The sequence below is a fragment of the Pseudooceanicola profundus genome, from assembly GCF_054919315.1.
In genome coordinates, this window is record NZ_CM142898.1 from 1,807,790 (window position 1) to 1,864,648 (window position 56,859).

A 56,859-nucleotide genomic window follows, 5' to 3' on the forward strand; every position below is an offset into this window, starting at 1 on the left:
ACCCCGACCTCGGAAGAGGAAACCTTCCTCTTCGCGCAGATCAAGAAGCGCATGGCAGAAACGCCGGGCTTCTTCACCAAGCAGAAAGAGCTGATCCAGGGCGTGTCGGAAGAGACCACCACCGGTGTGCACCGTCTCTACGAACTGCAGAAGAAGGGCCTGCTGCCCTTCCCGGCGATCAACGTCAATGACTCGGTCACCAAGTCGAAGTTCGACAACAAGTACGGCTGCAAGGAATCGCTGGTCGACGGCATCCGTCGCGCGACCGACGTGATGATGGCCGGCAAGGTGGCCGTGGTCTGCGGCTACGGTGACGTGGGCAAGGGCTCTGCCGCCTCGCTGCAGGGCGCCGGCGCGCGCGTTAAGGTGACCGAGGTCGACCCGATCTGTGCCCTTCAGGCCGCCATGGACGGTTTCGAAGTCGTCACGCTGGAAGACGTCGTCGACAGCGCCGACATCTTCATCACCACCACCGGCAACAAGGACGTGATCCGCATCGAGCACATGCGCGCGATGAAGAACATGGCCATCGTCGGCAACATCGGCCACTTCGACAACGAGATCCAGGTCGCCAACCTGAAGAACCACAAGTGGACCAACGTGAAGGAACAGGTCGACATGATCGAGATGCCCTCGGGCAACAAGATCATCCTGCTCTCCGAGGGCCGTCTGCTGAACCTCGGCAACGCCACCGGCCACCCCTCCTTCGTGATGTCCGCCTCCTTCACCAACCAGGTGCTGGCGCAGATCGAGCTTTGGACCAAGGGCGACCAGTACGGGAACGAGGTCTACATCCTGCCCAAGCACCTCGACGAGAAAGTCGCGATGCTGCACCTCGAGAAGATCGGCGTGAAACTGTCGAAGCTCTCGAAGGAGCAGGCGGATTACATCGGTGTCGGCACCGAGGGCCCGTTCAAGTCGGATCACTACCGCTACTGATCCGCGTCAGGTTCGGGGCGCCTGCCCCAACTGCAAACCGGCCCCCGAGGGGGCCGGTTTTTTCGTGTCCGGTGGGCTGAGGCCGCGGCGGCGCGCCGGGATCGTGACCGCGGCGCGCGAGGCCCGACCCGCCTGCCGCGAGATTGGCCCGGCGCGGCCGGCCCACGGGCCCCTCTCAGGGTTTCACGTAGACGTAGCCCTGTGTCTGGAGATAGGCGATCTCGGCCACGCCGGAGGGCACGATGTCCTGTTCCCAGACGTCGTAGAGATCGTTCTCGTAGTCGATCTTCCGCCCGACCAGCGTGTTGTTGCAGACGTTGAAGACCACGTTCTGCGACTTGAGCGAGCCGATCTGGGTCTGGAGCTTGTCGCTCTCCTTCGCCATTTTCAGCAGCCCGACGCCGTTGCCGTGCATGACGATCTTCACCTCGAGGTTCTCGACCCCGAGCGCATTGATGTGGTTCTGCACGTTGTTCAGCGCGCCGGAATAGGCCTTGCCGCCCTCCCCGCCGTCGCCGTTGATGTGGTAGACCACCTTCTGCTGGCCATAGCGGTTCCCCTCCGCGAGCCCAGGCAGGGCAAAGGCCACCAGGACCGCGAGCGCGGCCAGTATCGTTCTGATCATGATTTCCTCCCTAAAGTGGGGCGCTCCTCAACGCCCGGACTCCGACGATGCGCCCCTGCGCCCGGGTCTGACAAGAACAAAGATACATATTCATATGATATTCTGCGTTTCCGTCCTCCTGTGCGATGCCCACGGAATTTTCGAAAATTCCGGTCCGGAAAATTCGAATTTTCCGGGCAAACACGCCGGCCGGGTGGCTGACGGCGCGCCACGAAAAAGGGGCCGCCCCTTGGGACGGCCCCGCGTGTCATGTGACCGGTGTCAGGCGAACTTCTTGATCTCGCCCGACTTCAGCCGCGACTGGTAGGACGTGAGTTCTGCCTTCACGATCGGCATCAGGAAGTAGAGGCCGAAGATGTTCACCAGCGCCATGGCAAAGATCGCCGCATCGGAGAAGTCGATCACCGGGCCAAGGTTCATGGCCGCGCCGATCACCACGAAGATGCAGAAGATCACCTTGAAGGTCAGTTCCTTCGACTTGCCCTCGCCGAACATGTAGGTCCAGGCCTTCAGCCCGTAGTAGCTCCACGAGATCATCGTCGAGAAGGCGAAGAGGATCACCGCGATTGCCAGCACGTAGGGGAACCACGAGATGGTGGAGCCAAAGGCGGCAGAGGTCAGCGCCACGCCGGAGGCATTGTCCACGGTCGCGATCCGGCCTGCGGCCTCGTCCCAGACATAGAGCCCGGTGTCGGGGTCGATGGTCATGACTCCGGTGATCACGATGACCAGCGCGGTCATGGTGCAGATCACGACGGTGTCGATGAAGGGCTCCAGCAGCGAGACGAAGCCCTCGGTGATCGGCTCCTTGGTCTTCACCGCCGAGTGCGCGATCGCGGCCGAGCCGACGCCCGCCTCGTTCGAGAAGGCCGCCCGTTTGAAGCCCTGGATCAGCGCGCCCACAAGGCCGCCGGCGATGCCGAGCCCGGTGAATGCGCCCGAGAAGATCTGACCGAAGGCCCAGCCGAGCTTGTCGATGTTCATCAGGATGATGATCAGCGCAGCACCACAGTAGATCACGGCCATCAGTGGCACGATCTTCTCGGTCACCTGCGCGATGGATTGCAGCCCGCCCACGATCACCGCAAAGACGATGGCCGCGAAGACGATGCCGGTGATCCAGCCGGGGTAGTCGCCCACGATGTTGGTGATCTGCGCATGGGCCTGGTTGGCCTGGAACATGTTGCCGCCGCCAAGCGCGCCGAGCACACAGAAGATCGAGAAGAGGATCGCCAGCACCTTGCCGAGGCCCCCCTTGCCCTGTGCGGTCAGGCCCTTGCTGAGGTAGTACATGGGGCCGCCCGAGACGGTGCCGTTGGCGTATTCGTTCCGGTATTTTACGCCGAGCGTACACTCGGTGAACTTCGACGCCATGCCCATGAGGCCCGCGAGGATCATCCAGAAGGTCGCCCCCGGCCCGCCGATGGAGACCGCTACCGCGACCCCCGCGATATTGCCGAGGCCCACGGTGCCCGACAGCGCCGTTGCAAGGGCCTGGAAGTGGCTCACCTCGCCCGCGTCATTCGGGTCGGAGTACTTGCCCGCCACGAGGGCGATGGAATGGGGAAAGGCCCGGAACTGGATAAAGCCGAAATAGAGCGTGAAGATCGTCGCCGCGATCACGAGCCACATCACGATCCAGGGGAAGGACGTGCCCGGGAAGGGCGAGAAGATGAAAGAGACAAAGGGGCCGGTGGCGGCGCCGACGGCGGTGTTGATCGTCTCGTCGATCGAGGCCTGCGCGGCGGAGGCGAACAGCGCCAGCCCCGGCACGGCAAGGAATGCAGGTTTGAAACTCATGAGGGAGCCTTTCGCGTTCAAGGGACAATGACCGTGGGGACCGGGGCGATCTGCGCCAGCCCCAGCGGGACCGAGCCGAAGACCCGCGACGAGATCGAATTCGACCCCGAGCGTCCCACGAAGATCATCGAGGCGCCGACGGTGGAGGCCGTCTCGGCCACCAGTTCGACGACCGAGCCGTATTTGATCACGCCCTCGGCCTCCAGCCCGGCAGCGGTCACCTTGGCCAGCGCCGGGTCGATGATCACCGACTTGGCGCGCGCCAGCTCCTCCTTGCGGCGCATGGTCCGCTCCTCGATCTCGGTCGGGGTGAGGAAGCTGTAGGGGGACCATTCGAGGATATGGACCAGGTACAGCTTGGCCCCGGCCTTGCTCGCGCTCGCCATCGCGTAGTCGAGCACCTTGGTACTGTCGTCATCGCCCTCGTAGGCCACGACGTAGGTTTCTGTCGTCATCTCCACTCTCCTGTTCTTATGAGACCGGGGGTGGCGAAAGGACCGCCGAGGGCCCGGCCGCGGGTATTCCCGCATGAGGAAAGCATGACGCCAATGCGCCTCACCTGTCATGGACTTTTTACGTTCCCTCAATAATTGGCGGCGAAATATGAAGATTTTCGCTTCTTTCGAGTCCGGTGCGGGGGTAACGTTTTCCCCGAAGCCCCCGAAATGGCGGGGTTTCGACTGAATTTTATGACCAAGGGACAGGTGAAACACATGGGCAAGCGTGACGATCTCATCGCGAAATACGCCGAGGATCTGAAAGAGAAATGCGGCATGGATCCGGATATGGACCTGCTGACCAAGGTGACCATCGGGTGCGGCCCGTCGATCTATGACGCGGATGCCTCGACCGTCGCGTCGAGCCAGCCGGGCGAGCTGGAAACCGTGAAGGCCAACTTCCTGGTCAAGAAACTGGGCCTCTCCGACGGGCCCGAGCTGATGAGCGCGATCGACAGTGTCATCGAGACCTACGGCAAGTCCGAGCGCAACAAGTACCGCGCGGTGGTCTACTACATGCTGACCAAGCATTTCGGCAAAGAGGCCGTCTACGGCTGATCCCCGGCGATCCGTCGCATTTTAAGGGCTTACGCTTTGCGTGCCCTGCCCCGGATCTGGTATCAAGAGGCGCGGCCAGGACGGCCGGACCTTGAATTCGAACACGTGTGGTGAAGTGGGAACACGTGGGGTGGCGAAGGGGTTCGGTACGATCCGGGCCCCTTCGTTTTTTCGCTGCGGTGAGGTGTCTGGGAGAGACACGCCGTCCCTGCCCGCTCGGGCCCAAGCACGGCGTCCATTCACGCGTCCGTCTGGCCCATCTCGCAGATCAGCCGCCATTCCGCCTCGGTCACGGGCTGCACGGAAAGCCGCGTGTTGTTCACCAGCACCATCTCGGCCAGCCGCGGCTCGTCCTTGCAGTCCTGCAGCGTCACGGGCCGTTTGAAGGGCCGCACCGCCTTGATGTCCACGCATTCCCAGCGGGGATCGCCGGCCTTGCTGTCGGGGTGGATCTCGGCGCAGACCTCGACGATCCCCACCACGGCCTTCTCCGACTGGGAGTGGTAGAAGAAGCCGAGATCGCCCAGCTTCATCTCCCGCATCATGTTGCGCGCCTGGTAGTTGCGCACGCCGTCCCATTCCTCGCCGGCATCGCCCTTGGCCACCTGGTCATCCCAGGACCAGGTCGAGGGCTCGGACTTGAACAGCCAGTAGCGCATCAGCCGATCACCCGGTTCCACGGTGCCAGCTTCACCTCTGCAAAGAGGTCCGCCTTGGCGTAGGGATCATTCGCGGCCCAGGCCTCGGCGGCGGCCATGTCGGCGCAGTCGAGGATGACGAGGCTGCCGCACATGTCGCCGTTGGCATCGAGCAGCGGCCCGGCCTGGGCGACGATTCCGGTTTCCTTCAGATAGGCGATATGCGCCTCGCGGTTGTCCTTGCGAACCTGCAGCGCGCCGGGTTTGTCCTGTGCCATCAGGGCGTAAAACATCTCATTCCTCCTTCAGTGGCCGGCTCAGCAGCCGGTCCATGGCCTGGCCGACGTCCATCTTGCCGTCGATCAGCCCGACCACAACCCCTGTGATCGGCATGTCGAGGCCCATGGCATCGGTTTTCTGTTGCACCGCCCGCGCGGTGGCCGCGCCTTCGACGGTGACGGATGGATCGAAGCCCTCGCCCTTCCCGATGGAGAGGCCGAAGGCATAGTTGCGCGACTGCGCCGAGGTGCAGGTCAGCGTGAGGTCCCCAAAGCCCGACAGGCCCGCCAGCGTCTCCGGCTCGGCCCCGAGGGCAAGGGCAAGGCGCTGCATCTCGGCATAGCCGCGGGTGATCAGGGCGGCGCGTGCGCTCTCTCCCAGACCCGCACCCATGGCCGCCCCGCAGGCGATGGCGATGACGTTCTTCATGGCCCCGCCAAGCGCCGCGCCCACCACGTCGGTGGTGCGGTAGATCCGCAGGTTTCGGGTCGAAAGCGCGCTTTGAAGGCTGCGGGAACAGGCCTCGTCGGCGCAGGCCAGCGTCAGCGCCGTGGGCAGGCCACGGGCGATGTCGGCGGCGAAGCTGGGCCCGGTCAGCTGCGCGGTCATCGTGCCGGGCAGCACCTCCTCGATCACCTGCAGCGGGCTGAGCCCGGTAGAGAGCTCGATCCCCTTGCAGCAGGCCACCAGCGTGCGGCCGCGCAGGGCCTCGGCGTGATCGGTGACCATGGCGCGCAGCTTCTGCATAGGCACGGCCAGCAGCACCGGCCCCTCGGGCAGCGCGCCCAGGTCGTCCGTCACGGTCAGCGCGTCCGGCAGGGTCACGCCGGGCAGGCGCGGGTTCTGCCGCGTCTCGGCGATCCGGGCCATGGCATAATCGTTGCGGCCCCAGAGCGTCACCGGCCCCATCTGCGCCAGCGAAACCGCCAGCGCCGTGCCGAAGGCGCCTGCGCCCAGAACTGCCGTCATGCCTTGGCCCCTTTCTTACCGCCGCCCAGCATCGCCGGGCTGGCCTTGTCCAGTGGCCACCGGGGCCGCGCGGTCAGGTCCATCCCGTCCCGCTGTCCAAGGGAATATAGTTCGATCCCGGCATAGGCGATCATCGCGGCGTTATCGGTGCACAGGCGCAGCGGCGGCGCGGTGAATGCCACGCCCATCTCGCCCGAAACCGTCTCCAACGCGGCGCGAATGGCCTTGTTCGCGGCCACGCCCCCGGCAACGGCCAGCATCGGGCGGGCGGGCGTTTCGGCCAGGTAGAGCGTCAGTGCGCGGCGCGTCTTCTCGGCCAGCACGTCCACCACGGCGGCCTGGAACCCGGCGCAGAGATCGCGGCGGTCCTGCTTGCGCAGCCCGTCAAAGGGGGCCATCGCCTCGTCGCGCGTGCGCAGAAGCGCGGTCTTGAGGCCCGAGAAGGACATGTCGCAGCCCTCCCGGTCCAGCAGCGGACGCGGGAAGCGGAAGCGTTTCGGATCGCCCTCCAGCGCCTCGGCCTCGACCGAGGGGCCGCCGGGCTGCGGCAGGGCCAGCAGGCGGGCGGTCTTGTCGAAGGCCTCGCCGGGGGCATCGTCGATCGTGCCGCCAAGGCGGGTGAAATCCTGCGGACCGCGCACCAGCAGGAACTGGCAATGCCCGCCCGAGACAAGCAGCATGAGGTAGGGATAGGCCGCGCCATCGGTCAGCCGCGGCGTCAGCGCGTGGCCCGCAAGGTGGTTCACCCCCACCAGCGGCAGACCGGCACCCGCGGCGATCCCCTTGGCGCACATCACCCCCGACATGACCCCGCCGATGAGGCCCGGGCCAGCGGTCACGGCCACGGCGTCGATCTCTTTCAGGGTCACATTCGCCTGTGTCAGAGCCTGTCTGACGCAGAGGTCCAGCTTCTCGGCATGGGCGCGGGCGGCGATCTCGGGGACCACGCCGCCGAAGGCCGCATGCAGCTCTGTCTGGCCGGAAACCACGGTCGAGAGGATCTCGGCACGGCCCTGCGCATCGCCCCGCAGAACGGCGGCGGCGGTGTCGTCACAGCTGCTTTCCAGCCCGAGGATGGTCAAGCTCCGGGTCATCCCCCGGCCTCCTGCGCATTTGCATCGCGGTTCCCCGGCAGGTAACACCGGATCTGTCCACAAACAACCGCGACCGCGCCATGAAGCCCGCCTTCCTGCTGACCCGCCCCGCCGAGGACGCCCGCGTCATGGCGGCGCAATTGGCAGCGCTCTGGCCGGAGGCGCCGGTCGTGATCTCTCCGCTGCAACGTATTGTCGTCACGGGCGCCCTGCCCGATCCGGGCGGCGTAGAACGGCTTGTCTTCACCTCGCGCAACGGCGTGCGGAGCTGGGCCGCCTGCGGCGGGCCGCCCCTGCCCGCCTATACCGTGGGCGAGGCAACCGCCGCCGCTGCGCGGGAGGCGGGTCACGCGGCCGACGCGCTTGGCGGCGATGTCGAGGCCCTTGGCACGGCGCTGATCGCAAAGGCGCGGGAGGGCGGTCTCCGGGGCGGTCTTCTCCATGTCCATGGCGTCAACGTGCGCGGGAACCTCGTCGAACGGTTGGTGGCCGAAGGTCTGTCCGCACGGGGCGTGGCGCTCTACGATCAGGAGGCGCAGCCACTCTCTCGGGAGGCGCGGGTCTTGCTCGCGGGGAACACCCCGGTTGTGCTGCCTCTCTTTTCGCCGCGCAGCGCTGCCCTATTTGAAGCAGAACCGCGCGGAAAAGCGCCGCTTTATGTCGCGGCGATGAGCGTGGCGGTGGTCAGGGCCTTGGGGGCATGTCAGATGACAAAGTGCGCCATTGCATTGAGACCTGATGCCGCGTCCATGATGGAGGCCATGGCGGCGCTTTACCGCGCCGCCCGGCGGGTTGAGGGGCGGGAGGCCCCACAGTAAGGTCAGCCTTGACGCCCGTGAGGGCCGGGCAGAATCGAAAGGAGAGACCGTGGCGAAGAAGAAAGACTCCTCCGCCCAGACGGATGGTTCCGAAGAGAAGCTCACGCCGGAAGGTGTGACGCCCGACGACGGCACCACCGAGGGAACCCCAACCGAGGAGCGCGCGGAAACGCCCGCGCCCGACGCGACGCCCGAGTCCACCAGTCCCGAGGAGGCCGAGACCTCCGCCGCGTCCGAGCTGACGCTGCCCGAGGACATCGGCATCTCCAATCCCAAGACCGATGCTGGCGTGGACGACGACGCCCCGGTCATCGCGCAGGATGAGCCCCTCCGTGACGGGGAGCCGGCACCTGCCCCGTGGGCCAAGGCGGAAGAGTCCGGTGCCGAGAGCTCCGCATCCGGAGACGACGCCGCAGAGACCTCCGCAACCGAGGAGCCCGTCGCCCCGCCCGCCGATCCCATCGCGACGGAGCGCACCTCGGCCGAGCCGCCGCTCGCCCCCGCCGGCACGACCATCGTCCAGAAGAAGGGCGGCTTCGTCCCGATCATGGTCGGTGGCATCGTCGCGGCTGGTCTGGGCTTCGGCCTCGCGCTCTACCTCGAGAATGCCGGCATGGCGCCCTTCGGCTCCAGCGACGAGGCGATCGATGCGCTGAACCAGCGTCTCGATGCGCAGCAGCGCGTGCTGGACGATCTGAACGCCGCCATGGAAGTGGGCCCCGACATCAGCGGTGTCGAAGCCACGGCCTCCGAGGCGCAGGCCGCCGCCAGCGCCGCCTCCGAGCGGATCGCCGCGCTGGAAGGCCAGCTGGGCGAGCAGGCCGCCAAGATCACCGAGCTTGAGAAACGCCCGATTTCCGAGGGCGTCTCCGAAGCGGCGATCCAGGCCTACGAGGACGAACTGGCCCGCTTGCAGCAGGCGATGCAGGACCAGCGGGCCGAGGTCGAGGCGCTGATCACCGAGGCGCAGCAGAAAGAGGCCGCCGCCGCCGAGGATGCGCAGCAATCCTCGATCCGCGCAGGCATCTCGCAGGTGCTCTCGGCCATCGACAACGGCGCGCCCTATGCCAACGTGCTGCAGGGCCTCGGCGCCAACGGTGTGGAGATCCCGGCCGCGCTCTCCGGTCCGGCGCAATCCGGCGTGACCACGCTGGGCGCGCTGATCGACAGCTATCCCGATGCCGCCCGCGATGCCCTGGCCGACGTGCGCATGGCCACCGGCGAGGGCACCAGCTCGATCGGGGACTTCCTCAAGACCCAGCTCGGCGCCCGGTCTCTGACCGCCCGCGATGGCGATGACGCCGATGCGGTGCTGTCCCGTGCCGAGGCCGCCCTGCGCGACGGCCGTCTGCAGGACGCCCTGGCCGAGATCGACACCCTGCCGGACCCGGCCAAGGCCGCCATGGCCGACTGGACCGCCCGCGCCACGGAACGGGCCGAGGCCCTCGCCGCGGCAGAGGCGCTTCTGGCCGACCAAACGCAAAGCCAATAAGGAACTCCAGCGAATGCTCTGGTCACTGATCAAGATTGTCGTTTTCGTCCTGATGGTGGCGGCTGCCACCCTGGGCGCCGGATACCTGCTGGAAATGGACGGCGGGGTGCGCATCGCCTTCGGCGGGTACGAATTCAACCTGACGCCGCTGAAGTCGGTCATCGCCGCGATCCTGCTGATCTTCGCGGTCTGGCTGTTCCTCAAGCTCTTCGGCCTGCTGATCGCGGTGCTGCGCTTCATCAACGGCGACGAGACGGCGCTGTCGCGCTATTTCGACCGCAATCGCGAGCGCAAGGGCTACCAGGCGCTGTCCGACGGGATGATCGCGCTGGCCTCCGGCGAGGGGCGCCTGGCCATGGCCAAGGCGAACAAGGCGCAGAAGTACCTCGACCGGCCCGAGCTGAGCGCCCTGCTCACCTCTCAGGCCGCCGAGTACACCGGTGACAAGCGCCGGGCCGAAGCCGCCTACAAGACCCTGCTCACGAACGAGCGCACCCGCTTCGTCGGCGTGCGCGGGCTGATGAAGCAGAAGCTGGCCGAGGGCGACACCGACACCGCGATGCAGCTGGCGCAGAAGGCCTTTGCCCTCAAGCCCGCCCATGTCGAGGTGCAGGACACGCTGCTCAAGCTGCAGGCCCAGAACGCTGACTGGAAGGGCGCCCGCGCGACCCTGAACGCCAAGCTGCGTCATGGCTCCCTGCCCCGCGACGTGCACCGCCGCCGCGATGCCGTCCTCGCGCTGTCCGAGGCCAAGGGCGTGTTCGAGGAAGGCGCCTCGATCGAGTCCCGCGAGGCTGCCATCGAGGCGAACCGCCTGTCGCCCGACCTGATCCCGGCCGCCGTCATGGCGGCGCAGGGCTACCTCGACAAGGGTAACAAGCGCCATGCCGCGCGCGTGCTGCGCAAGGCCTGGGAGGCGCTGCCGCATCCCGACCTCGCCGCGGCCTTCGCCTCGATCGAGCCGGAGGAGACGCCCAAGGCCCGGCTCAAGCGCTTTGCGCCGCTGCTGAAGTCCCACCCCGAGCACCGCGAGACCCGCTTGCTCAAGGCGGAGCTGAACATCGCCGCCGAGGACTTCCCCGAGGCCCGTCGCGCGCTTGGCGATCTGGTGGCCGAGAGCCCCGATGCCCGCGTGCTGACCGTCATGGCGGCCATCGAACGCGGCGAGGGCTCGACCGATGCCATCGTGAAGGGCTGGCTGACCCGCGCCATCGCCGCGCCGCGCGGCCCGCAGTGGGTCTGCGAGAACTGCCACCAGGTGCACAGCCACTGGACGCCGGTCTGCAACAGCTGCGGGGCCTTCGACACGCTGGCCTGGCGTGACGCGGGCAGCGGCGAATACGGCGCGCCCATGGGCTTCGAGATGCTGCCGATGATCGTAGGCAAGATCGACGAAGAGGCCCCCGCGCCCGTGCCCGTCGCCCAGCCGGTCGAGCCGGAGATTCCGACCCCGCCTGCCGCCGAGCCCGCGCCCGAGGCGACACCCGCCGCGGCCAAGGAGACGGCCAAGGATGACGACGGCGTGCCCGATGCCGAGATCCTGCCCCCGGAGGGCACGGCTGCGGCCGACGGCAAGCCCGGCGACGAGAAGGCAAAATAGCCCTTTTCCAACCTCCGGCGGGGTGCTATAGCCCCGCCCCACGAGGGGCCGTTACCGGCCCTTCGAAGAGAAGAGTGCCGCTGTAGCTCAGCTGGTAGAGCACGTCATTCGTAATGATGGGGTCGGGGGTTCGAGTCCCTTCAGCGGCACCACTCTTCCCACCCTCCCGAACATGCCGACGACCACGCCCGATGGCCCGTCTTGCCGCGCACCGGGGTCCCGTCGCGCGGCTGGGGCCTAGAGGAAGCGCAGCCCGAAGACTTCTTTCAGCCCCGACAGCAGGAAGGTCGGCAGCGCGGCGATGCAGGCGCAGCCCAGCAGGATATGCCCGGGCAGTGACTGCGTGCCGAGGACGTAGTGCCCGAAGCCGCTGTAGACCGCGAGCGCCGAAAGCAGCAGCGACAGCCCCACCGCCATCAGCAGCCTCGGGTTGCCGAAGGGCGACTTGCGGAACAGGGTCGAGGTCGTGCGCGCATCGAAGATATGCCACAACTGCGCGAACATGATCGTGACAAAGGCCATGGTCTGCGCCAATGCGGGCCCGCCGTCGAGCGCGAGGCCGCGCTGGAAGACGTAGTAGCTGATCCCGCCCACGGCGAGGCCGCGGATCACGATGCGCTCCTTCAGGCCATCGGCAAAGAGGTCCTGGTCGCGGGGACGGGGCGCGCGCTCCATCACGTCGGGTTCGGCCTCCTCGAAGCCGAGCGCCAGCGCCGGGATCCCGTCGGACACGAGGTTGACCCAGAGGATCATCAGCGGCGTGAGCGGCGTCAGCGGATCGGCCCCCATGAGCAGGAAGGCGAAGAGGATGGTCGAGACCTCTGCCACGTTCGAGGTAAGCGCCTGGCGCACGAACTTCAGCAGGTTGTCGTAGATCCGGCGCCCCTCGCGCACGGCCCCCACGATGGTCGAGAAATTGTCGTCCAGCAGCACCAGAGCGGCGCTGTCCTTGGCGACCGAGGTGCCGGTGATCCCCATGGCCACGCCGATGTCGGCGGTGCGCAGGGCAGGGGCGTCGTTCACCCCGTCGCCGGTCATTGCCGCGACCTCGCCATTGGCCTGCATGGCGCTGACGATGCGCAGCTTGTGCTCTGGCGTGACGCGGGCAAAGACGGCGGCGTGGCGACAGGCCTCGCGCAGTTGTGCATCGTCGAGGCTATCGATCTCGGAGCCGCTGTGGACGGTCTGCTCGGGCCGGGTGCGGATGCCGATCTGCTCGGCGATGGCCTGCGCGGTGATCGCATGATCGCCGGTGATCATCACCGTGCGGATACCGGCAGAGGTGGCGGCGGCGACGGCGTCGCGGACCTCGGGGCGGGGCGGGTCCATGATCCCGTGGATGCCGAGGAGGACGATGTCCTGTTCCGGGTTGGCGGTGTCGAGGGTGCCGTCCTCCGCCGGGCGGAAGGCGACGGCCAGCGTGCGCAGCGCATCGGCGCCGAAGCCCGCGATCACCGCCTCCATCTCGGCCCGGCGGGCGTCATCCAGCGGCAGCACCTCGCCCCCCATCACGACACCCGTGGCGCGCGACAGGATCACGTCGGGCGCGCCCTTGGCCACCAGAAGCTTGCGCCCGTCCGGCATGCGGACGTGAAGGCTCATCATCTTGCGGGTGGAGTCGAAGGGGAAGGCCTGCAGGGTTTCGACATGGTCCTCCGCCAGCCCGGCGCGGGTGAGGCCCAGCTTGGCGCCCGCGACCACGAGCGCCCCGTCCGTCGGGTTGCCCTGGATCGCCGGGCGGCCATCCTCCTCGATCAGCACCGCGTCGTTGCAGTAGACCGAGACCTCCAGCATGTGCCGCAGGTCCTCCTCCTCGGCCAGCACCGCCTCGGCCCCGTCGGGCCCGACGAAGGCCCCCTTGGGGGCGAAGCCTTCGCCGCTCACCTGCCATGTCTTGCCGCCGGCCCAGCACCGCATCACCTGCATCTGGTTCTGGGTCAGCGTGCCGGTCTTGTCGGAGCAGATCACCGAGGTGGTGCCGAGGGTCTCGACCGCCGAGAGTTTCCGCGCGAGTGCATGGTTCTGCACCATCCGCTGCGAGCCGAGGGTGAGGACGATGGTCACCACCGTCGGCAGCCCCTCGGGGATCGCGGCAACGGAGAGCGAGATGCCGGTGCTCAGCATCTCGGTCAGGGTCATGCCATGGAAGATGCCGATGCCGATGACGATCGCCACCACGCCGAGCGCCGCCCCGATCAGCACCTTCGAGAGCTTGTCGATCCGGGTCTGAAGCGGGGTTTTCGGCTCTGCCGTGGTGGCCATCATATGCGCGATATGGCCGACCTCGGTCTGCATCCCGGTGGCGGTGACCAGCCCTTCGCCGGTGCCGGTGGTGACCTTGGTGGACATGAAACCCATGTTGAGCCGGTCCGCGAGGGTCAGGTCAGGATCGGGAATCGCGTGGGTGTGCTTGTCGACGGGTTCGGATTCCCCGGTCAGCGCGGCCTCGTCCACCGCCAGCCGTGCCGCCTGCGTGAGGCGCAGGTCGGCGGCGAGGATGTCACCCGCCTTGAAGCGCAGCAGGTCGCCCGGCACGATCTCGGAGGCGGGGATCTCGGCCCATGTGCCGTCGCGCCGGACCCAGGCGATGGGAGCGGCGAGCTCACGCAGGGCGGCGAGGGAGCGGGCGGCGTTGAACTCCTGGTAGAAGCTGATCAGGGCGTTCAGCACGACGATGACGAAGATCGCCACCGCGTCGACCATATGGCCCGTCAGAAGCGAGATGACCGCGCCGAGGAGAAGGATCACAAGCAGCGGATTGCGCAGCTGTTCGAGGAGCAGCGCGAGGACGGAGGCCTGCTGGCTCTCGGCCAGCCGGTTCGGCCCGTGACGGGCAAGGCGCGCGGCGGCCTCTGCCGTTGTCAGGCCGCTGCCCGCGTCGCTTTGCAGGGCCGTGGTCACCTCTGCCTCCGACTGGGCCCAGGGGGGGGCCGGGGCGGCGGGCGCGCCGGGTGCGCTGTGGTCTCTGGGGTCCGTCATCGTGCCTCTTGCCGTCGCTGTCGTCGGAGCCTTCGTCGTCGGAAGCCGCGTCTAGGCGCGGACGAGAGCCAGTTCCTCCACCTCGGAGGAAATGGTCGTGCCGGTCTCGCCCCTGAGGGCGGCCGCGATGTCGGGCAGGGCGCAGATCACCGCCCGGCCGCCGCTGGCGCGCGCAAACATCTGCGCTGCCTCCACCTTGGGCCCCATGGAGCCGGCTGGGAAGTCATAGGCGTCCATCATGTCGGGCGTGGCGCGGCGGATTGCCGTCTGATTGGGCGTTCCCCAGTCGAGGAAGACCGCCTCGGCGTCCGTGGCCACGACGAAGACATGGGCGCCGATCTCTGCGGCGAGCAGGGCCGAGCAGAAATCCTTGTCGATCACGCATTCCACGCCGGTCAGATGCCCCTCGCGGTCATAGGCGGTGGGAATGCCGCCGCCGCCCGCCGCGATCACCACCGCGCCCTGATCCAGCATCCAGCGGATCGGCCGGACCTCGAAGATGCGCTTCGGCCTGGGCGAGGGCACGACACGGCGCCACGCCGCGCCGTCGGGCTTGATGGACCAGCCCTTTTCCGCCGCGTTCTTCCGGGCCACCTCCTCCGAGTAGACCGGCCCGATGAACTTGGTCGGGTCGCTGAAGGCCGGGTCCGCGGGGTCGACCTCGACCATGGTCAGCACGGTGGCGAGCGGCGTGTCGAAGGGCAGCAGGTTGCCCATCTCCTGCTCGATCATGTAGCCGATCATGCCCATGGTCTCGCCCACCAGCACGTCGAGAGGATAGGCCTCGACCTCGGTATAGGCGGCCTCCTGCAGGGCCAGCAGCCCGACCTGCGGGCCGTTGCCATGGGTCACGACGAGGTCGTTGCCCTCCGCCAGCGGGGCCAGCGCCTGCGCGGCGATGCGCACGTTCTCGCGCTGGTTCTCCGCGGTCAGCGCCTGCCCGCGCCGCAGCAGCGCGTTGCCCCCGAGGGCCACGAGGATGCGCATCTCTCAGGCCCCCAGCGTGGCCACGAGGATGGCCTTGATCGTGTGCATCCGGTTCTCGGCCTGCTCGAAGGCGATGTTCATCGGGCTTTCGAAGACCTCCTCGGTCACTTCCATCTCGGTGATGCCGAACTTGGCGGCGATGTCGGCGCCGACCTTTGTCTCGGTGTTGTGGAATGCGGGCAGGCAATGCATGAACTTCACGTGCGGATTGGCGCATTTCTGCATCAACGCCATGTTGACCTGATAGGGCATGAGCAGCTCGATCCGGCTGGCCCAGACCTCGGCCGGCTCGCCCATCGAGACCCAGACATCGGTGTGGACGAAATCGACGCCCTCCACGGCCGAGAGGTCATCGGTGATGGTGATCCGCGCGCCGGTCTGGCGGGCCCAGTCCTGCGCCATCTCGAGGATATGCGGCTCGTTCTGGTTTTCCGTCGGGGCGATCATGCGCACGTCCATGCCCATCATCGCGCCGAGGATCAGAAGCGAGTTGCCCATGTTGTTGCGCGCATCGCCGACGTAGGCATAGGCGATCTGGGTGCGCGGCTTGTCGGCGTGTTCGACCATCGTCAGCATGTCCGCCAACATCTGCGTCGGGTGCCAGTCGTCGGTCAGGCCGTTGTAGACCGGCACGCCGGCGTAGTCGGCCAGCTGCTGCACCATGTCCTGCCCGGCGCCGCGGAATTCGATCGCGTCGAACATCCGGCCCAGCACCCGGGCGGTGTCCTTCATCGATTCCTTGTGCCCGATCTGGCTGCCCGAGGGATCGAGGTAGGTGATATGCGCCCCCTGATCATGGGCCGCCACCTCGAAGGCGCAGCGCGTCCGGGTCGAGGTCTTCTCGAAGATCAGGCAGATGTTCTTGTCCTGCAGGGCCTTGCTTTCGCTGCGGGAATATTTCGCCCGCTTCAGGTCGCGCGCGAGGTCAAGCAGGAAGAGCATCTCCCGCTGGGTGAAGTCGGCGATGTTGAGGTAGCTTCTTCCTCTGAGATTGAGCGCCATGATGGCCTCCGTATCCTGTGGATTGACTTGGACGTGTCCGGGGAGTGTCTGCGGCGTGGACGGGCGCGGGGTCAGACCGGATCGCGCAGCAGGGGGCAGGTCATGCAGTGGCCGCCGCCGCGGCCCCGGCCCAGTTCCTGTCCGTTGATCTCGATCACCTCGACCCCGGCCTCGCGGAGCCTGCGGTTGGTGAAGGTGTTGCGGGAGTAGCCCACCACCACCCCGGGCGAGAGCGCCACGACGTTGTTGCCGTCATCCCACTGCTCGCGCTCGGCCTGGAACTCGTTGCCGCCGGTGGCGATGATCTTCAGATCGTCGAGGCCCATGACCTCCTTGTAGACATCGAAGATCGAGCCGGGCTCCTCGGTGATCGCGGTGCCGCCCTTGCCGTCGGGCCGCCCCGAGAAGCAGCGGATCTCCTGCGCCACCTCCATGAAGGCGGTGACCTTGTCGCGGTCGAGGCAGGAGAACACCGTGTCGAGGTGCATCGCCGCGCGCGACTTGGGCATGACGCAGGCGACCACGCGCTCGGCCCCGCCCTGATCGAAGAGCGCCTGCGCCAGCTGGGTCACCGCCTGACGGGTGGTGCGTTCGCCCATGCCGATGAAGACGGTGCCATTGCCGATCGGCATGACGTCTCCGCCCTCGACCGAGGCGGACTGGAAGTTCTCGTCGCTGTCGCCCCACCAGATCGAGAAATCGGCCTCGCGGAACATCGGGTGGAACTTGTAGACCGTGCGCTGGAACAGCGTCTCGGGCCGCCGCGCGGGCCAGAACATCGGGTTCACAGTCACGCCCTTGTAGATCCAGCAGGATGGATCGCGCTGGAACTGCGCGTTGGGCACGGCGGGGATGATGAAATCCGTATGCGCCATGGTGGTGCGCGCCTGCGCCTGCATGTCGGCATCCGGCAGGTCGGTCACGATGATCCCGCCCATCAGCTGCCGGGCCAGCGCCTTGCCATCCAGCGTATCCAGCCAGGGCCGCATGTAGCGTGCGAGGCCCGGACCGCAGAGGTTGGGCGTGATCAACCGGTCGAGCAGGAAGGGCCGGGCGTCGCTGGTCTTGTCGAGCGCCTCTGCAAGCAGGTCCTGGATGTCGAAGACCTCGACCCCGCGCTGCCGCATCTGGCTGACGAATTCCGCATGGTCGCGGCGGGCCTGCTCGACCCAGAGCACATCGTCGAAGAGCAGCTCGTGGCAGTTGCGCGGCGTCAGGCGCTCATGCGCCAGCGAGGGCCGGGACACCATGACCTTGCGCAGGGTGCCGACCTCGGAGTGAACACCAAATTCCATCGTCGGGTCTCCATCTGTGGTCCATCTGTGGAACGTCCGGCGGGCCACGGTCTGCGGCCCGCGGGTGGGGATGCCGCGGGCGGGATCAGCTGAGGATCGCGCCGATGCTCAGCAGAACCATGATGAGGAGGGCCAGCCCGATCACCAGCGGCAGCACGAAGCGCAGCCAGCGGTCGAAGGACACGCGGCCGATCGCCAACCCGCCCATCACCACCGCGAAGGTGGGGTTGAAGAGGTTCACCAGCCCGTTCGCCGACTGGTAGGCCGTCACCACGAGGTCCCGGCCGACGCCGGCGAAATCCGCCATCGGGGCCATGATCGGCATGGTCAGGGTGGCCAGCCCGGAAGAGGAGGGCACGAGGAAGGACATCAGGATCTGGATGCCGAACATCGCGTTGATGAAGAGCATCTCGCTCAGGCCCGACACCGCGCCCTCGGCGGACTGCAGGATCGTGTCGGTGATCAGCCCGGCATCCATGATGACCACGACGCCCCGGGCGACGCCGATGATCAGCGCCACGCCCAGCAGGTCGCGCGCGCCATCCACGAAGGTGTCGACGAAGGTCTTCTCGTCCATGGCGGTCGCCGCGTCGAACTTCGCCACGATCCAGACCACGACGGACATGGCGAGGAACAGGCCCGCCATCTCGCCCATCCACCAGTCGAGCCCCACGACCCCCACGATCATCACCACGAAGGTCAGGCCGAAGAGCGCGAGGATCGTCGCCCGGATCGGCGTCAGCTCGGGCAGGGTCTCGCCCTCGGTCTCGGCGGACTTGAGGAAATGGCTGCGGTTCTCCTCGGCCATGTCGGCCACGAGGGAGGCCTCGGGCGTCGCCTTGACCTTCTTCGCGTAGCGCAGGACGTAGACGATCCCCACCGCGAGGCAGACCGCGAGGATCACCAGCCGCAGGACGATCCCCTGTGTGAAGGCGATACCCGCCCCCTGCGAGGCGACGACCGTCGCGAAGGCATTGAAGGTGGAGCCCAGCGTGCCGATCCCGGCGCCCAGCATGATCACCGCGACCCCGGTCAGACTGTCATAGCCGGCGCGGATGAAGACCGGGATGATCAGCGCGTAGAAGGCCAGCGTCTCCTCGGCCATGCCGTAGGTGGTGCCGCCGAAGGCAAAGGCCAGCATCAGGATCGGGATCATCAGGTGTTCCCGCCCCCGCAGCCGCGCCAGCAGCGCGCCGATGCCCGCGTCGATGGCCCCGGTGCGGGTCACCACCATGAGGAAGCCGCCGATGATCAGCACGAAGAAGGCGACGTCGATCGCGGCGGAGGACGAGGAGCCGAGCAGCCCGGGATCATACATTCCCGCGATCGGGGCGAGGATCACGTCGGTGATCCCCTGCGGGTTCGGTTCGACCTGCTGGTAGGTGCCGGGTACCGGGGCCTCGACGCCGAGGGCCTCGTTCATCTGGCGGTCGTATGAGCCGGCGGGGATGATCCACGTCAGACCTGCCACCACGGCGATCAGTACGAAAAGGATCGTGAACGCGGTGGGGAACCGGAATTTGGACATTTCCGACCTCGTTAACACAACACTTGAAACACGGACTTCGGAATGAAAATCGAGATTAAAGAAACGTTAACATGCGACCCGGCACGGCGCTAAATTTTTAATTCGGAAAATTCGAATGAAGGTATAGGCTTGGGGAAAGCGGCAGGGTCAGCCCGGTGCGGGGGCGTCTTATCAATGCTAACCGCATTGAAAGTCCCGTGAATTTCTCTTCCGTGCGGCGGGTCTCAGGCGGCTTTGAGGCCGCTGCGGCAGGGGCCTGCCCGACGAGGTGAGTGTTTGGTTTCCAAGTGACGTCTGGTCGCACCCGGACAGCAGGTAGGAGGGACGCCCCGTGAGCCAGCCCGATCCACAGACGGGTGAGTCGCCCGGCCCGCAGCCGCCGTCCATGCCGCTCGCCCTGCTGCCGATCTGCGCGCTGGTCGTCCTGCTCGCCGGGGCCTACGGGCTCTATGGCGACGCCGCGGCGACCGGGCCGAACCAGATCGCGCTGATGCTGGCTGGGGTGGTGGCACTGGCGGTCGGCCATGTCTGCGGCCACGACATGGAGGACATGCGCGAGGCCGCCATGGCCAGCGTCACCACCGGGCTGCCCGCGCTCTTCATCCTGCTGGCGGTCGGGGCGCTGATCGGCACATGGGCCATGAGCGGCACCTTGGTCGCCATGGTCTACTGGGGCCTCAAGATCCTCTCGCCCGACTATTTCTATTTCACGGTCGTCCTGATCTGCGCCGCCACGGCGCTCTGCATCGGCAGTTCGTGGACCGTGGCGGGCACGCTGGGGATCGGGCTGATGGGTGTCTCGGTCCAGATGGGGCTGAGCCCGGCGATCACCGCCGGGGCGATCATCTCGGGGGCCTATTTCGGCGACAAGTCCTCGCCGCTGTCGGATTCGACCAACCTCGCCACCGCGGCGGCGGGTTCGAACCTCTATGCGCATATCGTCGAGACGCTCTGGACCTCGGTGCCCTCGCTGCTGATCGCGCTTGCGCTGTTCTGGATGCTGGGCGAACCGGGAGAGTTCGATGCCTCCCCGATCACCGACCGGCTGGCGGCGGATTTCAACGTCGGCCTCGTGCCCTTCGTGCCACTGGTCCTCGTGCTGGGGATGGCCGTCGGGCGGGTCTCGCCCTTCCTGACGATCTTCATCGGCGCCTTGGCCGGGGGCGTGGTCGCGGTGCTCATCAATCCCGGCAACGTGCTGGCCGTGGCGCAGGGCGGCGACCTGCCGCAGGCCCTCGCCCTGCTCAAGGGGGTCTGGACCGCGCTGGCCATCGGCTACCATTCCGAGACTGGGATCCCGGCGCTCGACCAGCTGCTCAGCCGGGGCGGGATGGAGAGCATGCTGATCACCATCTGGCTGATCCTCGCGGCCCTCGCCTTCGGGGGCATCGTCGACCACATCGGCGTGCTCGACCGGGTGCTGGCCCCGGTGCTGCGCGCCGCCCGGACGACCGGGCGGCTGGTCCTCGCGCTGGTGGTGACGGGGATCGGGACCAATGCGCTCGCCTCGGATCAGTACATCGCCATCGTCCTGCCCGGAAAGCTGTTCCAGCGCGCGTTCCAGCGCATGAACCTCGCCCCGGTCGTCCTGTCCCGCGCGGTGGGGGATTCCTCCACCGTGACCAGTGCGCTGGTGCCGTGGAACAGCTGCGGCGCCTACATGGCCGCGACGCTGGGGGTGGCGACGGTGAACTACCTGCCCTTCGCCTTCTTCAACCTGTTCAACCCGCTGGTGACCGTGGCCTTCGGATTCCTCGGCTGGCGCATGATCAAGCGCGACCCGGTGGCCTGAGGCTCAGCCCTCTTCGCCGCCCGAGGGCTCCAGCCGGTCGATGATCACGAAGGCCACCGCGGTCAGCGCGAAGACCACCTGCGCGGCGAGGACGAAGTAGAGGTCGTTGTTCTCCAGCTCGTTCGGGGCGAGGAAGATGTGCAGCAGGTGGATCGAGGAGATCAGCAGGATCGTCGTCGCGATGCGGACCTTCAGCCCGCCCGCCGTGGCCCCGCCCATGGAGCGCGGCAGCTGGTCCTCGTTCAGGTACATCGACGATATAAAGATCTTGTAGCCGCTGATCACCACCATCACCACGAGGTTCGCGATCAGCACCATGTCGATCATGTCGAGGGTCAGCAGGATGATCGCGGTGCGGTTCAGCTCCCGAAACTGGGCGATGACCTGCCAGAGATAGCCGAGGAACTTCAGCTCCAGCACCAGCAGGCCGATGACGAGGCCGAGGAGCAGCGGAAGCTGCAGCCAGCGGATTTCGAGGATCAGCTGTTCGACGAACAGCCGGACCCGGTTCGGTTTCGGGCTGTGGCGGAGGGGATCGGTCATGGGCTGATCCCCCGACAGGCGCGTGCCTTGCGCCCGGGGGCGCTGTGACGCGGAACGATCGGATGGTGCGGGCTCAAGGCGGACCTCCGGGGTTACTCACACGCAGGTCCCGCATGGATCGAGCCGCGCCGCGCGGGCCGCGCCACCCGCCGGGACCTGTGGAAAGCCTATCCGGCAGGGCTCAGGACGCAAGATCTTGATCGTCGCCACCGGGCCCGCGGCGGGCCTAAAGGGGCACTGCTGCGCCGCTGTCGATCATCGCGGGCCGTGGCAGAGGCTCTGGCCCCATGGCCGAGGGGCGAGCGCCGTTCCGCCTGCCCCGATGACGCGGGGCACCCGCGGTCCCGTCAGTCTCCGCCGGCGGGATCGGTCGCGCGCGGCGTCGGGGCGGGCCCGCCGGACCCCGTGCTGCGCGCGCCGGGCCTGCGCTCCTGCCACAGGCGCTGCGCCATCTCGCGGGCTGCGTCCGGCGTCAGGCGCGCGTCGACGGCGCGCAGGGCGACGGCGGCGGTTTCCCGGACGATCGCCTCGGCCATCGGATCGGTGACTTCGCCGTCCCAGACCGCCTGCCAGTATTCCAGCCGGTTGAACTCGGGCGTGGCGGCGCGGGTCTGCTCGGCGCGGCTGACCGCCAGCCGGGGCAGGTCCTCGTCCCATGTCGCGCCGTGCCTGAGGCAGAACAGGTGCTGCACACCATCGGGCAGGGCCTGTGCCACGTCGCGCAGCCCGTTCAGCACGAAGCCCTCGGGCCAGCCCAGCCGGTGCATCACGTCGCGTTGCAGCCCGGGGCGGCCCAGCTGGCGTTGCCCCAGCAGGCTGACGCGCGCGCCTTCGGGGTTCAGCAGGGCCAGCACGAACTGCGCCGCCGTCGGCATCTGGATCAGCCGCCGCACCGCGCGCATCCGGCCGACCTCGGGGGCGAAGCCTTCGACCGGCAGGAAGCACAGCCGCTCCTGCCGGGCCGGTGCGACCGAGAGGCCCGCATGCAGGAAGGCCCGGTGCACCAGACCTTCCGCCGTGCCATGGACCAGCACGCGGTAGCCGGCCCGGGCGACCAGCCGGGCGGACAGCAGGAACCACGGCGCCCCCTGCGCCCGCGGGCTGAGGTAGGCGGGCCAGTCGAGGTCCACCGGGCCGCTGCCAGGGGGCGGCCCGTCAAAGGAGGCCCGGGCGGCGCGGGTGAAGCCCGCGAGCTCCGCCTCGGTCACGCCGCGGCTCTGCAAGGCGACGAGGAGGCCGCCCAGCTGGATCGGGTGGGCCTCGTCCCGCAGGGCGATGCCGAAGGCGTCCTCTGCCTCCTCCTCCGTCATCGGCCGGGTGCGTCCGGCGGCATTGCCGATCATCGCCACATAGCCTGACAGCCGCGCAGAGCCTTCGGGCGAGGCACTGGCGCGGGCCAGCCTGCGCGACAGCATGGCGGCATCGGGCCCGCCGCCGAAGGGCGCGGCCTCGTCGAGGGAGAGTGGCGGGTGCGGGGTCAGCGGCGCGGCCTTGGCCGGGCGGGGGGCCAGCAGGGCGTTGGCCTCCGACACCAGCGCCCGCAGGCGCAGGCGCAATTCCTCCGCGAAGGGCGTGGGGATCATGCCGGTTCCGGTCCGCTCGAAGAGCGGATCGCCGTAGTGGCTGCGCAGCTGTTTCAGCATCCGGCTCATCGCCGGGGTGCTGAGCCCCATGCGCGCGGCGGCGCGGCCCACGCTGCCCTCGACCAGCAGCGCGTCGAAGGCCACCAGCAGACGGAACTGGGCCGGGTCGGCAAGCGGGGTCTCAAGCGGCTGGGGATCGGTCATCGGGCAAATTTCGCTGCGGTTAACTTGGAATGATTCAAAAACGGAACGCTTTGAACTCCGTCCTACATAGATATAGCCGATAAAAACAGTCGGAAAGAGGGTGCCTCCCCTCGGTCTCTTTCCACCGGGCCCTGCCAGGGGCCGCCCCTTCCCCCGGGGCGCCCGTCCCAAGCCAACGCCCCTTGGTTGATGTTCACCGGTTCCGTGCCGGTCCCCGATCTCAAGGAGTTTCTCATGCGTTCCCTTCTCGGCGCCGTCCTGCTGGCCTGTTCGGCCACCACCCTCAGCGCGCAGGACGTGACCGTCCAGACCGCTCGCGGCGATGTCACCCTCGACGGCCTGCCCGAAACCGTGGTCACCATGGACCTTGCCGTGCTCGACCTGATCGACGCCATCGGCGGCGAGGTCGCGGGCGTGCCGACCATGGTCCTGCCCGAGTATCTCTCGAAATACGACGCCGACAGCTACACCAAGCTCGGCTCGCCCTTCGAGCCGAACGTGGAGCAGGTGGCGGCGCTGCAGCCCGACCTGATCATCGTCGCGGGCCGCTCCGCGCAGGCCTATGACGAGCTCGCCCGGATCGCCCCGATCATCGACCTGACCGCCGAGACGACGGACATGCTCGCCTCGATCAAGCGCAACGCGGCGACGCTCGGCATGCTCTACGGCGCCGAAGAGGCCGCCGAGGACAAGGTGGCGGAGCTGGAAACCGCCCTTGCCGAGGTCAAGGCCAAGGCCGCCGAGGCCGGCCCCGCGCTGACCCTGCTGACCACCGGCGGGCGGATGAGCACCCATGGCGACGCGGGCCGCTTCGGCATCCTCTACAACGAGATGGGCTTCACCCCGGCGATCGAGGAGGTGAAGGCCGGCAACCACGGTCAGCCGATCTCCTTCGAGTTCATTCGCGAGGTGAACCCGAACTGGATCTTCGTGGTGGACCGGGATGCCGCCATCGGCCGTGATGGCCAGCCTGCGGCGCAGATGCTGGACAATGCGATGGTGAATGGCACCGCCGCCGCCGAGGCCGGGCATATCGTCTACCTCGAGCCGAGCCACTGGTACCTCGTCGGCGCGGGCGTCACCGCGATGATCGACAGCGCCAAGGCAATCTCGCAGGCGCTCGACAACTGAGGCAGGGGTGAGCGGCGCGGTGGACATATCGCCCTCAGGGGCCCGGGGCGGCAGTGACCGCGCCGGGGCCCTGATGGTCTGGGGCGGGCTGCTGGCACTGGTCGTGCTGACCGGGGTCAGCCTCGTGGTCGGCGCGGGGCAGCTGGGCCTGCGCGGGCTGCTGGCCGATCCCGACACCGCGGGCCTGCTGCTCACCAGCCGCCTGCCGCGCACCGCGGCGCTGATCCTCGCCGGCATGTCCTCGGCGATCACCGGGCTGATCATCCAGCGGCTGGTGCAGAACCGCTTCGTCGATCCCACCACCATGGGCACCGTGGACAGTGCCGCCCTCGGGCTGCTGCTCGCGGTGATCTTCCTGCCTGCCGCTTCGCCGATGACCCGCATGGGGATCGCCGCGCTCTTCGCATGGGGGGGCACCGGGCTCTTCCTGCTGCTGCTGCGCGCGGTGCCGCGCTGGTCGCCGCTGATGCCACCTCTGCTGGGGATTTCCTACGGCGCGGTGATCGGGGCGGCGGCCAGTTTCATCGCGTGGCAGATGGACCTGATGCAATCGCTGGGCGCGTGGATGTCGGCGGATTTCTCCATCGTCCTCTCGGGCCGCTACGAGATGCTCTACCTCGCCGCGGGCTTCACCGCGCTGGCCTGGGTCTTTGCCGACCGCTTCACGCTGGCGGGCCTTGGTGACAGCATGGCGAAGACGCTGGGGCTGAACCCCGGTCAGGTGCTGGCGCTTGGGATCACCATCGTCGCCGCCGTGGCGGGCTGCATCGTGGTGACCGTGGGCTTCATCCCCTTCCTCGGCCTCATCGTGCCCAACCTCGTGTCGCGCCGCGTGGGGGACAACCTGCGCCGGGCGCTGCCCGCCGTGGCGCTGCTGGGCGCGGTGATGACGCTGGCTTGCGACATCGCGGGACGGCTGATCTTCCACCCCTACGAGCTGCCCATCGGCGTGACCATGGGCGTGCTGGGGGCGGTGGTCTTCCTCGTCCTGCTGCTGCGGAGCCAACGCGCATGAGCCCCGACGCACGTTTTCACAGGGCCCGGCTGCTGGCCCTGTCGCTGGGCGGGCTGATGGCGCTGGCCGTGGCGGTCTACATGACCCTCGGCGCGGTCGGCAGCTGGTCCTTCGTGCTGTCCTACCGGGGCGAGAAACTGCTGACGATCCTGCTGGTAGCCTGGGCGGTGCCGGTCTCGACCGTGCTGTTCCACGTCATCTCGCGCAACCAGATCCTGACGCCCTCGATCATGGGGTTCGATGCGCTCTTCATGCTGATCCAGACGCTGGCGGTCTTCCTGATCGGCGCGGCCACGGTGACGCAATGGAACCCCGTCCTCGTCTTCCTCGGCGAGCTGACGGCGATGGTGGCCTTCTCGACGCTGCTCTTCCGCTGGCTCTTCGGCCGCATCGCGCAGAGCCTCGAACTGCTGCTGCTGGTGGGCATCATCTTCGGCGTGCTCTTCCGGTCGGTCGCGGGGCTGCTGCAACGGCTGATCGACCCGGGCGAATTCCTCGTGCTGCAGGACCGGCTCTTCGCCTCCTTCTCGGGCGCCGATCCGCAGGTACTGGCCATGTCGGCCGCGCTGGTGGCGGCGGCGAGCCTCTGGGCGATCTGGCGGCTGCCCGCGATCGACGCGATGATCCTCGGGCGCGATGGGGCGCTGGCGGTAGGTGTGCCGCACCGGCGCCTGACGGCCGAGGTCTTCCTGATCGTGACCCTGCTGGTCGCCGCCTCCACCGCCCTCGTGGGGCCGATCACCTTCTTCGGCTTGCTGGTCGCCAACCTTGCCTATCGTCTGCTGCCCGGTGCGCCGCTGCGCCTGACCCTGCCTCTGGCGGGCCTGCTGGGCGCGCTGCTGCTGGTGGGCGCGCAGGTGGTGCTGGAGCGCGTGCTGGGCTTCACCGGCACCGTTGGCATGGTGATCGAATTCCTCGGCGGCCTTCTCTTCATCCTCCTTCTGATCGAGCGTGCCCGATGATCCGTGTCGAAAACCTTGGCAAAACATACGCTGGCGACTGGGTCGTGGACGTCGAGGCGCTGGAACTGCCGCGCGGCGGGCTGACGGCGATCATCGGCCCGAACGGCGCGGGGAAATCCACGCTGCTCTCGATGATCTCGCGGCTCCAGACCCCGGACCGGGGGCATGTGACGCTGGATGGACAGGACATCCTTCGGATCAAGGGCGACGTGCTGGCCCGGCAGCTGACGGTGCTGCGGCAGGACAATGCCATGACCGCGCGGCTGACGGTGGCCGACCTCGTGGCCTTCGGGCGCTACCCCTATTCCAAGGGCCGCCTGACAGAGGCCGACCGGGCCGAGATCGAGCGCGCGCTGGCGCTGGTGGACATCGCGCCCTACCGGCACCGTTTCCTCGACGAGCTTTCCGGCGGGCAGCGGCAGCGCGCCTTCATCGCCATGGTGCTGGCGCAGGACACGGAATACGCCTTCTTCGACGAGCCGCTCAACAGCCTCGACATCCGGCACGCGGTTTCGGTCATGCACCTGCTGCGGCGCGCGGCGGAGGATCTGGGCAAGACCGTCGTGACCGTGCTGCACGACCTGAATTTCGCGGCCCGCCATGCGGATCGCATCATCGCCATGAAGAACGGACGCCTGCAGGTGGTGGGGAGGCCCGACGAGGTCATCCGCCCGGCCATCCTGCGCGACCTCTACGGGCTGGATCTGGACGTGACCGAGCGGCAGGGGAAGCCGCTGGTCGATGTGTTCGGCTAGCCCGCAACGTGCCCCGGTTGAACGGGGCCATATCTCGGCGCCCCTCTCCCGGCGCCGACAAAATGCCTTCTCCCATCCAGCTATGGCCCTGCGGGGGCAGCCAGAGGCGGACACGGGCACTCACGTGAAACGGAAGGACAGTCCCTTGACCCACTCCCTCATCGGCCGCCTGCGGCGGTCCAGTGCCATCGGCCTCACGGGCCTGCTGGCGGCCACGCCGCTGGCCGCGCAGGACAGCGACGACACCAGCGTGATCGCGCTGGACGAGATCATGGTGCAATCCGCCTCGGGCGGCGAAACCACGGTGCAGGATGCGCCGGCCTCGATCTCGGTCATCGACAGCGAGACCATCGAGAAGGAAGGCGCGCGCGAGTTGACCGACGTGCTGCGCAAGATCCCCGGCCTGAACCTGACGCGCGGCAACAGCGGCACCAATGATGTGTCCTTCCGCGGCATGTCCTCCAGCCGGACGCTCTACCTCGTCAACGGCAAGCGGATCAGTTCCTCCGGTGCGATGCTGCGCGACTATCAGGGTGATCTGAGCACGATTCCCGTGGATGCCATCGACCGGATCGAAGTGGTCCGGGGTCCGATGTCCACGCTCTACGGCTCTGACGCCATGGGCGGGGTGATCAACATCATCACCAAGGAGCCCGGCGACATCTGGTCCGGCTCGGTCACGGCGGAATACACCACCGGCTCTGACGACACGACGGCGCCGAGCCGCCAGATCTCGGGCTACTTCAGCGGCAAGCTCTCCGAGACGGTGAACATGGCGATCTGGGGCAAGTATTCCAAGCAGGATGCGCCGGAGCCCTTCACCTACGTCGACGAGGAGGGCGAAGAGGCCTCCGTCAGCGGGACGCTCGGCTCCAAGGTGCACCAGATCGGGACGTCGCTGACATGGTCGCCCAGTTCTGCCGTCACCTGGGGCGTCGAGGCGACCCACAGCCAGGAAAACTACCTCGCCTACGACGATCACGACGGCAACCGCCTGAAAAAGACCGGCGTCGCGCTGACCAACGACTGGCAGATCGCCGGCGGCACCCTGTCGACCTACCTGCGCTATGAGCACAGCACCAATGAGCCCTGGGAGAGCGACGGCTACTGGGGCGACGCGATCGAATATGACACGGTCACCCTCGAAAGCCGGTACAACAACTTCGCCTACATCGCCGACCGCGAGCTGGAATACACCTTCGGCCTCGAAGTGGCGCGGGACAAGCTGAAGGACAACCAGACCAACCGCAACAACGCCGAGATCGGCGGCTCGGTCGTGACCGGTGCGCTCTATGCCGAGGGCCGTTACCAGGTGACCGATGCGCTGAAGCTGACGGCTGGCCTGCGCCTCGACCAGCACGAGGAATACGGCCTCCACGTCACGCCGCGGATCTACGCGAACTACGACCTTGGCAGCGGGCTGATGCTGAAGGCGGGGTATTCCCAGGCCTTCGTCGCGCCGGACCTGCGCTCGCTCAACCCCGACTACCTGATCGCCTCGCGAGGGAATGGCTGCAAACCCTATCCCGGGCCCTGCAACATCATCGGCAACCCCGACCTCGAACCCGAAACCTCGGACAACTACGAGATCGGGCTGAACTACCAGGGCGCGGGCCTGTCGTGGGAGGTGACGGCCTTCTACAACGACGTCACCAACATGTTCGGCGCCATGCGCACCGGCGAGCAGAACGAGAGCGGCTACGACATCTTCCAGCGCACCAACATCGACGAAGGCCGCACCGCCGGTGTCGAGGGCGGCATGTCCTTCGACGTGAGCCCCGATCTGACCTGGTCGAACACCTTCACCTGGATCGCCCTGTCGGAGTTCAAGTACGACTTCATGGACGAGACCTACCCGATGGCCACCACGCCCGAGCTGAACATCACCACCGGGCTGTCGTGGCGGGCGAATGACCGGCTGACCCTGAACGGGCAGGTGACCTATGTCGGGCGTCAGGCGGGCTACATCACCGAGGCCTCGCTGGGCGAGGACGAAGCCAACGCGGTGCCCGCGGGGCAGAACAGCGATCCCTATTTCCTCGTGGATGTCGGCATGACCTACGACGTGACCGACACGGCGCGGGTGAACTTCGGCATCGACAACCTGTTCGACCAGCAGCCCGACGACACGGTGTCGTATCGTGAAAACGGGCGGCTGTTCCGGGTCGGCCTGACGACGCGGTTCTGAGACCGGAGCCCTGAAGCCGTCGGCGGTGCCACCCACCGCCGACGGCCGGGTCCGGGCCCGCGTCCCGCGTTGGGGCCGGGGGCCCGCATCAGGAGACAGGGCCAAGAGACAGGACCACCGGCGGCATCTCCGCCGGTGGTCGTTTTTCGACGGGGTGGGCCGTCAGGCGAAGACCTTTGCGCGCTCCACCTGAACCGCCGCCCGCCTCCGCCGCCCGCCTCCGCGGCTTGTCATGCCGCGCGTTCCGGCGTATCGAAGGCGCAAGGTGCCGGGCACCTGCCGCCTGCAGACATGTGTCACGGTGAAGCCCGGAGCGTTACGACATCTCACCCCCGAAGCATTTCGAAGGTGGGCAATGCAGGCACCCTCCCGATCCGAAATGCCTCTCCGGAGGAGTGAGCGATGTCCCGAAGACACGCATCTTTACGATTTGAGACCACATCCCCTGTGCCGATCCCTGTCCTGACGGGCGCGGGCGGGGTACGACGCCGCGCAACGGACGCCACCCCGCAAAGGCAGGTGGAGGGGGCGGCATGACCCTTACCATCGACGCCGCCAAGGCGCAGGCCAAGGCCCTGCGGCAGGCCCTCGCCGCGCAGGGCACCGCCGTCAGCCATTCACAGGCGCTCGAACTCGTGGCGCAGCAGCATGGCGCGCGGGACTGGAACACGCTGCACGCGCGGCTGGGTCTCGGCAATGCGCCGCCGGAGCTGAAACTCGGGTCCCGGGTCGAGGCGCGCTACCTCGGGCAGAGTTGCCGGGGCGAGGTCGTGGGCCTGTCCGGTCCCGAGGGCTTCCGCAAAGTCGAGATCAAGCTGGATGCGCCGGTGGACACCGTGCAGTCCGAGCATTTCTCGAACTGGCGGCACCGCATCCACGCCACGCTGGACACCGAGGGCCGGAGCCACAGCTGCACCTCGGACGGCAGGCCGCATCTGGTGGTGGATCGGGTGCTGGGCTGAGGCGGCAGCGGGTCCGGGCTTGCACCGAGACGTGATCCCTGATGCCGGGGCTGCGTTGCCTCAGGCCCGTATCTCGCGCCCGTAACCTCAGGTTCGGCTCGATCGTCCCGGTCGGACAGGCCCGGCATTCCGGGCCCGTAGACTCACGCCCGGTCGGACAGGTGCCGGACGGCCTCCGAGGGTCATCCGGCGCCTGTCCCGGCCAAGAGACGGTGCAGGGGGCTCAGCCCTCCTGCGCCGCGACCTGAACCAGAGCGGTATGGGCGCTGCTGCCCTGCGCGAGGCGTGAGGTGCCCACGTCCTTCGTCAGGACGTTGGGGTTGCCGTGCGGGTCGATATTGCCGCCGGGATCGCCGAACCATGCACCTGTGGGCAGGGCCACGACACCGGGGCGGATGTCCTCGCTCACCTGCGCACGGGCCCGCACGGCGCCACGGGCGTTGAAGACCCGCAGCAGCATCCCGCTTTCGATCCCGCGCGGGGCGGCATCGGCGGGGTGGATCAGCAGCGTCTCGGGCCGGGCGCCGGGACGGTCGGCCAGCGCGGCCTCCAGCTGGCTGTGCAGCTTGTCGCCGGGCTGCGGAGAGACGAGGTGCAGCGGCGTGGCCTCGGATGCAGTGCCCAGCCATTCACTGGGCGGCAGCCAGACCGGATGGCCCGGGCAATCGTCGTAGCCGAAGCCGTCGATCGTCTCCGAGAAGATCTCGATCCTGCCCGAGGGCGTCTTGAGCGCGGCCCCCTCCGGATCGGCCCGGAAGCGCGACAGAACCGTCTCCTGAGGCCCGGTCAGGATGATCGGCAGACGGACCCAGTTCTTCTCCCGCAGGGCCTCCAGCGTCGGAACGTCGATCCCGTCGGCCTGCGCGCGGTCGTGGTAATCGGCATAGAGCGCCTCGATCCATTCGGTCGAACTCAGGCCCTCGGTGAACACCGCCTCCACATCGCCTTTCATCCGCGCGGCGATCCCGGCGAAGATGTCGTAATCGTCCCGGGCCTCGGCCACGGGCGGGATCATCTGCGGCATGTGGAAGAGGTATTCATCCATCGAGGAGCGCCCAATGTCCTCGCGCTCGTAGGAGGTGGTGGCGGGGAAGACGATGTCGGCGCGTTTCGCCGTGGGCGTCCACCAGATCTCGTTCACGAGGATCGTCTCGGGCCGCTGCCACGCGTCGTGCAGGGCGTTCAGGTCCTGATGGTGGTGGAACGGGTTGCCGCCGGCCCAGTAGATCAGCCGGATATCGGGGTAGGGGCCGCGCCGCCCGTTGAAGTCGTAATCCTGTCCGGGGTTGCGCAGCATGTCCGCGATCCGCGCCACGGGGATCACGGTGGAGACCGCGTTGTCGCCCTGCGGCAGGGTCATCCCGCCCATCCGGCGCAGCACCTTGCCCACGCCGCCGATCGCACCGTAGCCATAGCCGACACCGCCGCCGGGCAGGCCGATCTGCCCCAGCATCGCCGCCAGGACGGCGGACATCCAATAGGGTTGCTCCCCATGTTCGCCGCGCTGCAGGGACCATGCCACGGTGATCAGCGTGCGGCCCGCCGCCATCCGGCGCGCCAGCGTGCGGATCGTCCCGGCGTCGCAGCCACAGATCGGGGCGGCCCACTCGGGCGTCTTGGGCGTGCCGTCGCTGTCGCCCATGAGGTAGGGGCGGAACCGCGCGAACCCGGTGCTGTAGCGGTCGAGGAAGGCATGATCCGTCAGCCCCTCCTCCTCCAGCACATAGGCCAGCGCCAGCATCAGCGCCGTGTCCGAGGCGGGCGTCAGCGGCAGCCAGTCGCAGCCCTCGGGGGCATCCACGCGCTGCGGGCCCACGTTGAGGCAATAGGTGCCCTTGGCCAGCAGCTTGGCGATCCAGCCCGCCGTGCCATGTTCGGTCACGCCGCCCATGGAAACCTGCGAGTTCTTGGGATTGATCCCCCCGAACATCACGATGGTATCGGTGTGGTCGTGGATCACTTCCCAGCTGTCCTGATTGTCGTAGATCAGGCTCAGGAAGTTCTCGCCGAAGACATGGGGCATGATCGACTGGGCGCAGCCGGTGGAATAGCTGCCGAAGGAGGCGACATAGCCGCCCATGGCGTTCAGGAACCGGTGCACCTGGCTCTGCGCATGGTGGAACCGCCCGGCGGAGGACCAGCCGTAGGAGCCGCCGAAGATCGCCTCGTTGCCGTGGGTCCTGCGCACGCGGTCCAGTTCCTGCGCCGCGATCTCCAGCGCCTCGTCCCAGGGCAGGTCGACGAACTCATCGCTGCCGCGTCCCTCCTTGCGGCGGCCCTCAAGCCAGCCGCGCCGGATCGCGGGGCGCTGGATGCGCGTCGCGTGATGCACGGCGGCGGGGATGACATAGGGCACCGCATGGGGGTTCGGGTCATCGGCGAAGGGCCGGGCGGCCACGATGCGGTCGCCCTCCACGTCCACCTCGAAGGCGCCCCAGTGGCTGGATGTCACCCTTGTCTGTCGTTGCGATCCATCGGCCATCTGTCGTCTCCTGTTGCGCGGCGCGACCCTACTGCCGGGTCCCGCCGGGGGGAAGCGGGCGCGCCGCAAAGGGCCCCCTGCGCGGGGGGCCATTCCCTTGCGCTGCCCGAAGCCTGTGCGACGACTCTTGCGTCGGTTGCAAGTAATCTTGGGATATTTTCAATTTTAGAAACGAATCCGCCGCGCTAGGCTTCGCTTACGTTTTGGGAGGAACCTTATCATGAATTTCCGCTTGCGCGCTCTTGGCGCTGCAAGTGCCATTGCACTTGCCCTGTCCTTCGGACCGGCCCACGCCGGCAAGAACGACGATACGCTTCGCGCCGCCATGGCCGAAGAGATCCTGAACCTCGATTACAATTACACCACCAAGCGCGAGTACATCATCCTCGCGCAGCTGACCGATGCCACGCTCTTCACCATCGACCCGGACACGCAGGAGGTACAGCCCTCCATCGCGACTGCCTATGATTTCGTCGATGACACCACGCTGGACGTGACCCTGCGCGAGGACGTCAAGTTCCACGACGGCAGCACCCTGAGCGCCGAGGATGTGGCCTACAGCTACAACTGGATCAAATCCCCCGAGAGCGAGTCGAATGCCACCGGCGTCGTCTCCCGCTGGCTGGAGAACGCCGAGGTCGTTGCGCCGAACAAGGTGCGCTTCCACCTCGCCTCGGTCTATCCGCTGGTGATCCGCGACATGGCGAACCGGATCATGATCCGCAAGGCCGGCACCTATGACGCCAACGGCACGATCAACCGCGACGCCATGGCGAGCGACCTGATCGCGACCGGCCCCTACAAGGTCACCTCCTTCGAGCCGGGCACCGAACTGGTGCTGGAACGCTTCGAGGACTACTTCGGCGACAAGCCCGCGATCCAGAAGATCATCGTGCGCAACATCCCCGACGTGGGCACCCAGCAGGCCGAACTGATGTCGGGCGGCGTGGACTGGATGTTCAAGGTGCCGCTCGATCTGGCGGAGAGCCTCGGCAAGACGCCGATGGCCTCGCACCTCAGCGGCGCGGACCTGCGGGTGGGCTTCATCGTGCTCGACGCCCATGGCTACACCGATCCGGAAGGCCCGCTGACCGATGTCCGCGTGCGGCAGGCGATCAACCACGCGCTGAACACCGAGGAGATGGCGAAATACCTGATCGGCGGCTCTGCCGAGGCGATCCACACCGCCTGCCACCCGGCGCAGTTCGGCTGTGACCAATCCGTCACCGCCTATCCCTACGACCCCGAGAAGGCCAAGGCCCTGCTGGCCGAGGCAGGCTTTGCCGATGGCTTCCCGCTGGAGCTCTGGGCCTATCGCGACAAGGCCGCGGCCGAAGCGGTGGCGGCGGACCTGACCGCCGTGGGGATCGATGTGAACCTGCGCTACGTCAAGCTGGAGAGCCTGAACCAGGCCCGCGCGGCCCGCGATATCCCGGCCTACTTCGGCACCTGGGGCTCGGGCGGCACGGCGGATACGGCGGCCATCGCGCGCATCCACTTCTCCGACAGCGACCGCAACATGTCGGGCGATGCGGACCTCGAGACGCTGGTCCTCTCGGCCGAACAGACGGCGGATCAGGAGAAGCGCAAGGAGATCTACTCCGAGGCGCTGGGCAAGATCGCGGACGAAGCCTACTGGGCGCCGCTCTTCACCTATTCGGCGAACTACCTTGTTTCGCCGGACCTCGACTTCCCGCTCGATCCGGACGGGCTGCCGCGCCTGCAGCACGCCAGCTGGAAATGATGCCGGTGGCGGGGCCCGCGCGGCCCCGCCAGACCCCGGTTCGCCAGACCCAGCCGGTCTGACCCCGCCCGCCTGATCCCAGCCGGAGACCACAATGCTCAGATACATCGCGCTCAGGGGGCTCCTCGCCCTGCTCGTGGCCTTTACCGTGTCACTTGCCGCCTTCTTCCTTCTCAACGTCGCCACAGACCCGGCACAGGCCATCGCCGGCGAGGATGCCACCCCCGACGTGGTGGAGGCGATCCGCGCCCGCTACGGGCTCGACCAGCCGATGCCGGTGCGCTACGCCGAATGGCTCGGCGGGGTGCTTCAGGGCGATTTCGGGGAAAGCTACTACTGGCACAAGCCGGTGGCGGAACTGGTCGTCGATCGCGCCGATGAGACCCTGACACTGGCCTTTTCGGCCCTCGCGGTCACCATCCTGATCGCCATCCCGCTGGGCGCCCTCGCCGCGCTGAACCCCAACAGCTGGATCGACCGCTTCGCCCTCGGCGTCGCCGTCTCGGCGCAGGCGGTGCCGAACTTCTGGCTGGGGCTGATCATGATCATCCTCTTCGGCGTCATGGTCCCGATCTTCCCGGTGTCGGGCGATGACACGTGGCGCCACTTCGTCCTGCCGGCCTTCGTGCTGGGGGCCTCCTCGGTGCCGGCCGTGATGCGGCTGACGCGCACCGGCCTGATCGAGGTCATGGGGGCCGACTACATCCGCACCGCACGGGCCAAGGGCTTCCGCGGCTGGCCGCTGCTGCAACGCCATGCGCTGCGCAACGCGCTGTTGCCGGTGATTTCGGTCCTGGCGGTGCAGCTGGGCCAGAAATTCGGCGGCTCCGTCATCACCGAAAGCATCTTTGCCATCAACGGGCTGGGACGGCTGGCACTGGAATCGATCCTCGGCGCGGACATCCCGACCGTGCAGATGCTGATCTTCGTCTTCGCCATCGTCTTCGTCGCCATGAACCTGCTCGCCGACATCCTGAATGCGGCGCTTGACCCGAGGATCCGGATCGGATGACCGACACTGACATGACACTCGCCGCCGTCGAAAGCGGCCCGGAGGCCGAGGCCGAGGGGCTGACCCCCGGCCAGATCTTCCGCCAGAGGCTCTTTGGCCACACCGGTTTCCTGATCGGGGCGGGCCTGCTGCTGCTGATCGCGCTGATCGCCCTGCTGGCGCCCTACATCGCGCCGCACGATCCCTTCCAGCAATCGCTGGCCAACCGGATGCTGCCCCCCGTCTGGGCCGAGGGCGGCAATCCTGACTACCTGCTGGGCACCGACCAGAACGGGCGCGATTACCTGTCGCGGCTGATCTACGGCACCCGCGTCTCGATCACCATCGGTGTCGGCGCGGCCACCATCGGCATGCTGATCGGCGTCACGCTGGGGGTGCTTGCGGGCTACTTCGGCGGCTGGGTGGACCACGCCATCAGCTTCCTGCTGACCGCGCAGCTGGCGCTGCCGGGGCTGCTGCTGGCCATGGCGCTGGTCTTCATCATCGGCCCCTCGATCTGGGTCGTGATCGGGATCGTCGGCGTGCTGCACTGGACCTATTACCTCGTGGTGACACGGGCCGCGACTCAGCGCATCCGCAGCCTCGATTTCGTCGCCGCCGCCGCGGCCTCGGGCGCCACCCCGCGCCAGATCATCTGGCACGAGATCCTGCCCAACCTCGCCTCCTCGATCATCGTGATCTTCACCTTCGAACTGGGCATCGCGATCCTTGCCGAAAGCTCGCTCAGCTTCCTGGGCGTCGGTATCCAACCGCCCACGCCGTCCTGGGGCCTTATGATCGCCGAGGGCAAGCAGGCCATGTTCTACCGCCCGTGGCTGGTGGTCCTGCCGGGCATCTGCCTCTTCCTGCTGGTCATCGGTGCCAACCTGATGGGCGACGGGCTGCGTGACATCACCTCGCCGGAGGGCCGTTCGAAATGACCAGACTTCTCGATATTCAGGGCCTCTCCGTCGCGCTGCCCCTGCCCAACGGCACGCTGCACGCGGTGCGCGATGTCTCCCTCTCGCTCGATCAGGGCGGCACGCTGGGGATCGTGGGCGAAAGCGGCTCGGGCAAGTCCATGTCGGCACTGGCGCTGATGCGGCTGCTGCCGCGCGGGGCCGACTGTCAGGCGACGCGCCTTGCCCTCGCCGGGCAGGACCTGCGCGATCTGGACGACCGCAGCTTCACCCGGCAGATCGCCGGCCCCCGCATCGGCATGATCTTCCAGGAGCCGATGACCTCGCTCAACCCGGTCTACACCATCGGCCGCCAGATGACCGAGGGTGCGGTGATGCGCGGCCTGCTGTCGGGCACCGAGGCCCGCCGCAAGGCCATCGACCTGCTGGACCGTGTCGGCATCCCCGATCCCGAGGGGCGCATGGGGCAGTATCCGCACCAGATGTCCGGCGGCCAGCGGCAGCGCGTCATGATCGCCATGACCCTGATGCTGGACCCCGACTTGCTGATCGCGGACGAGCCGACGACCGCACTCGATGTCACCGTGCAGGCGCAGATCCTCGACCTGCTGGATGACCTGAGGCGCGAGCGGCAGATGGGTATGATCCTGATCTCCCACGACCTCGCCGTGGTGGCCGAACGCTCGGACCACGTGGCGGTGATGTATGGTGGCGAGATCATCGAACAGGGCGCGTCTCAGGCGGTGCTGCGGGCCCCCGCGCATCCCTATACACAGTCCCTGTTGCAGGCGATTCCGCAGTTGGGCGATGCGCCTGCGCGGCTCGGCGCCATCCCCGGCACCGTGCCCTCGCTCATGTCGCCACCCTTGGGTTGCGTCTTTGCGCCCCGCTGCGCCCATGCCCGGGCCGAGTGTACCGCCGCCCGCCCGCCGGAGCGGCAGCATGGACCCGATCATTCCTGCCTCTGCGTGCTGACGACGCCCCCCACGGGCCGCCGCGTGGCCGAACCCCTGCGCGCCCATGCGGAACCCGTGGGCGAGGCGGTGATCAGCGCCCGCGCGGTTTCGCAGGTGTTCCACAGCCGCAAGGGTCTCTTTGGCCCGAAACGCGAGATTCAGGCTCTAAACAACGTGGATTTGACCCTGAAGCGGGGCGAGACGCTGGCCCTGATCGGCGAGAGCGGGTCCGGCAAGTCGACGCTGGCGCGCATCCTGCTGGGGCTGGCCACGCCGACCTCGGGCGAGGTGACGATGCTGGGCCGCCCGGTGGCGGAGTTGAGCGGCGCGGAACGGGCGGGCTTCGTCCAGCCGATCTTCCAGGATCCCTATTCCAGCCTGAACCCGCGCCGCCGCCTGTCCGAGATCATCGCCCGCCCCCTCGTCCTGCGCGGCGAGAAGGAGCGCGCCGATCAGGCCGTGCGCGACGCGATGGACCTCGTCCGCCTGCCGAAGCGCCTGCTCCATGCCTATCCCAGCCAGCTCTCCGGCGGGCAGCGGCAGCGGGTGGCCATCGCGCGTGCCCTCGTGACCCGGCCCGAGGCGCTGATCTGTGACGAGCCGACCTCGGCACTCGATGTCTCGGTGCAGGCGCAGATCCTCAACCTGCTCGACGACCTGCGCGCCGAAATGGGGCTGACCTGCCTGATCATCACCCATGACATGGCCGTGGTGCACCAGATCGCGGACCGGGTCGCCGTCATGTACCAGGGCCGCATCGTGGAGGAGGGGGCGACCGCGCAGGTCCTCTCCCATCCCAGCCATGCCTATACGATCAACCTGCTGGCGGCCGCGCCCAGATTCGAGACGAAACCAGACGAAATCGAGGTGGCCGAATGAATTCTCCCGGCAAGGTCCTCACTGCGGCGACATTGTTTTCACGTGAAACGCTCTGGCAGTCCTGGCTGGACGTGGAGGCCGCCCTGGCCGAGACGCAGGCGGAGATGGGGATCATCCCCGCTGAGGCCGCCGTGGCGATCCGCAAGGCCGCCACGCTGGAAACCCTCGGCGTCGAGGCACTGGAGGCCGACATCCGGCGCACGCTGGCGCCCGTGCTGTCACTGACGCGGCTGCTGTCGCAGGCCGCCGGGCCCGCAGGCGATTACGTCCACTGGGGGGCCACCACGCAGAACGTGATGCAGACCGGGCGCATCCTGCTGATCCGGCAGGCCGATCAGGCGATCCGGCTGGGGCTCTCCGGCGCGCTCGACCGGCTGGGCGCGCTGGCCGAGGCCGAGGCCGAGACGCTGACCGCCGGGCGCACCAACCGGATGCACGCGCTGCCGATCACCTTCGGCTTCAAGGTCGCCGGCTGGATCGAGGAGATCTGTCGCGCCGCCGACCGGCTGGAGGACGCGGGCGCCCGGCTCTTTGCGCTGCCCTTCGGCGGGGCCGTCGGGGCGATGCAGGCCTTCGGCGTGCAGGGACAGGAGATCAACCGCCGGCTTGCCGCCCGGCTGGGCCTGCGGGAGCTGCTGGTGCCGGGCCGCACGGGCAATGACCTCTTCGCGGAATACGTGGTGCAGCTGTCCATGCTGGCGATGACGATCGAGCGGGTGGCGGGGGAACTCTACCTGCTCATGACGCAGGAAATCGGCGAGGTGGCGGAGGTGCTGGACGCGGGCACTGTCGGCTCCTCCACCATGCCACACAAGGTGAACCCCAAGTTCGTGGTCAAGGTGCTGGCGCAGGCGGCGGAGCTGCGCGGCCTTGCCGGGACCGCGCTGGAAACCGGGCGGTCGAGCCACGAGGGCGACGCGGCGCAGAACGGGCTTCTCAGCGCGGTGCTGGACCGGGCCGTGCCGCTGGGATGGACCATGGTCGAGGATTTCCGCCAGCTGCTGGGACGGATCGCGCTGAACCGCACCCGGATGGCCGAGAATGCCGCGCTGTCGGGTGGGGGCATCGCGACGGAGAACCTGATGATGCGGTTGGCCCCGCTGACCGGCCGGGCACAGGCGCATGACATCGTGCATCACGCGCTGGAACACGGGGCTGGGCGCCCGCCGCTGGAGGTGCTGACCGCCGCGCCCGAGCTGACGGTGCATCTGAGCGCGGCAGAGATCAAAGCCGCCCTCGATCCCGCCGCCTATACCGGCGACAGCGCCCGTATCGCGCGGGACGCGGCGGAGATGGCGCGGGCGCGGGCCGGGCAGCTGGCAGGCTAGATCAGGTAGACCAGATCGGCGAGCGCCGGGGTGTCCGCCCGGCGCCGCTCGATCACGCCCGAGAGCGCGTCGAGGAAGCCCTCGGCAAGGTCGGACTGCGGCCCCTGCGCACGGATCGAGGCATAGGTCAGCCAGTGATCCCCCGCCAGCGGGCGCATGGTGACGCCGCCAAGGGCCGTGGCGGGCACGCAGACCGGGTCGATCAGCGTCAGGCCAAGGCCATGGCGCACCATTTCCACGGTCACGAGGGTCGAACCGGTCTGGAACGCCACCTCGGTGCGCAGGCCCGCGTCGCCCATGACCTCCTCCAGCCGGTTGCGCCAGAGCTGCCCGGTGGTGAGCGAGACCAGAGGCTGCGTGGCGAGGTCCTGTACTGTCACCTCCTCCCGCGTGGCGAGGGGGTGATCCTGGGGCATGAGGATCGAATAGCGCGCGCGGATCAGCGGCATGATGTCGAGGGCGATGATCTCGTTCTGCACCGGCAGGGAGATGACGCCGAGGTTGTAGCCCCGCGCGGCGACCTTGCTCTCGATGCCGAAGCGGCTCTCGGTCTGGACGTTGCAGTTGAATCCGGCACCACCCGCCCGCATGGCAGTGATCGCGGGCACGACGAGGGCATTGGCCAGCGGCGGCGCGGTGACGACGGAAAGGTGCCGCCCGCCCTGATCCCGGATGTCGCGGGCGATGGCGGGGATCTCCTCGATCCCGTCGAGCGTATTGCCGATCTGCTGGTAGAAGCGCGCGCCGTCCTCGGTCAGTTGCAGGTTGCGCCGCGAGCGGGAGAAGAGCGTGAGTTGCACTTGGCTCTCCAACTGTCCCAGAAGACGGCTGGCGGCAGAGGCAGACAGCCCGATCCGCTCGCCCGCCTCGGTCAGGGAGCCGGTGAGCACGATGTTCCGGAACAGTTGCAGGGCCCGCAGGTTCATCGTCACACCTCCCTTGCGCGAATTGCAAGGATTGGCGGTGAACGGCGGCAGAAAGTCAAGAGTCCCGCCGGCACGGCGGCGGGCGGGACTCTCGTATATCAGGCTCTATACGGCGGTTTCGACCCTATTGGCGCGGCATGTCGGCGGGCCGGGTGACCCGCTTCTGCGCGGCGATGCGGAAGGGCGCGTTCGGCGCGCCATAGCCGTCGTAGGCGCCGCGGCGTTCGAGGATTTCGAAGAACATGCCGCCCGCGAAGGGGCGGGAGTAGATCTGGAAATACTCCCCCTGCGCATCGGCATCGTAGAGGATGTTGGCGGCGCGCATGGCCTCCAGCACCTCCGGCGCGATATCGAAACGCGCGGCGAGGTCGTCGTAGTAGTTCGGCGAGATCGGCAGCGCCTCGAAGCCATTCTCGGCCAGCTTGGCGGCACAGGCGAAGATATCGTCCGTCTCGAAGGCGACGTGCTGGACAGAGGCACCGAAACTGTCGGCAAGGAAGCTGCCCGCCATGGTGCGGTGCGTCTCGGCCCCGTTGAGGGTGATCCGCAGCGCCCCATTGCTGGCGGCAAGCGCCTGCGAGCGCACCAGCCCGTCCGGGTCCACCACGTCGAACATCGGCGCCTTCTTCATGTCGAAGAGCGAGGTGTAGAACAGCGACCACGACAGCATCTCGTCATAGGTCATGGTCTGGGCCACGTGGTCGACGCGGGTCAGCCCGGTGCCGGTGGTGTCGGCGTCCTCGTCCACGGTGAATTCCACCTTCCAGACATCGCGCAGCGCGTCGCTGTCATCGAGGAAGTGCAGGATCGAGCCGCCAAGCCCCCGGATCGCCGGAATGTCGAGCTGCCCGGGCACCAGCGGCTGGCTGAAGGCCTCGGCCCCGAGCGCGGTGGCGCGGGCCACGGTGTCATGGGCAGAGGAGACGCCGATGCCCACGTCGCAGATCGTCGTGCCGTGGACATTGTAGGCGGTGCCCGCGAAATCGCCGGGCTCGCTGTTCACCACGATGCGGATGTCGCCCTGCTGCCAGAGGGTGAGCTTCTTCGACATGTGGTGCCCGATGGCCCGGAAGCCGAGCGAGGCAAGCAGCTTGCCGAGGGTCTCGGCCTCGGCCCCGCGGCTGGCGAACTCGATGAACTCGGTCCCCGTCAGCTCCAGCCTTGCGGGCATCGGGGGCATGTCGACGGTCACGTCAGGCTCGGCCCGGCGCACGTCGTCCATCAGCGCGATGATCGAGCGGTAGCCGTCCTTGGCGATCGTCCTGGGCGAGCCGCCGCGGAACTGGTCGTTGAAAATCTCGAGGCTGATCGGCCCGGTGTAGCCCGCCGCCGTCACGGCCCGCATGAAGGCGGTCACGTCGAGGTCTCCCTCGCCCGGCATGTTGCGGAAGTGGCGCGACCAGTAGAGCAGGTCCATGTCGATCTTGGGCGCATCGGCCAGCTGGACGAAAAAGATCTTGTCGCCGGGAATGCGCCTGATGGTTTCGGGGTCGATCCCGCGCGACAGCGTGTGGAAGCTGTCGAGGATGACCCCGATGTTGGGATGATCGGCGCGGCGCACGATCTCCCATGCGTCACGGTGATCGTTCACGTGACGGCCCCAGGCGAGCGCCTCGTAGCCCACGCGCAGGCCGCGCTTGGCCGCCCGTTCGCCCAGTTCGGCGAAATCCTCGGCGGCGCGGTCGATCCCGCCCAAGGCCTCGGGGTGGACGGTGGAACAGACCAGCACGAGGTCGGTTCCCAATTCCTGCATCAGGTCGAACTTGCGCTCGGCCCGGTCGAAGGCCTTGGTGCGCAGCGCGCCGGGCAGGCCCTCGAAGTCGCGGAATGGCTGGAACAGCGGGATTTCGAGACCGTGATCACGGATCATCCGGCCCACGTCGCGCGGGCTGCCCGCATCGGCGATGAAATCCTGTTCGAAGATCTCGATCCCGTCGAAGCCGGCGGCCGCGATGGCCTCCAGCTTCTGGCGCAGGTTGCCCGAGATCGAAACGGTGGCGATCGCGGTCTTCATGGTCATTCCTCCGTCGTCGCTGGATCCAAGAGTGCCGCACGCAGGGCACCCGTGTCGAGGGGTTTGCCGTCCGAGAACAGCGTCCAGGCGTGGACGCCCTGCCAGAAGAAGAGCTCCCACCCCGAGATGATCTGCAGGCCGGCGGCTTCCGCATCCTGGAGGAACTGCGTGTCGGTGGGGGTATAGACGGCGTCGAAGACCCACTCCGACCCGGCCATGGCGGGGGCGGGCAGTGGCGTGCCCTCGTAGCCGACCATGCCGACGGGGGTGCAGTTGATCAGCCCCTGTGCGCCCGTGGCGGCCTCGGCCGCGTCGGAATGCACCGTGACCTCGACGCCCTTGCCGGCCGTGCGCAGTTCATCCGCCAGCGCCTCGGCCTTGGACAGGTCCCGGTCCACGAGGCGCAGCGCCGAGGCGCCGAGCCCCAGCAGCCCGAAGGCCACGGCCCGGCCCACGCCGCCGGTGCCGATCATCAGCACCGCGCCCGGGGGCGTCTCGCCCCGCGCGGCGCGATAGGCGGCCATGAAGCCGGAGAAATCGGTGTTGTGGCCCTTGGCGCCCTCGGCGTCGAAGAGCACGGTGTTCACCGCGCCCACCGAGCGGACCAGCGGGTCCTCGACCGTCACCTTGGCAAAGGCGCGTTCCTTGTAGGGGTAGGTCACGTTGATCCCGCGGTAGCCCGCGCCGGGGCACCAGGCAAAGAGGTCGTCGAAGTCCTTGCCCTGCTCGCGCGGGATCAGGCGGTCATAGCGGACCACCATGTCGTTCTGCCGCCCCACCAGCTGGTGTAGGAGGGGCGAGCGGGATTTGGCGATATTGTCGCCGATCAGGCCCAGAAGAAGGTCAGGCGCTGCCTGGGTCATCGGTCAGTTACTCCCGGTGCGGCCGAAGAGCCGCGTTTTGGCAATCCGCCAGAGCGGCGTCTGCGAGACGAAGATGAAGATCACGGCGAGCAGCAGCACGGTGGACAGCGGGCTGCTGAAGATGCCGGAGAAGAAGCGGCCGAGGTCCTCGCGCTCCGAGATGATCGCGCGGCGCCAGTTGTCGTCCAGCAGGCGCGACAGGATCACGCCGAGGATCACCGGACCCAGCGGGTAGCCGTAGTGCCGCATGAAGTAGCCGAAGACGCCGAAGCCGAGCATCCAGTAGACATCCGTGACCGAGTTGTTCACGGCGAAGGCGCCCACGATGGAGAGCAGCAGGATCAGCGGGATCAGCACCGAGCGGGGCATCTCGACGATCTTGGTGAAGATCTTGATGCCGGTCAGGCCGAAGAGCAGGATGAAGAAGTTCGCCATCACCAGCGCGCCGACGATGAACCAGAACATGTTCGGGTTGTCGACCATCAGCATCGGGCCGGGGTTCAGCCCGTGGATGAAGAGCGCGCCGATCATGATCGCGGTCACCGCGTCGCCGGGGATGCCGAGGGTCATCATCGGGATGAAGGCCCCGCCCACGGCGGCGTTGTTGGCGGTCTCGGGGGCGACGAGGCCCTCGATCGCACCGTCGCCGAAGGGCCGCGAGGGGTTCTTGGTGACGCGCTTGGCATGGTCGTAGGCCATCAGCGCCGCGATGTCGCCGCCGGTGCCGGGCAGGGCGCCGATGATCACCCCGATGGTCGAGGTCTGCATCGAGAGCGGCAGGTGTTTCTTCACGGTGCCGAGCGAGGGCACGATGCGGCTGATCTTCTGCTTCACGGCGGTCTTGTCGACGTGGTGCAGTTGCAGCAGCGCCTCGGAGACGCCGAACATCCCGATCATGACGGCGATGAAGGAAATTCCGCCTTCCATGATCTGAAGGTCGAAGGTGAAGCGTTCGGTGAAGGTCAGCGGGTCGCGGCCCACGGCGCCGATGGCGATCCCGAGGGCCCCGGCAAAGATGCCCTTGACCAGCGAGCCGGAGGAGAGCGAGCCGACCAGCAGGATGCCGAGGATCGCCAGCAGCATGTAGTCGCGCGGCTGGAATTTTAGCGCGAAGTCCGAAACGAAGGGCGCGGCGAGGGCGAGGACCCCGATGCCGATGAAGCCGCCGATGAAGGACATGACCGTGCTGACGCCGATGGCGGTGCCCGCCTCGCCCCGCTGGGCCATGGGATAGCCGTCCATGGCCGTGGCGATGGCCGAGGGCGCGCCGGGGATGTTCAGCAGGATCGCGGTGCGCGAGCCGCCATAGACACCGCCCATGTAGATGCCGACCATCAGCGCGAGCGCCGGGTAGACTTCCCACGAGAAGGTGAAGGAGATCAGGATCGACACCGCCATGGTGACGGAGAGACCGGGGATCGCGCCGATGTAGACACCGGCAAAGGTGCCGAGACCCACCAGGAGCAGCAGCTGCGGCTGGGTGATGACGGTCAGGAAGGCGAGGAACATGTCCATCAGGCGGCCCCTCCGGAGGTGAGGTTACGGAAGAACTGGAGGATCTCCGCCTCGGGCACGATGCCCGCGGGCATCAGCACGGTGAAGACGATGCGGAAGACGATCCAGATGATCAGAAGGGTGAAGAGCGAGACCCCGATGGCAAAGCCCCAGCCGCGGTCGGAGAGCAGCTTGACCGAGGCGATCAGGAACAGCGCCGCCGTGGGCAGGAAGCCGAGCGGGATCAGCAGCGCCCCGAAGGCGGCAAGGAATACGACGAAGACGATCACCTTCACCGGCAGGATGTCGCGCGAGAGGGTCTCGGTCGTGACCTTGGGCCGCCGCGCGGTCTTCACGAGGATGACGAGGGCCGAGATCACCATCGCCGCCGTGGTGGCCATGGGGACGGCGCCGGGGGCCGAGAGGGCGTCGAAGCCCGAGATGCCGTAGGCGCTCCACAGCAGGTAGAGGCTGGCCAGAGCCATGATGACGGCAAAGCCCAGTTCGCCGGGGCGGCGTTCCTTGGTGTAGCCGCCGGGGGTGGCATCGGACGTGCCGTCGTGGTGATCGGCGTCGCCGCGGTAGTCGGGATCCATTCTGTCCTCCTCAGTGTCGCCCGTGGCGGCGGGGGGCCGCTGCGACCTGGTCCAACGAGAAGCGCCGCCCATCGGAGAAGACGGGCGGCGCCGAAGTACGAAATCAGTTGTTTCGTCTGGCCCGCTCTAGCGGATCATTCGCCGGGCTTGGCGATGCCGAACTCCTCGGGCGAGGCCTTGGTGAGGCCCGCGTCCTGAAGCAGCCACGCGGTGTTCTGCTGCCAGGTGGTGAGGAAGTCCTGCGCCTCGTCGCCGGACATGTTCATGATGGTGTAGCCGCGGCCGTCCATCAGGCTGACGAAGTCTTCGTTCTCGGCACCGGCGGCATAGGCCTCGGTCAGCTTGGCCACCACGTCATCGGGGGTGCCGTTCTTGACGAAGACGCCGAAGAAGGGGCCCCAGGGCAGCAGGCTGGAGTAACCGTCGTTGAACTCCGTCACCGGTTTCACGTCGGGCAGCTTGTCCGAGGCTTCCACGTCCATGATCGCCAGCGGCTTCATCTTGCCGCCGCGGATCGATTCGATGGCCGCGCCCAGAACGGCGGGCATCACGTCGATGGCCCCGCCCTGCAGCGCGGTCAGCGCCGGGCCGTCGCCGTCGTAGGGCACCGAGATCACGTCGAGATCGCCCTCGACGCTCTCCATCATCGCGGTGATGACGGAGGGCAGGCCGCCCGGGCCGGTCGCGCCGAGGCGCAGCTCACCGGGGTTCTCCGCGATGTACTTCATCATGCCCGCGTAATCGTCGAAGGGGGCATCGACGTTGGCGACCAGAACGGCGGTGCCGCGCGCCAGCAGGTTGATCGGGGTGAACTCGCTGTAGTCCTTGTCGCCCAGGCCCATCACCTTGTAGAGCAGCGGGTTTTCCGCGCCCATCAGCAGGGTGTAGCCATCGGCCTTGGCGCCGGCCACGTGGTTCAGCGCAATCGCACCCACGGCGCCGGTCATGTTCTGAAGAACGACGGTGCCGCCGAGGACGTCCTCGGCATGGGGCGTGACCGAGCGCATCACCGTATCGGTGGAGCCGCCGGCCCCCCACTGGATGATGCCCTGGATCTCTTTCGTCGGGTAGTCAGCAGCGGCCGCAGTGGTTGCGCCCAGAACCAGCGCCGACACGGCGCCTACGATAAAGTGCTTCATGGTTTCCTCCCAAAAGCTCCTCCGGCGGCTGATGGGGCGCACGATTGTTGCGCATTTCACCGCCGTTGAGACAATTTGCCTCTGGCTTTGCATAACGTCAAATATCCTGTCTGCGCAATCGTGAACATGATGTTAATCATTCACGGCGTCGTGTGGCCGGCATCTGCCAGTGCTGCGCGGCCTCGGCCAGCTCCTTTCGGAACTGTTTTATGGCGTATTCCGCGAAGTTGGACAGCACGCGGCCCTTCTTGCGCACCACGTAGATCGAGATGGAGCCCTCCTCCTTCAGGGGGCGCCGCGCGATGCCGGGCATGTAGACCTCCGCGACCGAGAACTCGTCGATCACCGCCACCCCGAGCCCGTGGCGCACGAGGCTGACGACGGTCTGGGCGAATCGCCCCCGGACACTCTGGGTCATTTCGATGCCGGCCTCGCGGAAGGGTTTCGCCACGAAGGCGCCGTAGGGGTCGGAAGGATCCACTCCGATCAGGGGCTCCTGCGCCAGATCGTGGAGGGAAACCACCTCCTGTGCGCAGAGCGGATGATCCTCCGGCAGGATCGCCACCAGCCGGCCGACGGCGATCTCCTCGTTCTCGATGCCCGGGTTGCGGACGGGGGAGGACATGATCACGAACTCCCCCCGCTCCAGCAGCAGGTAGTCGATCGTCTCCTCGATCTTGAGGATGTTCAGGTCGATGAAGAGGTCGGGATAGCGTCCGCGCAGGGAGCGGATCGCCCGCGCCGCGATGAACTGCGCCACCGAGGGGGCGGAGGCGAAGGACAGCCGGACGTCATGGCCCTTGTGCAGCGAGTCGAGCGCCATCTGCAGGTTCTCGACCCCGTTGTAGACCTCGCGGATCTGGTCGAAGACGGCACTGGCCTCCACCGCCGGCACGAAAAGGCCGGCGCGGCGTTCGAAGAGGCGCAGGCCCAGCGATTCCTCTGTATGCTTGATCAACCGGCTGATTCCGGGCGCCGAGACGCCAAGGTGCTCTGCCGCACCGCTGATCGTGCCGCGCAGCATCACCGCGCGGATCACCTCGATCTGCCGAAGCGTGATCTCTCGCATGGGGTCTCCTCCTCCCATCTTAACGCCGTGTTACGACGCTGGCGAATTTGATAATTGACGTTAAGGTCGGATGGCAAGACATATCCGGCGTACAAGGTCGGGAGGTGTGTGCGGGATGAAGTCGGAAACCGATGTCGTCGTGCTGGGCTCGGGTGCTGCGGGGCTTTGCGCCGCGGTGACGGCGGCCCATTTCGGGACCCGCGTGGTCCTGCTGGAAAAGGCCGATGTGCTGGGCGGCACCACCGCCTGGTCGGGCGGCTGGATCTTTGCCCCCCGCAATCCCGTGGCCGTCCGCGCCGGGATCACCGAGCCGGAAGAGGCCCCGCGCCAGTACCTGCAAGCGGTCCTCGGCAATCATTACGAGCCCGAGCGGGTCGAGGCCTTCCTCCGGACTGCGCCGGAGATGGTCGGCTTCCTCGAGGAGAACACCGCCGTCGCCTGGGAAGGCGGGCTGAAGATCCCCGATACCTACAGCCACCAGCCCGGGGCGGGCATGGGTGGGCGCTCCGTCATCGCGGCGCCCTATGATGCGCGCGGGCTGGGCAAGGCGGTCTCGCTGCTGCGCGAACCGGTGCGGGAGACGACCTTCCACGGCATGACCATTCAGGCCGGGCCGGACCTGCGCGCCTTCATGACGATGACGCGCTCGCTGCCGGCCTTCGTCCATGCGACGAAACGCGTGCTGCGCCATGTCCGCGACCTCGCCGTTCATCGGCGGGGGATGGACCTGCGCAACGGCAACGCGCTGATCGGGCGTCTGCTGCGCTCGGCGCTGGACAAGGATGTCGAGATCCGCACCGGCGTCGCGGTGCGCGAGTTGCTGGTGGAGGAGGGCCGCGTGATCGGTGTCCTGCTGCCCGACGGGACCGAGTTGCGCGCGACCCGGGGCGTGGTGCTGGCCTGTGGCGGCTTCCCGCAGGATATGGCGCGCCGCGCGGGCCTGATGCCGCGCGATGACGAGCACCGCACGCTGGCGGTGGAGACGGCCACCGGCGACGGGCTGCGGCTGGCCGAGGGTGCGGGCGGTGTCGTGCGCACCGATCAGGCCCGCCCCGCGGCCTTCTGCCCGGTCTCGACCGTGCGCTGGCCCGACGGGCGCGTGGCGCAGTTCCCGCATATCATCGACCGGGGCAAGCCGGGGGTCATCGGCGTGCTGGCCGATGGCAAGCGGTTCTGCAACGAGGGTCTGGGCTACCACGATTATGTCGAGGCCTTGCTGAAGGCCGTGCCCGACGGCACGCCCGCGCGGTCGTGGATGGTCTGCGATCACCGCTTCCTGCGGCGCTTCGGCCTTGGCGTGGTGCGGCCCCAGCCCGCGCCGTGGCGCCAATGGATCGGGCGCGGCTACCTCAAGACCGACAGGACGATCGAGGGTCTGGCAAAGAAGTGCGGAATAGACCCGAAAGGCCTGTCAGAGACTGTTTCGCAGTGGAACGAGGGCGCGGCGAAGGGTGAGGATCCGGCCTTCCACCGGGGCACCACGGCCTACATGCGGCTGCAGGGCGACCCGGATCAGGCGCCGAACCCCAATGTCGCGCCGATCCTCAAGCCGCCGTTTCACGCGGTCGAGGTCGTGCCGGGCAGCTTCGGCACCTTTGCCGGCCTTTCCACCGATGCGCAGGCCCGCGTCTTGCAGGCGGACGGCACGCCGGTGCCCGGGCTCTATGCCGCCGGTACCGATGCGGCCAGCGTCTTTGGCGGCTTCTACCCAGCGGGCGGTATCGCCATCGGCCCCGCCCTGACCTTCGGCTATATCGCCGGGCGCGATGCCGCCCAGAAGGAGGCCTGACATGACGAGAGTGTTGACCGTCGCCCATCTGACCGCCATCGACCTGCCGCCGCCGCAGTTCATCGAGGCCGCCGCCGCGGCGGGCTTCGACGGGGTGGGCCTGCGCCTGATCAAGGTGACGGAGGACAGCCCCGGTTATCCGCTGATGGACGACCCGGCCCTGGTGAAGCAGACGCAGGCGGCGCTGGCGGCGACCGGGCTGAAGGTGCCGGATATCGAGTTCCTCAAGATCACCCCCGAGACGGATGTCGCCACGCTGGAGCCGCTTCTGGACGCGGGCGCCGCGCTGGGCGCGCAGACGCTGATCACCGCGCCCTATGACGAGGACCTCGACCGCCTCGCGGATCGTCTCGCCGCGATTGCCGAGCTGGCCGCGCCCCGTGGCATTCGCCCGGTGCTGGAGTTCTTCCCATGGACGGTGGTGCCCGATCTGGCGGCCTGTTGGCAGGTGGTGCAGCAGGCCGGGCCGCAGGTGGGCCTGCTGGCCGACAGCCTGCACGTGGACCGCTCCCGCTCCGACCTCGCGCTGCTGAAGGCGATCCCGGCCGAGCGGATGCCCTTTGCCCATCTCTGCGATGCCACCGTGCAGGGCAGTTATACCACCGAGGAGCTGCTCTTCACTGCGCGGGCCGAGCGGCTGGCCCCCGGCACCGGGCAGATCGACCTGCTGGCCTTCCTGCGCGCCCTGCCGCCCGAGATCCCCCTGGGTCTGGAGGTGCCGATGGCGGCGCTCACCAGGGCCGAGGGGCCCGAGGCGGTGCTGCGGCACATCGCCAAGGCCACGCGCGCGCTGCTGGTGCGGGTCTGAGCCTCAGCCTGCCGCGCCGGGGATGCGGTGCAGGTTGGTCTCGATCCACTGCGAGAGTTCGCTGATCTTCTCGGCGGCTTCCTCCCCCAGCGGTGTGAGGCTGTATTCCACGTGCGGCGGCACCACGTCATAGGCCTTGCGCAGCACGAAGCCGTCGGCCTCCAGCGTTTGCAGGGTCTGCGCCAGCATCCGTTCGCTGATGCCCGCGATCCGGCGTCGCATCTCGCTGAAGCGCAGAACCTCGCCGCGCAGGGCGATCAGGATCAGCCCGCCCCAGCGGCTGGTGATATGGGTCAGGATCCGGCGCGAGGGGCAATCCGCCGCCATCACGTCCGGTGCGAAGCGGCCGTCCTGCCAGCCGAGGGTCGTGGTGTCCGACATCTTTTTCACACTAACATTTTTGTAGGTACTTCCGTTTCGTAAGTAGGTGGTTAGGTTGGCCCCGTCAACATCCATCCCGTAAAGAGAAACGGAGACCCCCATGACCATCGCCATCACCGGAGCCACCGGCCAACTGGGCCGCCTTGCCGTTGCCGCGCTGAGAGACCGCGTGGCCGCCGACCAGATCGTCGCGCTCGTCCGCGATCCCGCCAAGGCTGCCGACCTCGGCGTGGCCGCCCGTGCCGCCGACTACCACGACACCGACCAGCTGGCCGAAGCCGTCAAGGGCATCGACACGCTGGTTCTGATCTCGTCCAGCGACTTTAACGATCGCGCCGGGCAGCACCGGAACGTCATCGCCGCCGCCAAGGCCGCGGGCGTCAAGCACCTGATCTACACCAGCATCCTCAAGGGCTTCGACAACCCGATGATCCTCGCGGGCGATCACAAGGCGACCGAGACCGCCATCGCGGAGAGCGGCATTCCCGCCACGATCCTGCGCAACGGCTGGTACACCGAGAACTACACCGGGGCGCTGCCCGCGTCGGTGGAACATGGCGCGATCATCGGTGCCTCCGGGGATGGCAAGATCGCCAGCGCCGCGCGCAAGGACTATGCCGAGGCCATCGCCGTGGTCGCCACCACCGAAGGTCACGCCGGCAAGACCTATGAACTGGCGGGGGATACCGCCTATACCATCGGCGACATGGCCGAAGAGGTCTCGAAGGTGGTCGGCAAGACCGTGCCCTACCAGGTGCTGAGCCAGTCCGACTATGCCGCCGCGCTGACCCAGATCGGCCTGCCCGAGCCGGTGGCCCAGATCTTCGCCGACAGCGATGCCCGCGCCGGTGACAGCGCCGCGCTTTTCGATGACAGCAAGACGCTGAGCACCCTGATCGGCCGCCCCACCACGCCGATGAAGGAAACAGTTGCAGCCACTTTCGCGTGATTGCCCCCTCGGTTTGCCCCTTTTTAGGAGGGGCAAACCCGCAAATGCTTTCATGAAAACGGAATCTTTGTTGCTCCGTAATTCACATTTGGCCAGTCTGAAATTCATCTTTTAGAATTCCTTTGGGTGGGCCTGTGAGACTTTCGAAATTTACCGACTACGCATTGCGGGCGTGCCTCTACCTGGCCGCCCATCAGGGGCGTCTTGTCCCCATCGCCGAAATCGCGCGGGCCCATGACCTGTCGCAGAGCAACCTCATGAAAGTGGTGCAGCAACTGGTCGAGGGTGGGTTCGTCCGCAGTACGCGTGGCCGGTCCGGCGGCGTGCAGCTGGCAAAGCCGGCGGAGGAGATCCACGCCGGTGCCGTGGCGCGTTTCATGGAAGGCGAGACACCATTGGTGGATTGCGCCTCCTGCATCCTGAACGGCTCCTGCGGGCTTGTGCGGGCGCTGGCCGAGGCCAAGGCCGCCTTCTACAAGGCGCTGGACAAGTATTCGCTGGCGGATGCCATCGGCGCCCATCCCCGCACCCTGCCGATCCTCATGGCCTATTCACAGGAAGAGACCGTGCGCGGTGCGGCCGCGGCCGGCTGAGCTGCTGAAAGCTTTGGCACGGTGACGCGCGCCGTGGCGTCGCGACGCGCGGGATGATGGACCTGCGGGCGGTCCGGGCCTACCACCGGGGCAGTCCAGTGGAGTGCCCCGATGATCCTGACCGACACCGTCGAAACCCGCGCCGCGCAGGCGCTGCCCCGGTCCCTCTACGCGGCGGAGGACGGGCCGCGTGCGTGCGCTCCGCTCAGCGGCCCTGCCGAGGCGGAGGTGGCGATCGTGGGAGCGGGCATCCTCGGCCTCTCCACGGCGCTGGCGCTGGCGGAGGCGGGAACCTCGGTTACGGTGCTGGAGGCGAATGAGCCCGGCTGGGGTGCCTCGGGGCGCAATGGCGGCCATGCCAACCCTGGCCTCAAGACCCACCCGGACGAGGTGGTGCGCGATTTCGGGACGGAGACCCTGCACTGGGCCTATGATGCGCCCCGGACACTGGCCGCGCTGATCGACCGGCTGGGGATCGACGCGGAGTTCCGGCAGGGCGGCACCTACCGCGCGGCGGTCTCGGAGGCCGGGCTGCGCGACGTCGAGGCGCTGACCGCGGCGCTGCTGCGCCATGACATTCCCGTGCGCTTCGACGATGCCGCCGCGATGGAGGCCGCCACCGGCTGCGCCCGCTATCCCGGCGGGCTCTTCGATCCGGCCGGCGCGCAGGTGAACCCGCTGAAATACACCCGTGCCCTTGCCGGGGCCGCGCAGGCGGCGGGGGCCGTGATCCATTGCGACAGCCCGGTCACCGCCTACGGACGTGAAGGCGCGGGCTGGAAGGTGACGACCCCGGGCGGCAGCGTGACGGCGGGGCGGCTCCTGATCGCGACCAACGGATACTCCGGCCCGCTGGTGCCGAAGCTGGCGCAGAGCCTGATCCCCGTCTTCAGCGCCATCGCCGCCAGCCACCCGCTGCCCGAGGCGCTGCGCGGGCGCATCCTTGGCGGGGGCGGGGTGCTCTATGAAACCGGAACCGTGACGATCTACTACCGTGTCGATGCCGCCGGGCGGCTGATCTTCGGCGGGCGCGGGCAGATGGAGGAGGCCGACGGCCTGCCCTCGGTCACCGTCCTGCAACGGCTGGCCGAGCGCATCTGGCCCGGCCTTGCCGCCGTGGGCTGGGCCTATGGCTGGAACGGCCGCGTGGCGATCACGGCGGACCATTACCCGCACCTGCATGCGCTGGAGGACAGCGGCCTTGTCGCCGTGGGCTTCAACGGGCGCGGCGTGGCGCTGACCACGGCGCTCGGCCCCCGGCTGGCGGCGCATCTGCGCGGCGAACCGGGCGCGCTGCCCTTCCCGGTGACCGCCATCCGGCCAATCCCGTTCCAGAAGTTCTGGCCCGTGGGGGTGAATGCCGTTCTGGCGGCGGACAGCCTGATCCGGCGCGTCCGCCGCTGACGGGACGACCCCGTTCGGGACGCCGCGTCAGACTGGCTCTTGATCCCCTGCCCCCTGCTGCCGCAAAAGGGGGGAAAGGCAGCACCGGGGCTGTGATCACAAACGGATCATAAATTCCGCGTTATGGCGGTACGATTTGTGTTGTTCCGCTCACGGAAATTTGCAGCTTGGCCCAAAGCCTGCGCCCGGGAGGGTCGCGCATGTCTGAACGAGGAGATCCATGTCGTTATTCCTGATCGTCGCCCTGCCATTCCTGGGGGCTCTGCTACCCGGGCTGATGATCGAGGCGGGCCGCCGCGCCTGCGGTCTGACGGCATTCTTCATATCGCTCACCGCCTTCGTCGGGCTGATGACCCATGTGCCCGCCGTCATGTCGGGCGAGGTCATCTCGGCCCAGGTGAGCTGGCTGCCCGACTTCGGGCTGAACCTGAACCTCTTCCTCGACGGGCTGGGGCTCTTCTTTGCCATGCTGATCCTCGGGATCGGGATGCTGGTCATCGTCTACGCGCGCTACTACCTGTCGCGCGACGACAACATGGGCGAGTTCTATACCTACCTGCTGCTTTTCCAGGGCGCGATGGTGGGCATCGTCCTGTGTGACAACATCCTGCTGCTGCTGATCTTCTGGGAACTGACCTCGCTGTCCTCCTTCCTGCTGATCGGCTTCTGGAAGCACCTCGCCGAAGGCCGTCAGGGCGCGCGCATGGCGCTGACCGTGACCGGCATGGGCGGCCTGGCCATGATCGGTGGCATGCTGATCCTCGGCCAGATCGCGGGCAGCTACGACATCCAGGTGATCCTGCAGAACCGCGAGGCGATCCAGTCGTCCGAGCTCTACATTCCCGCGCTGCTGCTGATCCTGCTGGGCTGTTTCACCAAGTCGGCGCAGTTCCCGTTCCACTTCTGGCTGCCGCATGCCATGGCCGCGCCGACCCCGGTTTCGGCCTACCTGCACTCGGCCACCATGGTGAAGGCGGGCATCTTCCTGATGGCGCGGCTCTGGCCGGTGCTCTCGGGCACCGATGCCTGGTTTATGATCGTGACCTCCGCGGGCCTGATCACCATGGTGCTGGGCGCGCTGATCGCGATCTTCAAGAACGACCTCAAGGCGCTGCTGGCCTTCTCGACGGTGTCGCACCTGGGGCTGATCACCATGCTGCTCGGCGTGGGCACGCCCTATGCGGCGATGGCGGCAGTGTTCCACATCCTGAACCACGCCACCTTCAAGGCCGCGCTCTTCATGTCGGCGGGGATCATCGACCACGAGACCCACACCCGCCACATCCCGGCGCTCGGCGGTCTGCGCAAGCTGATGCCGGTGACCTTCACCCTGGCCACGCTGGCGGCACTGTCGATGGCCGGTATCCCGCTGCTGAACGGCTTCCTCTCCAAGGAGATGATGCTGGAGACCGCGGCGCATCTGACGCTCTTCGACAGCCACCTGCTGGTGCCCGTCGCGGCGACCGTGGGCGCGCTCTTCTCGGCGGCCTATTCCTTCCGCTACATCAGCCATGTCTTCCTCGGCCCGGTGCGCGACGACTACCCCGCCCATCCCCATGATCCGCCCCGCGGGCTTTGGGGCCCGCCGGCGCTGCTGGTCGTGCTGGTGGTTGTGATCGGTGTCGCGCCCTTCCTGGCCGAGCCGCTGGTGATGCAGGTCACCGCCGCCGTCCTTGGCGAAACCGCCGAGGTCCCGAACATCCACCTCGCGATCTGGCACGGCGTCACCCCGGCGCTGAAGATGTCGGGCATCGCGGTCGTGGGCGGCATCCTGCTGCTGCTGGCCTATGCGCCGCTCTCCAAGATCTGGGAGGCGCTGCCCCGGCCCGAGGCCAAGGCGATCTTCGACGCCATCATGGACCTGTTCGTGGGCATCGCGGGCCGCGTGACCCGCGCCCTGCACAACGGTTCCTTCACCATGTACGCCGCGATCTTCACCCTCACGGTGACGGCGGTGGGCGCCCATGCGTGGTTCACCGGCGAGACCGGGGCGGCCACCCGCGCCCTGCTGCCGCTGGAGCCGCTGCCACTGGCGGGCTGGATGCTGCTTGTGCTGGCGACCGGGTTCCTGTGCTTCATGCACCGCGACCGGCTGCTGGCGCTGGTTCTGATGGGCGTGGTGGGCGTGATCGTCTCGCTGGGCTTCAACTACCTCTCCGCGCCCGACCTTGCGCTGACCCAGCTCTCGGTCGAGGTGGTGACGATCATCCTGCTGCTGCTGGCGCTGAACTTCCTGCCCAACCGCACACCGGCCGAAAGCTCTTCGGGGCGGCGGCTGCGGGACGGGCTGATCGGCATCGTGGCGGGTCTCGGCTCTGCCGGGCTGATCTACACGATCATGACCCGCAACTTCGCCTTCCAGTCGATCTCGGACTATCACCTCGAAAACTCCTACAAGGGCGGCGGCGGCACCAACGTGGTGAACGTGACGCTGGTGGACTTCCGGGGCTTCGATACCTTCGGCGAGATCATCGTGCTCGGCATTGCCGCGCTGATCATCTACGCCCTGACCGAGGCCCTGCTGGGCGGACCGGTCCGGGCGCGGCTGCTGAACCGCAAGCCGGATCAGCTGCGGGCCGGGGATGCCCACCCGCTGATGATGGTCGTGGTGACCCGCGTCATGCTGCCGGTGGTGCTGATGGTCGGCGTCTACATCTTCCTGCGCGGCCACAACGAGCCGGGTGGCGGCTTCATCGCCGGCCTGATCGTCGCGATCGCGGTGGTGGTGCAGTACATGGCCTCCGGCTTCGCCTGGGCCGATGCGCGCATCCGCTATCCCTACCACGGGATCATCGGGGCGGGCGTGCTGGTGGCCGGGCTGACCGGCATCGGGGCGTGGTTCTTCGGGAAACCCTTCCTGACCTCGGCCTTCGGCTACTTCCGCATTCCGCCGATGGAGGAATTCGAACTGGCGACCGCCATGGGCTTCGATCTCGGCGTGTTCCTCGCCGTGGTCGGCGCGGTGATGCTGTCGCTGGAAAGCTATGCCCGCCTCGCGCGGCGCTCGAACGACATTGTCAGCGATCACGCGATGGACATCGACCCGTCTCGCGATGATGCGCAGACCGAAGGACAGGAGGGCTGACGATATGGAATTGCTTGTCGCCAGCGCCGTAGGCGTACTCACCGCCGCGGGCGTCTACCTTGTACTGCGCCTGCGGACCTTCCCGGTGATCATCGGGACCTCGCTGCTCAGCTACGCCGTGAACATCTTCCTCTTCGCCACCGGGCGGCTGGCCGTGAACCAGGCCCCGATCCTGCGCGACGGGGTGGAGACCTATACCGATCCGCTGCCGCAG

At 67.7% G+C, this 56,859-nt stretch carries 47 protein-coding genes and 1 tRNA gene (2 of these 48 only partly in view); 25 read left to right on the top strand and 23 right to left on the bottom strand.

All coding sequences use genetic code 11. From position 1 onward, the window contains the following. Positions 1-939, top strand: partial view of an adenosylhomocysteinase gene (gene ahcY, locus ACX9MO_RS08285; RefSeq protein ID WP_222490786.1) — the 3' portion only. Its footprint begins 453 nt before the window's first position; only the last 939 of its 1,392 coding nucleotides appear in the window; the start codon falls outside the window, past its left edge; it ends in the stop codon at positions 937-939. A gap of 175 nt (positions 940-1,114) precedes the next feature. On the opposite strand, the gene ACX9MO_RS08290 is transcribed toward ahcY, so the two are convergent. From ACX9MO_RS08290 to ACX9MO_RS08300, 3 genes are all read right to left on the bottom strand, one after another. Next, positions 1,115-1,564 carry a DsrE family protein gene (locus ACX9MO_RS08290; protein WP_222490785.1) on the bottom strand — a complete coding sequence of 150 codons (450 nt, stop codon included), beginning with the start codon at positions 1,562-1,564 and terminating at the stop codon, positions 1,115-1,117. Positions 1,565-1,825: 261 nt separating this feature from the next. Beyond that, positions 1,826-3,364 (bottom strand): alanine/glycine:cation symporter family protein, encoded by a 1,539-nt coding sequence (locus ACX9MO_RS08295; protein ID WP_222490784.1) that lies wholly within the window; start codon positions 3,362-3,364, stop codon positions 1,826-1,828. A gap of 17 nt (positions 3,365-3,381) precedes the next feature. Beyond that, positions 3,382-3,819: a universal stress protein gene (locus tag ACX9MO_RS08300; RefSeq protein WP_222490783.1), complete on the bottom strand. Its 438-nt coding sequence runs from the start codon at positions 3,817-3,819 to the stop codon at positions 3,382-3,384. A gap of 258 nt (positions 3,820-4,077) precedes the next feature. Between ACX9MO_RS08300 and ACX9MO_RS08305 the strand changes: the two genes are divergently transcribed. Next, positions 4,078-4,419, top strand: a complete 342-nt coding sequence (locus ACX9MO_RS08305) for a DUF2853 family protein (RefSeq protein WP_222492890.1) — start codon at positions 4,078-4,080, stop codon at positions 4,417-4,419. Between the two features lie 239 nt (positions 4,420-4,658). Here ACX9MO_RS08305 and ACX9MO_RS08310 read toward each other — a convergent pair whose 3' ends face one another. From ACX9MO_RS08310 to tsaD, 4 genes are read right to left on the bottom strand one after another with little or no spacing between them, the layout of a single operon-like run. Next, positions 4,659-5,078, bottom strand: a complete 420-nt coding sequence (locus ACX9MO_RS08310; RefSeq protein WP_462214437.1) for an EVE domain-containing protein — start codon at positions 5,076-5,078, stop codon at positions 4,659-4,661. Continuing rightward, a complete protein-coding gene (locus ACX9MO_RS08315) occupies positions 5,078-5,350 on the bottom strand; it encodes a YciI family protein (protein ID WP_224820490.1) in 273 nt (90 codons plus the stop codon). The genes ACX9MO_RS08310 and ACX9MO_RS08315 overlap by 1 nt, the downstream gene beginning before the upstream one ends. 1 nt (position 5,351) lies before the next feature. Continuing rightward, positions 5,352-6,305 (bottom strand): NAD(P)H-dependent glycerol-3-phosphate dehydrogenase, encoded by a 954-nt coding sequence (locus ACX9MO_RS08320; RefSeq protein ID WP_462214186.1) that lies wholly within the window; start codon positions 6,303-6,305, stop codon positions 5,352-5,354. Next, positions 6,302-7,399: a tRNA (adenosine(37)-N6)-threonylcarbamoyltransferase complex transferase subunit TsaD gene (gene tsaD, locus ACX9MO_RS08325; RefSeq protein WP_462214187.1), complete on the bottom strand. Its 1,098-nt coding sequence runs from the start codon at positions 7,397-7,399 to the stop codon at positions 6,302-6,304. The genes ACX9MO_RS08320 and tsaD overlap by 4 nt, the downstream gene beginning before the upstream one ends. 80 nt (positions 7,400-7,479) lie before the next feature. Between tsaD and ACX9MO_RS08330 the strand changes: the two genes are divergently transcribed. From ACX9MO_RS08330 to ACX9MO_RS08345, 4 genes are all read left to right on the top strand, one after another. Beyond that, positions 7,480-8,217, top strand: coding sequence for a uroporphyrinogen-III synthase (locus ACX9MO_RS08330; RefSeq protein ID WP_462214188.1), 738 nt, complete (start codon positions 7,480-7,482; stop codon positions 8,215-8,217). A gap of 49 nt (positions 8,218-8,266) precedes the next feature. Next, a complete protein-coding gene (locus ACX9MO_RS08335) occupies positions 8,267-9,709 on the top strand; it encodes a COG4223 family protein (RefSeq protein WP_462214189.1) in 1,443 nt (480 codons plus the stop codon). Positions 9,710-9,722: 13 nt separating this feature from the next. After that, the gene (locus tag ACX9MO_RS08340) at positions 9,723-11,309 is read left to right on the top strand and encodes a heme biosynthesis HemY N-terminal domain-containing protein (protein ID WP_462214190.1); all 1,587 of its coding nucleotides are present in this window, start codon (positions 9,723-9,725) and stop codon (positions 11,307-11,309) included. A gap of 76 nt (positions 11,310-11,385) precedes the next feature. Beyond that, a tRNA-Thr gene (locus ACX9MO_RS08345) sits at positions 11,386-11,461 on the top strand. 85 nt (positions 11,462-11,546) lie between these two features. Here ACX9MO_RS08345 and ACX9MO_RS08350 read toward each other — a convergent pair. The 5 genes from ACX9MO_RS08350 to ACX9MO_RS08370 form a co-directional block, all read right to left on the bottom strand. After that, positions 11,547-14,288 carry a cation-translocating P-type ATPase gene (locus ACX9MO_RS08350; protein ID WP_462214191.1) on the bottom strand — a complete coding sequence of 914 codons (2,742 nt, stop codon included), beginning with the start codon at positions 14,286-14,288 and terminating at the stop codon, positions 11,547-11,549. A 51-nt stretch (positions 14,289-14,339) separates the two neighbouring features. After that, entirely contained in the window at positions 14,340-15,275 is a 936-nt protein-coding gene (arcC, locus tag ACX9MO_RS08355) for a carbamate kinase (RefSeq protein WP_462214192.1), read from the bottom strand. A 3-nt stretch (positions 15,276-15,278) separates the two neighbouring features. Further along, positions 15,279-16,277, bottom strand: coding sequence for an ornithine carbamoyltransferase (locus tag ACX9MO_RS08360; protein WP_462214193.1), 999 nt, complete (start codon positions 16,275-16,277; stop codon positions 15,279-15,281). Positions 16,278-16,348: 71 nt separating this feature from the next. After that, positions 16,349-17,572 (bottom strand): arginine deiminase, encoded by a 1,224-nt coding sequence (locus tag ACX9MO_RS08365; RefSeq protein ID WP_222490758.1) that lies wholly within the window; start codon positions 17,570-17,572, stop codon positions 16,349-16,351. A gap of 85 nt (positions 17,573-17,657) precedes the next feature. Then, complete coding sequence (locus ACX9MO_RS08370) at positions 17,658-19,100, bottom strand: YfcC family protein (protein WP_462214194.1); 1,443 nt, start codon at positions 19,098-19,100, stop codon at positions 17,658-17,660. Between the two features lie 331 nt (positions 19,101-19,431). Between ACX9MO_RS08370 and ACX9MO_RS08375 the strand changes: the two genes are divergently transcribed. Continuing rightward, positions 19,432-20,892, top strand: coding sequence for a Na+/H+ antiporter NhaC family protein (locus ACX9MO_RS08375; RefSeq protein WP_462214195.1), 1,461 nt, complete (start codon positions 19,432-19,434; stop codon positions 20,890-20,892). Between the two features lie 3 nt (positions 20,893-20,895). Here the strand turns inward: ACX9MO_RS08375 and ACX9MO_RS08380 are convergent, their stop codons facing one another. Both ACX9MO_RS08380 and ACX9MO_RS08385 read right to left on the bottom strand, forming a co-directional pair. Further along, positions 20,896-21,435, bottom strand: coding sequence for a YqhA family protein (locus ACX9MO_RS08380; protein ID WP_462214196.1), 540 nt, complete (start codon positions 21,433-21,435; stop codon positions 20,896-20,898). A gap of 347 nt (positions 21,436-21,782) precedes the next feature. Next, on the bottom strand, positions 21,783-23,222 hold the full coding sequence (locus ACX9MO_RS08385; RefSeq protein ID WP_222490754.1) for a LysR family transcriptional regulator: 1,440 nt from the start codon (positions 23,220-23,222) through the stop codon (positions 21,783-21,785). Between the two features lie 234 nt (positions 23,223-23,456). On the opposite strand from ACX9MO_RS08385, the gene ACX9MO_RS08390 reads away from it, so the two are divergent. From ACX9MO_RS08390 to ACX9MO_RS08415, 6 genes are all read left to right on the top strand, one after another. After that, positions 23,457-24,353, top strand: coding sequence for a siderophore ABC transporter substrate-binding protein (locus ACX9MO_RS08390; RefSeq protein ID WP_462214197.1), 897 nt, complete (start codon positions 23,457-23,459; stop codon positions 24,351-24,353). Positions 24,354-24,360: 7 nt separating this feature from the next. Beyond that, complete coding sequence (locus ACX9MO_RS08395) at positions 24,361-25,368, top strand: ABC transporter permease (protein ID WP_462214198.1); 1,008 nt, start codon at positions 24,361-24,363, stop codon at positions 25,366-25,368. Further along, entirely contained in the window at positions 25,365-26,330 is a 966-nt protein-coding gene (locus tag ACX9MO_RS08400; protein WP_462214199.1) for an iron chelate uptake ABC transporter family permease subunit, read from the top strand. Before ACX9MO_RS08395 ends, ACX9MO_RS08400 begins: the two co-directional genes overlap by 4 nt. Beyond that, a complete protein-coding gene (locus ACX9MO_RS08405) occupies positions 26,327-27,085 on the top strand; it encodes an iron ABC transporter ATP-binding protein (RefSeq protein ID WP_222490751.1) in 759 nt (252 codons plus the stop codon). The genes ACX9MO_RS08400 and ACX9MO_RS08405 overlap by 4 nt, the downstream gene beginning before the upstream one ends. A gap of 145 nt (positions 27,086-27,230) precedes the next feature. Continuing rightward, complete coding sequence (locus ACX9MO_RS08410; protein ID WP_462214200.1) at positions 27,231-29,273, top strand: TonB-dependent receptor plug domain-containing protein; 2,043 nt, start codon at positions 27,231-27,233, stop codon at positions 29,271-29,273. Positions 29,274-29,806: 533 nt separating this feature from the next. Beyond that, positions 29,807-30,235, top strand: coding sequence for a glyoxalase superfamily protein (locus ACX9MO_RS08415; protein WP_462214201.1), 429 nt, complete (start codon positions 29,807-29,809; stop codon positions 30,233-30,235). Between the two features lie 223 nt (positions 30,236-30,458). Here ACX9MO_RS08415 and ACX9MO_RS08420 read toward each other — a convergent pair whose 3' ends face one another. Further along, a complete protein-coding gene (locus ACX9MO_RS08420; protein ID WP_462214202.1) occupies positions 30,459-32,717 on the bottom strand; it encodes a molybdopterin-dependent oxidoreductase in 2,259 nt (752 codons plus the stop codon). A 220-nt stretch (positions 32,718-32,937) separates the two neighbouring features. Here ACX9MO_RS08420 and ACX9MO_RS08425 point away from each other — a divergent pair, with 220 nt between their 5' ends. The 5 genes from ACX9MO_RS08425 to ACX9MO_RS08445 all read left to right on the top strand — a co-directional run bounded on the left by ACX9MO_RS08425 (position 32,938) and on the right by ACX9MO_RS08445 (position 39,535). Continuing rightward, the gene (locus tag ACX9MO_RS08425; RefSeq protein ID WP_462214203.1) at positions 32,938-34,461 is read left to right on the top strand and encodes an ABC transporter substrate-binding protein; all 1,524 of its coding nucleotides are present in this window, start codon (positions 32,938-32,940) and stop codon (positions 34,459-34,461) included. 94 nt (positions 34,462-34,555) lie between these two features. Then, positions 34,556-35,473 carry an ABC transporter permease gene (locus tag ACX9MO_RS08430; protein WP_222490748.1) on the top strand — a complete coding sequence of 306 codons (918 nt, stop codon included), beginning with the start codon at positions 34,556-34,558 and terminating at the stop codon, positions 35,471-35,473. Beyond that, positions 35,470-36,393, top strand: coding sequence for an ABC transporter permease (locus ACX9MO_RS08435; RefSeq protein ID WP_222490747.1), 924 nt, complete (start codon positions 35,470-35,472; stop codon positions 36,391-36,393). Before ACX9MO_RS08430 ends, ACX9MO_RS08435 begins: the two co-directional genes overlap by 4 nt. Then, the gene (locus tag ACX9MO_RS08440; RefSeq protein ID WP_462214204.1) at positions 36,390-38,207 is read left to right on the top strand and encodes a dipeptide ABC transporter ATP-binding protein; all 1,818 of its coding nucleotides are present in this window, start codon (positions 36,390-36,392) and stop codon (positions 38,205-38,207) included. The genes ACX9MO_RS08435 and ACX9MO_RS08440 overlap by 4 nt, the downstream gene beginning before the upstream one ends. Positions 38,208-38,239: 32 nt before the next feature. After that, positions 38,240-39,535: a lyase family protein gene (locus tag ACX9MO_RS08445; RefSeq protein WP_462214205.1), complete on the top strand. Its 1,296-nt coding sequence runs from the start codon at positions 38,240-38,242 to the stop codon at positions 39,533-39,535. Here ACX9MO_RS08445 and ACX9MO_RS08450 read toward each other — a convergent pair. From ACX9MO_RS08450 to ACX9MO_RS08480, 7 genes are all read right to left on the bottom strand, one after another. After that, positions 39,532-40,461 carry a LysR family transcriptional regulator gene (locus tag ACX9MO_RS08450; RefSeq protein ID WP_222490744.1) on the bottom strand — a complete coding sequence of 310 codons (930 nt, stop codon included), beginning with the start codon at positions 40,459-40,461 and terminating at the stop codon, positions 39,532-39,534. The genes ACX9MO_RS08445 and ACX9MO_RS08450 overlap by 4 nt on opposite strands. A 124-nt stretch (positions 40,462-40,585) precedes the next feature. Beyond that, positions 40,586-42,475: a bifunctional sugar phosphate isomerase/epimerase/4-hydroxyphenylpyruvate dioxygenase family protein gene (locus ACX9MO_RS08455; protein ID WP_462214206.1), complete on the bottom strand. Its 1,890-nt coding sequence runs from the start codon at positions 42,473-42,475 to the stop codon at positions 40,586-40,588. Between the two features lie 2 nt (positions 42,476-42,477). Further along, positions 42,478-43,338 carry a shikimate dehydrogenase family protein gene (locus ACX9MO_RS08460; RefSeq protein ID WP_462214207.1) on the bottom strand — a complete coding sequence of 287 codons (861 nt, stop codon included), beginning with the start codon at positions 43,336-43,338 and terminating at the stop codon, positions 42,478-42,480. 3 nt (positions 43,339-43,341) lie between these two features. Continuing rightward, the gene (locus tag ACX9MO_RS08465; RefSeq protein WP_462214208.1) at positions 43,342-44,853 is read right to left on the bottom strand and encodes a tripartite tricarboxylate transporter permease; all 1,512 of its coding nucleotides are present in this window, start codon (positions 44,851-44,853) and stop codon (positions 43,342-43,344) included. After that, the gene (locus ACX9MO_RS08470) at positions 44,853-45,428 is read right to left on the bottom strand and encodes a tripartite tricarboxylate transporter TctB family protein (protein WP_222490740.1); all 576 of its coding nucleotides are present in this window, start codon (positions 45,426-45,428) and stop codon (positions 44,853-44,855) included. Before ACX9MO_RS08470 ends, ACX9MO_RS08465 begins: the two co-directional genes overlap by 1 nt. Before the next feature lie 134 nt (positions 45,429-45,562). Continuing rightward, positions 45,563-46,567, bottom strand: coding sequence for a Bug family tripartite tricarboxylate transporter substrate binding protein (locus tag ACX9MO_RS08475; protein WP_222490739.1), 1,005 nt, complete (start codon positions 46,565-46,567; stop codon positions 45,563-45,565). A 136-nt stretch (positions 46,568-46,703) separates the two neighbouring features. Next, a complete protein-coding gene (locus ACX9MO_RS08480) occupies positions 46,704-47,636 on the bottom strand; it encodes a LysR family transcriptional regulator (RefSeq protein WP_222490738.1) in 933 nt (310 codons plus the stop codon). 115 nt (positions 47,637-47,751) lie between these two features. On the opposite strand from ACX9MO_RS08480, the gene ACX9MO_RS08485 reads away from it, so the two are divergent. Together ACX9MO_RS08485 and ACX9MO_RS08490 are read left to right on the top strand one after the other, a co-directional pair. Then, positions 47,752-49,425, top strand: a complete 1,674-nt coding sequence (locus ACX9MO_RS08485; protein ID WP_462214209.1) for an FAD-dependent oxidoreductase — start codon at positions 47,752-47,754, stop codon at positions 49,423-49,425. A gap of 1 nt (position 49,426) precedes the next feature. After that, complete coding sequence (locus ACX9MO_RS08490; RefSeq protein ID WP_462214210.1) at positions 49,427-50,233, top strand: sugar phosphate isomerase/epimerase family protein; 807 nt, start codon at positions 49,427-49,429, stop codon at positions 50,231-50,233. A 3-nt stretch (positions 50,234-50,236) separates the two neighbouring features. On the opposite strand, the gene ACX9MO_RS08495 is transcribed toward ACX9MO_RS08490, so the two are convergent. Then, positions 50,237-50,614, bottom strand: a complete 378-nt coding sequence (locus tag ACX9MO_RS08495; protein WP_462214211.1) for a winged helix-turn-helix transcriptional regulator — start codon at positions 50,612-50,614, stop codon at positions 50,237-50,239. Between the two features lie 100 nt (positions 50,615-50,714). On the opposite strand from ACX9MO_RS08495, the gene ACX9MO_RS08500 reads away from it, so the two are divergent. The 5 genes from ACX9MO_RS08500 to ACX9MO_RS08520 all read left to right on the top strand — a co-directional run. Beyond that, positions 50,715-51,563 carry an SDR family oxidoreductase gene (locus tag ACX9MO_RS08500; RefSeq protein ID WP_462214212.1) on the top strand — a complete coding sequence of 283 codons (849 nt, stop codon included), beginning with the start codon at positions 50,715-50,717 and terminating at the stop codon, positions 51,561-51,563. 134 nt (positions 51,564-51,697) lie between these two features. Then, positions 51,698-52,156 carry an RrF2 family transcriptional regulator gene (locus ACX9MO_RS08505; protein WP_222490733.1) on the top strand — a complete coding sequence of 153 codons (459 nt, stop codon included), beginning with the start codon at positions 51,698-51,700 and terminating at the stop codon, positions 52,154-52,156. 111 nt (positions 52,157-52,267) lie between these two features. Next, on the top strand, positions 52,268-53,560 hold the full coding sequence (locus tag ACX9MO_RS08510) for an NAD(P)/FAD-dependent oxidoreductase (RefSeq protein ID WP_462214213.1): 1,293 nt from the start codon (positions 52,268-52,270) through the stop codon (positions 53,558-53,560). Positions 53,561-53,780: 220 nt separating this feature from the next. Next, positions 53,781-56,645 carry a monovalent cation/H+ antiporter subunit A gene (locus tag ACX9MO_RS08515; protein ID WP_222490731.1) on the top strand — a complete coding sequence of 955 codons (2,865 nt, stop codon included), beginning with the start codon at positions 53,781-53,783 and terminating at the stop codon, positions 56,643-56,645. Between the two features lie 4 nt (positions 56,646-56,649). Then, on the top strand, positions 56,650-56,859 hold the 5' portion of the coding sequence (locus tag ACX9MO_RS08520; RefSeq protein WP_222490730.1) for a Na+/H+ antiporter subunit C. 195 nt of this gene lie beyond the right edge of the window; 210 of the gene's 405 nt are visible here — the first part of the coding sequence; its start codon is at positions 56,650-56,652; its stop codon lies beyond the right edge, outside the window.

What these genes read in the sequence shown, in the direction of transcription:
- ACX9MO_RS08340 (WP_462214190.1), top strand. Translation starts at nt 9,723, where the DNA reads ATGCTCTGGTCACTGATCAAGATTGTCGTTTTCGTCCTGATGGTGGCG.
- ACX9MO_RS08420 (WP_462214202.1), bottom strand. Translation starts at nt 32,717, where the DNA reads ATGGCCGATGGATCGCAACGACAGACAAGGGTGACATCCAGCCACTGG.
- ACX9MO_RS08485 (WP_462214209.1), top strand. Translation starts at nt 47,752, where the DNA reads ATGAAGTCGGAAACCGATGTCGTCGTGCTGGGCTCGGGTGCTGCGGGG.
- ACX9MO_RS08290 (WP_222490785.1), bottom strand. Translation starts at nt 1,564, where the DNA reads ATGATCAGAACGATACTGGCCGCGCTCGCGGTCCTGGTGGCCTTTGCC.
- ACX9MO_RS08405 (WP_222490751.1), top strand. Translation starts at nt 26,327, where the DNA reads ATGATCCGTGTCGAAAACCTTGGCAAAACATACGCTGGCGACTGGGTC.
- ACX9MO_RS08465 (WP_462214208.1), bottom strand. Translation starts at nt 44,853, where the DNA reads ATGGACATGTTCCTCGCCTTCCTGACCGTCATCACCCAGCCGCAGCTG.
- ACX9MO_RS08365 (WP_222490758.1), bottom strand. Translation starts at nt 17,572, where the DNA reads ATGGAATTTGGTGTTCACTCCGAGGTCGGCACCCTGCGCAAGGTCATG.
- ACX9MO_RS08350 (WP_462214191.1), bottom strand. Translation starts at nt 14,288, where the DNA reads ATGACGGACCCCAGAGACCACAGCGCACCCGGCGCGCCCGCCGCCCCG.
- ACX9MO_RS08380 (WP_462214196.1), bottom strand. Translation starts at nt 21,435, where the DNA reads ATGACCGATCCCCTCCGCCACAGCCCGAAACCGAACCGGGTCCGGCTG.
- ACX9MO_RS08480 (WP_222490738.1), bottom strand. Translation starts at nt 47,636, where the DNA reads ATGCGAGAGATCACGCTTCGGCAGATCGAGGTGATCCGCGCGGTGATG.
- tsaD (WP_462214187.1), bottom strand. Translation starts at nt 7,399, where the DNA reads ATGACCCGGAGCTTGACCATCCTCGGGCTGGAAAGCAGCTGTGACGAC.
- ACX9MO_RS08310 (WP_462214437.1), bottom strand. Translation starts at nt 5,078, where the DNA reads ATGCGCTACTGGCTGTTCAAGTCCGAGCCCTCGACCTGGTCCTGGGAT.
- ACX9MO_RS08400 (WP_462214199.1), top strand. Translation starts at nt 25,365, where the DNA reads ATGAGCCCCGACGCACGTTTTCACAGGGCCCGGCTGCTGGCCCTGTCG.
- ACX9MO_RS08490 (WP_462214210.1), top strand. Translation starts at nt 49,427, where the DNA reads ATGACGAGAGTGTTGACCGTCGCCCATCTGACCGCCATCGACCTGCCG.
- ACX9MO_RS08515 (WP_222490731.1), top strand. Translation starts at nt 53,781, where the DNA reads ATGTCGTTATTCCTGATCGTCGCCCTGCCATTCCTGGGGGCTCTGCTA.
- ACX9MO_RS08450 (WP_222490744.1), bottom strand. Translation starts at nt 40,461, where the DNA reads ATGAACCTGCGGGCCCTGCAACTGTTCCGGAACATCGTGCTCACCGGC.
- ACX9MO_RS08385 (WP_222490754.1), bottom strand. Translation starts at nt 23,222, where the DNA reads ATGACCGATCCCCAGCCGCTTGAGACCCCGCTTGCCGACCCGGCCCAG.
- ACX9MO_RS08295 (WP_222490784.1), bottom strand. Translation starts at nt 3,364, where the DNA reads ATGAGTTTCAAACCTGCATTCCTTGCCGTGCCGGGGCTGGCGCTGTTC.
- ACX9MO_RS08440 (WP_462214204.1), top strand. Translation starts at nt 36,390, where the DNA reads ATGACCAGACTTCTCGATATTCAGGGCCTCTCCGTCGCGCTGCCCCTG.
- ACX9MO_RS08315 (WP_224820490.1), bottom strand. Translation starts at nt 5,350, where the DNA reads ATGTTTTACGCCCTGATGGCACAGGACAAACCCGGCGCGCTGCAGGTT.
- ACX9MO_RS08330 (WP_462214188.1), top strand. Translation starts at nt 7,480, where the DNA reads ATGAAGCCCGCCTTCCTGCTGACCCGCCCCGCCGAGGACGCCCGCGTC.
- ACX9MO_RS08370 (WP_462214194.1), bottom strand. Translation starts at nt 19,100, where the DNA reads ATGTCCAAATTCCGGTTCCCCACCGCGTTCACGATCCTTTTCGTACTG.
- ACX9MO_RS08300 (WP_222490783.1), bottom strand. Translation starts at nt 3,819, where the DNA reads ATGACGACAGAAACCTACGTCGTGGCCTACGAGGGCGATGACGACAGT.
- ACX9MO_RS08500 (WP_462214212.1), top strand. Translation starts at nt 50,715, where the DNA reads ATGACCATCGCCATCACCGGAGCCACCGGCCAACTGGGCCGCCTTGCC.
- ACX9MO_RS08430 (WP_222490748.1), top strand. Translation starts at nt 34,556, where the DNA reads ATGCTCAGATACATCGCGCTCAGGGGGCTCCTCGCCCTGCTCGTGGCC.
- ACX9MO_RS08390 (WP_462214197.1), top strand. Translation starts at nt 23,457, where the DNA reads ATGCGTTCCCTTCTCGGCGCCGTCCTGCTGGCCTGTTCGGCCACCACC.
- ACX9MO_RS08435 (WP_222490747.1), top strand. Translation starts at nt 35,470, where the DNA reads ATGACCGACACTGACATGACACTCGCCGCCGTCGAAAGCGGCCCGGAG.
- ACX9MO_RS08455 (WP_462214206.1), bottom strand. Translation starts at nt 42,475, where the DNA reads ATGAAGACCGCGATCGCCACCGTTTCGATCTCGGGCAACCTGCGCCAG.
- ACX9MO_RS08495 (WP_462214211.1), bottom strand. Translation starts at nt 50,614, where the DNA reads ATGTCGGACACCACGACCCTCGGCTGGCAGGACGGCCGCTTCGCACCG.
- ACX9MO_RS08510 (WP_462214213.1), top strand. Translation starts at nt 52,268, where the DNA reads ATGATCCTGACCGACACCGTCGAAACCCGCGCCGCGCAGGCGCTGCCC.
- ACX9MO_RS08460 (WP_462214207.1), bottom strand. Translation starts at nt 43,338, where the DNA reads ATGACCCAGGCAGCGCCTGACCTTCTTCTGGGCCTGATCGGCGACAAT.
- ACX9MO_RS08415 (WP_462214201.1), top strand. Translation starts at nt 29,807, where the DNA reads ATGACCCTTACCATCGACGCCGCCAAGGCGCAGGCCAAGGCCCTGCGG.
- ACX9MO_RS08470 (WP_222490740.1), bottom strand. Translation starts at nt 45,428, where the DNA reads ATGGATCCCGACTACCGCGGCGACGCCGATCACCACGACGGCACGTCC.
- ACX9MO_RS08320 (WP_462214186.1), bottom strand. Translation starts at nt 6,305, where the DNA reads ATGACGGCAGTTCTGGGCGCAGGCGCCTTCGGCACGGCGCTGGCGGTT.
- ACX9MO_RS08360 (WP_462214193.1), bottom strand. Translation starts at nt 16,277, where the DNA reads ATGGCGCTCAATCTCAGAGGAAGAAGCTACCTCAACATCGCCGACTTC.
- ACX9MO_RS08305 (WP_222492890.1), top strand. Translation starts at nt 4,078, where the DNA reads ATGGGCAAGCGTGACGATCTCATCGCGAAATACGCCGAGGATCTGAAA.
- ACX9MO_RS08425 (WP_462214203.1), top strand. Translation starts at nt 32,938, where the DNA reads ATGAATTTCCGCTTGCGCGCTCTTGGCGCTGCAAGTGCCATTGCACTT.
- arcC (WP_462214192.1), bottom strand. Translation starts at nt 15,275, where the DNA reads ATGCGCATCCTCGTGGCCCTCGGGGGCAACGCGCTGCTGCGGCGCGGG.
- ACX9MO_RS08475 (WP_222490739.1), bottom strand. Translation starts at nt 46,567, where the DNA reads ATGAAGCACTTTATCGTAGGCGCCGTGTCGGCGCTGGTTCTGGGCGCA.